Origin of the sequence: Xanthomonas sp. LMG 12462 (genome assembly GCF_009192885.1) — a bacterium.
GTDB classification, from domain to species: domain Bacteria; phylum Pseudomonadota; class Gammaproteobacteria; order Xanthomonadales; family Xanthomonadaceae; genus Xanthomonas_A; species Xanthomonas_A sontii.
The window spans coordinates 1-56,345 of record NZ_NMPP01000047.1 but is presented as its reverse complement, the minus strand read 5'-3'; the positions used below and the strand labels follow the sequence as shown (position 1 = coordinate 56,345).

At 70.4% G+C, this 56,345-nt stretch carries 49 protein-coding genes and 2 tRNA genes (1 of these 51 running past the window's edge); 31 read left to right on the top strand and 20 right to left on the bottom strand.

The features are described from left to right. The 11 genes from frr to CEK69_RS12645 all read right to left on the bottom strand — a co-directional run. A protein-coding gene (gene frr, locus CEK69_RS12695) for a ribosome recycling factor (protein ID WP_010344041.1) crosses the window boundary here: on the bottom strand, positions 1 to 510 show its 5' portion. The gene continues 48 nt to the left of window position 1, outside the view; the window shows 510 of its 558 coding nt (coding positions 1-510); it begins with the start codon at positions 508 to 510; its stop codon lies off the left edge, out of view. 195 nt (positions 511 to 705) lie between these two features. Next, positions 706 to 1,428, bottom strand: coding sequence for a UMP kinase (pyrH, locus tag CEK69_RS12690; RefSeq protein ID WP_010344040.1), 723 nt, complete (start codon positions 1,426 to 1,428; stop codon positions 706 to 708). Positions 1,429 to 1,509: 81 nt separating this feature from the next. Further along, positions 1,510 to 3,006, bottom strand: a complete 1,497-nt coding sequence (locus CEK69_RS12685) for a GGDEF domain-containing protein (protein ID WP_043090360.1) — start codon at positions 3,004 to 3,006, stop codon at positions 1,510 to 1,512. Between the two features lie 118 nt (positions 3,007 to 3,124). Continuing rightward, positions 3,125 to 4,003 (bottom strand): translation elongation factor Ts, encoded by an 879-nt coding sequence (tsf, locus tag CEK69_RS12680; protein WP_017908840.1) that lies wholly within the window; start codon positions 4,001 to 4,003, stop codon positions 3,125 to 3,127. Between the two features lie 151 nt (positions 4,004 to 4,154). Continuing rightward, positions 4,155 to 4,952 carry a 30S ribosomal protein S2 gene (gene rpsB / locus CEK69_RS12675; RefSeq protein WP_017908839.1) on the bottom strand — a complete coding sequence of 266 codons (798 nt, stop codon included), beginning with the start codon at positions 4,950 to 4,952 and terminating at the stop codon, positions 4,155 to 4,157. A 275-nt stretch (positions 4,953 to 5,227) separates the two neighbouring features. After that, positions 5,228 to 5,944, bottom strand: a complete 717-nt coding sequence (locus CEK69_RS12670) for a fimbria/pilus periplasmic chaperone (protein ID WP_152245956.1) — start codon at positions 5,942 to 5,944, stop codon at positions 5,228 to 5,230. Next, a complete protein-coding gene (locus CEK69_RS12665) occupies positions 5,944 to 6,264 on the bottom strand; it encodes a hypothetical protein (RefSeq protein WP_152245954.1) in 321 nt (106 codons plus the stop codon). Before CEK69_RS12665 ends, CEK69_RS12670 begins: the two co-directional genes overlap by 1 nt. A gap of 81 nt (positions 6,265 to 6,345) precedes the next feature. After that, on the bottom strand, positions 6,346 to 7,368 hold the full coding sequence (locus CEK69_RS12660) for a spore coat U domain-containing protein (RefSeq protein ID WP_152245952.1): 1,023 nt from the start codon (positions 7,366 to 7,368) through the stop codon (positions 6,346 to 6,348). Then, the gene (locus CEK69_RS12655) at positions 7,365 to 9,734 is read right to left on the bottom strand and encodes a fimbria/pilus outer membrane usher protein (protein ID WP_152245950.1); all 2,370 of its coding nucleotides are present in this window, start codon (positions 9,732 to 9,734) and stop codon (positions 7,365 to 7,367) included. The genes CEK69_RS12660 and CEK69_RS12655 overlap by 4 nt, the downstream gene beginning before the upstream one ends. Then, positions 9,685 to 10,425 (bottom strand): molecular chaperone, encoded by a 741-nt coding sequence (locus tag CEK69_RS12650; RefSeq protein WP_152245948.1) that lies wholly within the window; start codon positions 10,423 to 10,425, stop codon positions 9,685 to 9,687. The genes CEK69_RS12655 and CEK69_RS12650 overlap by 50 nt, the downstream gene beginning before the upstream one ends. 14 nt (positions 10,426 to 10,439) lie before the next feature. Further along, positions 10,440 to 10,943: a spore coat U domain-containing protein gene (locus tag CEK69_RS12645; protein WP_017912102.1), complete on the bottom strand. Its 504-nt coding sequence runs from the start codon at positions 10,941 to 10,943 to the stop codon at positions 10,440 to 10,442. A gap of 226 nt (positions 10,944 to 11,169) precedes the next feature. Between CEK69_RS12645 and map the strand changes: the two genes are divergently transcribed. The 10 genes from map (at position 11,170) to CEK69_RS12595 (ending at position 22,453) form a co-directional block, all read left to right on the top strand. After that, positions 11,170 to 11,946, top strand: coding sequence for a type I methionyl aminopeptidase (map, locus tag CEK69_RS12640; protein WP_267083159.1), 777 nt, complete (start codon positions 11,170 to 11,172; stop codon positions 11,944 to 11,946). A gap of 29 nt (positions 11,947 to 11,975) precedes the next feature. After that, positions 11,976 to 14,576 (top strand): [protein-PII] uridylyltransferase, encoded by a 2,601-nt coding sequence (locus CEK69_RS12635; RefSeq protein ID WP_152245970.1) that lies wholly within the window; start codon positions 11,976 to 11,978, stop codon positions 14,574 to 14,576. Continuing rightward, positions 14,576 to 15,571: a 2,3,4,5-tetrahydropyridine-2,6-dicarboxylate N-succinyltransferase gene (gene dapD, locus CEK69_RS12630; protein ID WP_017917099.1), complete on the top strand. Its 996-nt coding sequence runs from the start codon at positions 14,576 to 14,578 to the stop codon at positions 15,569 to 15,571. Before CEK69_RS12635 ends, dapD begins: the two co-directional genes overlap by 1 nt. 1 nt (position 15,572) lies before the next feature. Beyond that, positions 15,573 to 16,442 (top strand): hypothetical protein, encoded by an 870-nt coding sequence (locus tag CEK69_RS12625; protein WP_152245944.1) that lies wholly within the window; start codon positions 15,573 to 15,575, stop codon positions 16,440 to 16,442. Between the two features lie 336 nt (positions 16,443 to 16,778). Beyond that, positions 16,779 to 17,561, top strand: a complete 783-nt coding sequence (locus CEK69_RS21285) for a hypothetical protein (RefSeq protein ID WP_226975152.1) — start codon at positions 16,779 to 16,781, stop codon at positions 17,559 to 17,561. A 231-nt stretch (positions 17,562 to 17,792) separates the two neighbouring features. Next, complete coding sequence (locus tag CEK69_RS12615; protein ID WP_150408990.1) at positions 17,793 to 18,149, top strand: arsenate reductase; 357 nt, start codon at positions 17,793 to 17,795, stop codon at positions 18,147 to 18,149. Then, positions 18,146 to 18,604 (top strand): GNAT family N-acetyltransferase, encoded by a 459-nt coding sequence (locus tag CEK69_RS12610; protein ID WP_152245942.1) that lies wholly within the window; start codon positions 18,146 to 18,148, stop codon positions 18,602 to 18,604. Before CEK69_RS12615 ends, CEK69_RS12610 begins: the two co-directional genes overlap by 4 nt. 162 nt (positions 18,605 to 18,766) lie before the next feature. Beyond that, entirely contained in the window at positions 18,767 to 19,897 is a 1,131-nt protein-coding gene (dapE, locus tag CEK69_RS12605; RefSeq protein WP_152245940.1) for a succinyl-diaminopimelate desuccinylase, read from the top strand. A 250-nt stretch (positions 19,898 to 20,147) separates the two neighbouring features. After that, a complete protein-coding gene (gene asnB, locus CEK69_RS12600; protein WP_017912253.1) occupies positions 20,148 to 21,839 on the top strand; it encodes an asparagine synthase B in 1,692 nt (563 codons plus the stop codon). Then, positions 21,836 to 22,453, top strand: a complete 618-nt coding sequence (locus CEK69_RS12595) for a LysE family transporter (RefSeq protein WP_152245938.1) — start codon at positions 21,836 to 21,838, stop codon at positions 22,451 to 22,453. The genes asnB and CEK69_RS12595 overlap by 4 nt, the downstream gene beginning before the upstream one ends. Positions 22,454 to 22,549: 96 nt before the next feature. Here CEK69_RS12595 and CEK69_RS12590 read toward each other — a convergent pair whose 3' ends face one another. From CEK69_RS12590 to CEK69_RS12575, 4 genes are all read right to left on the bottom strand, one after another. Continuing rightward, positions 22,550 to 23,635, bottom strand: coding sequence for a GGDEF domain-containing protein (locus CEK69_RS12590; RefSeq protein ID WP_152245936.1), 1,086 nt, complete (start codon positions 23,633 to 23,635; stop codon positions 22,550 to 22,552). 269 nt (positions 23,636 to 23,904) lie between these two features. Then, a complete protein-coding gene (locus CEK69_RS12585; protein WP_017914345.1) occupies positions 23,905 to 24,981 on the bottom strand; it encodes a GGDEF domain-containing protein in 1,077 nt (358 codons plus the stop codon). 295 nt (positions 24,982 to 25,276) lie between these two features. After that, the gene (locus CEK69_RS12580; protein ID WP_017914346.1) at positions 25,277 to 26,323 is read right to left on the bottom strand and encodes a right-handed parallel beta-helix repeat-containing protein; all 1,047 of its coding nucleotides are present in this window, start codon (positions 26,321 to 26,323) and stop codon (positions 25,277 to 25,279) included. A gap of 82 nt (positions 26,324 to 26,405) precedes the next feature. After that, positions 26,406 to 28,802 carry a penicillin acylase family protein gene (locus tag CEK69_RS12575; protein WP_152245934.1) on the bottom strand — a complete coding sequence of 799 codons (2,397 nt, stop codon included), beginning with the start codon at positions 28,800 to 28,802 and terminating at the stop codon, positions 26,406 to 26,408. A 191-nt stretch (positions 28,803 to 28,993) separates the two neighbouring features. Here CEK69_RS12575 and bfr point away from each other — a divergent pair, with 191 nt between their 5' ends. The 11 genes from bfr to CEK69_RS12520 all read left to right on the top strand — a co-directional run bounded on the left by bfr (position 28,994) and on the right by CEK69_RS12520 (position 39,561). Next, positions 28,994 to 29,485, top strand: coding sequence for a bacterioferritin (gene bfr / locus CEK69_RS12570; protein ID WP_026143459.1), 492 nt, complete (start codon positions 28,994 to 28,996; stop codon positions 29,483 to 29,485). Between the two features lie 164 nt (positions 29,486 to 29,649). Next, entirely contained in the window at positions 29,650 to 29,994 is a 345-nt protein-coding gene (locus tag CEK69_RS12565) for a hypothetical protein (protein ID WP_152245932.1), read from the top strand. A 56-nt stretch (positions 29,995 to 30,050) separates the two neighbouring features. Then, the gene (locus tag CEK69_RS12560) at positions 30,051 to 30,494 is read left to right on the top strand and encodes a DUF2147 domain-containing protein (protein ID WP_193313976.1); all 444 of its coding nucleotides are present in this window, start codon (positions 30,051 to 30,053) and stop codon (positions 30,492 to 30,494) included. 117 nt (positions 30,495 to 30,611) lie between these two features. Further along, positions 30,612 to 31,505: a TorF family putative porin gene (locus CEK69_RS12555; protein WP_152245964.1), complete on the top strand. Its 894-nt coding sequence runs from the start codon at positions 30,612 to 30,614 to the stop codon at positions 31,503 to 31,505. Between the two features lie 3 nt (positions 31,506 to 31,508). Then, positions 31,509 to 33,152: an FGGY-family carbohydrate kinase gene (locus tag CEK69_RS12550; RefSeq protein ID WP_152245930.1), complete on the top strand. Its 1,644-nt coding sequence runs from the start codon at positions 31,509 to 31,511 to the stop codon at positions 33,150 to 33,152. Next, entirely contained in the window at positions 33,139 to 33,780 is a 642-nt protein-coding gene (locus tag CEK69_RS12545) for a class II aldolase/adducin family protein (RefSeq protein WP_152245928.1), read from the top strand. The genes CEK69_RS12550 and CEK69_RS12545 overlap by 14 nt, the downstream gene beginning before the upstream one ends. Positions 33,781 to 33,829: 49 nt before the next feature. After that, positions 33,830 to 35,278 (top strand): aminotransferase class III-fold pyridoxal phosphate-dependent enzyme, encoded by a 1,449-nt coding sequence (locus tag CEK69_RS12540; protein WP_152245926.1) that lies wholly within the window; start codon positions 33,830 to 33,832, stop codon positions 35,276 to 35,278. A 3-nt stretch (positions 35,279 to 35,281) separates the two neighbouring features. Then, the gene (locus CEK69_RS12535; protein ID WP_152245924.1) at positions 35,282 to 35,920 is read left to right on the top strand and encodes a hypothetical protein; all 639 of its coding nucleotides are present in this window, start codon (positions 35,282 to 35,284) and stop codon (positions 35,918 to 35,920) included. A gap of 84 nt (positions 35,921 to 36,004) precedes the next feature. Beyond that, a complete protein-coding gene (locus CEK69_RS12530; RefSeq protein WP_152245922.1) occupies positions 36,005 to 37,156 on the top strand; it encodes an MFS transporter in 1,152 nt (383 codons plus the stop codon). A 125-nt stretch (positions 37,157 to 37,281) separates the two neighbouring features. Then, complete coding sequence (locus CEK69_RS12525; protein ID WP_193313975.1) at positions 37,282 to 38,724, top strand: aldehyde dehydrogenase family protein; 1,443 nt, start codon at positions 37,282 to 37,284, stop codon at positions 38,722 to 38,724. A 165-nt stretch (positions 38,725 to 38,889) separates the two neighbouring features. Next, positions 38,890 to 39,561: a TetR/AcrR family transcriptional regulator gene (locus CEK69_RS12520; RefSeq protein WP_152237643.1), complete on the top strand. Its 672-nt coding sequence runs from the start codon at positions 38,890 to 38,892 to the stop codon at positions 39,559 to 39,561. Between the two features lie 324 nt (positions 39,562 to 39,885). Here CEK69_RS12520 and parC read toward each other — a convergent pair whose 3' ends face one another. Together parC and CEK69_RS12510 are read right to left on the bottom strand one after the other, a co-directional pair. Further along, complete coding sequence (gene parC / locus CEK69_RS12515; RefSeq protein ID WP_152245920.1) at positions 39,886 to 42,129, bottom strand: DNA topoisomerase IV subunit A; 2,244 nt, start codon at positions 42,127 to 42,129, stop codon at positions 39,886 to 39,888. Between the two features lie 57 nt (positions 42,130 to 42,186). Then, entirely contained in the window at positions 42,187 to 42,990 is an 804-nt protein-coding gene (locus tag CEK69_RS12510; protein WP_191091457.1) for a helix-turn-helix transcriptional regulator, read from the bottom strand. Positions 42,991 to 43,212: 222 nt separating this feature from the next. Here CEK69_RS12510 and CEK69_RS12505 point away from each other — a divergent pair, with 222 nt between their 5' ends. From CEK69_RS12505 to CEK69_RS12485, 5 genes are all read left to right on the top strand, one after another. Continuing rightward, on the top strand, positions 43,213 to 43,662 hold the full coding sequence (locus CEK69_RS12505; RefSeq protein ID WP_026143312.1) for a MarR family transcriptional regulator: 450 nt from the start codon (positions 43,213 to 43,215) through the stop codon (positions 43,660 to 43,662). A 10-nt stretch (positions 43,663 to 43,672) separates the two neighbouring features. After that, the gene (locus CEK69_RS12500; RefSeq protein WP_152245916.1) at positions 43,673 to 45,160 is read left to right on the top strand and encodes an efflux transporter outer membrane subunit; all 1,488 of its coding nucleotides are present in this window, start codon (positions 43,673 to 43,675) and stop codon (positions 45,158 to 45,160) included. A 10-nt stretch (positions 45,161 to 45,170) separates the two neighbouring features. Continuing rightward, on the top strand, positions 45,171 to 46,352 hold the full coding sequence (locus CEK69_RS12495) for an efflux RND transporter periplasmic adaptor subunit (RefSeq protein WP_150410789.1): 1,182 nt from the start codon (positions 45,171 to 45,173) through the stop codon (positions 46,350 to 46,352). Between the two features lie 8 nt (positions 46,353 to 46,360). Continuing rightward, on the top strand, positions 46,361 to 47,938 hold the full coding sequence (locus CEK69_RS12490; protein ID WP_026144761.1) for a DHA2 family efflux MFS transporter permease subunit: 1,578 nt from the start codon (positions 46,361 to 46,363) through the stop codon (positions 47,936 to 47,938). 234 nt (positions 47,939 to 48,172) lie between these two features. Then, positions 48,173 to 49,705 carry a GDSL-type esterase/lipase family protein gene (locus CEK69_RS12485; RefSeq protein ID WP_043092442.1) on the top strand — a complete coding sequence of 511 codons (1,533 nt, stop codon included), beginning with the start codon at positions 48,173 to 48,175 and terminating at the stop codon, positions 49,703 to 49,705. A gap of 179 nt (positions 49,706 to 49,884) precedes the next feature. On the opposite strand, the gene CEK69_RS12480 is transcribed toward CEK69_RS12485, so the two are convergent. After that, a complete protein-coding gene (locus CEK69_RS12480) occupies positions 49,885 to 50,232 on the bottom strand; it encodes a helix-turn-helix transcriptional regulator (RefSeq protein WP_017910998.1) in 348 nt (115 codons plus the stop codon). 251 nt (positions 50,233 to 50,483) lie between these two features. Here CEK69_RS12480 and CEK69_RS12475 point away from each other — a divergent pair, with 251 nt between their 5' ends. Further along, complete coding sequence (locus CEK69_RS12475; RefSeq protein ID WP_010343993.1) at positions 50,484 to 50,681, top strand: hypothetical protein; 198 nt, start codon at positions 50,484 to 50,486, stop codon at positions 50,679 to 50,681. Positions 50,682 to 50,755: 74 nt separating this feature from the next. Here the strand turns inward: CEK69_RS12475 and CEK69_RS12470 are convergent. Both CEK69_RS12470 and CEK69_RS12465 read right to left on the bottom strand, forming a co-directional pair. After that, positions 50,756 to 50,840: transfer RNA gene (locus tag CEK69_RS12470), tRNA-Leu, on the bottom strand. Positions 50,841 to 50,936: 96 nt separating this feature from the next. After that, on the bottom strand, positions 50,937 to 51,386 hold the full coding sequence (locus CEK69_RS12465) for a VirK family protein (RefSeq protein WP_152245914.1): 450 nt from the start codon (positions 51,384 to 51,386) through the stop codon (positions 50,937 to 50,939). Positions 51,387 to 51,737: 351 nt separating this feature from the next. On the opposite strand from CEK69_RS12465, the gene CEK69_RS12460 reads away from it, so the two are divergent. From CEK69_RS12460 to rlmB, 4 genes are all read left to right on the top strand, one after another. After that, a tRNA-Leu gene (locus CEK69_RS12460) sits at positions 51,738 to 51,822 on the top strand. 139 nt (positions 51,823 to 51,961) lie between these two features. Further along, the gene (gene rnr / locus CEK69_RS12455; RefSeq protein ID WP_026144762.1) at positions 51,962 to 54,385 is read left to right on the top strand and encodes a ribonuclease R; all 2,424 of its coding nucleotides are present in this window, start codon (positions 51,962 to 51,964) and stop codon (positions 54,383 to 54,385) included. Positions 54,386 to 54,487: 102 nt separating this feature from the next. Next, complete coding sequence (locus CEK69_RS12450; protein WP_017913460.1) at positions 54,488 to 54,955, top strand: GFA family protein; 468 nt, start codon at positions 54,488 to 54,490, stop codon at positions 54,953 to 54,955. A gap of 334 nt (positions 54,956 to 55,289) precedes the next feature. After that, positions 55,290 to 56,036, top strand: coding sequence for a 23S rRNA (guanosine(2251)-2'-O)-methyltransferase RlmB (gene rlmB, locus CEK69_RS12445; protein WP_152245912.1), 747 nt, complete (start codon positions 55,290 to 55,292; stop codon positions 56,034 to 56,036). The last annotated feature ends 309 nt before the right edge of the window (positions 56,037 to 56,345 follow it).

The following is a 56,345-nucleotide window of genomic DNA, read 5'->3' as shown; positions in this document are numbered from 1 at the left end:
GTCCTTGATCGCCTTGTCGGTCAGCTTCTGGATGTCGTCCTCGCTGGCGCGGGCCTCGTCCTCGGTGACCTTCTTGTCCTTCAGCAGATCCTTGACCTGCTGGTTGGCGTCGCGGCGGATGTTGCGGATCGCGACCTTGGTGTCCTCGCCTTCGCCGTGCACGACCTTGGACAGCTCGCGGCGGCGCTCCTCGGTGAGCGCGGGCAGGTTGAGGCGGATGGTGGTGCCGGCGGTGTTCGGGGTCAGGCCCAGGTCCGAGGCCAGGATCGCCTTCTCGACCGCGCCGACCATCTGCTTTTCCCACGGGGTGATGGTCAGCGAGCGGGCGTCGGCGACGGCCACGCTGGCGACCTGGCTCAGCGGCATGTCCGAGCCGTAGTAGTTGACCTTCAGGTGCTCGACCAAGGCGGTCGACGCGCGGCCGGTGCGCACCTTGATGAGCGCATGACGCAGCGCGTCGATGCTCTTGGCCATGCGGGTCTGTGCGTCTTGCTTGATTTCGTTGAGCATCGCCGGTGTCCGTGCTGAATCTGAATCGGACGATTATAGCCTGCCGGGAGTGGGGAATCGGGAATGGGGAATGGCAAGGGCGGATTCCGGCGCGCCCAACTGAACGCCAATGTGGCGGGGAATCGTGGCCAGCGCCAATGCTGCAGTGCGCAAGGCTCTGCGATTCCCTAATCCCGATTCCCCATTCCCGGCTTTTCAGCCCCGTCCCTTCACCAACGTGCCGATCTCGGCGCCGCGCAGGATCTTCAGCAGTTCGCCGGGCTGGCCCATGTTGAAGATGCGCAGCGGCAGGTCGCTGTCGCGGGCCAGGGCGAAGGCGGCGGTGTCCATCACTTCCAGATTGCGGGCGATGACTTCGTCGTAGGTCAGGCTGTCGAAGCGCACGGCGTCGGCGTGCTTCTTCGGATCCTTGTCGTACACGCCGTCGACCTTGGTCGCCTTCAGCAGCAGGTCGGCACCGATCTCGATCGCGCGCAGCGCGGCGCCGGAGTCGGTGGTGAAGAAGGGGTTGCCGGTGCCGGCGGCGAAGATCGCGATGCGGCCCTTTTCCAGGTGGCGGATCGCACGGCGGCGGATGAAGTCCTCGCACACGTCGTTGATCTTGATCGCGCTCATCACTCGCACCTTGGCGCCGAGCTTCTCCAGCGCGTCCTGCATCGCCAACGCGTTGATGACGGTGGCGAGCATGCCCATGTGGTCGCCGGTGACCCGGTCCATGCCGTTGGCGGCCAGGCCGGCGCCGCGGAAGATGTTGCCGCCGCCGATCACCAGCGCCACTTCCGCGCCGGCCTGCTGCGCCTCGATCACCTCATGGGCAAGGCGATTGATGATCTTCGGGTCGATGCCGTAGTCCCCGTCTCCCATCAGCGCTTCGCCGGACAGTTTCAACAGGATACGGCGATAGGCGAGCTGGGACATGGCGACCTCGTTGGGGGATGACGGGCAAACCACACGATTTTAGCCGATGCGCGCCAGCGCGTCTGTGCCGCCGGCGATGCTTCAGCGTTGCGCCTCGCCGGACGAACGCGCGGTGACGCGATTGCGACCGCCGTGCTTGGCGCTGTACAGCATGTCGTCGGCCGCCTGCAGCAGTTCCTGCGCGCTGTTGAAACGCTCGCGGCCGCCCTGGGTGGCCACGCCCGCGGAGAAGCTGATGTGCAGCGGCCCCTGCTTGGTGTCGGCCATAGGCCGCTGCGCGATCTCAGCGAGGATGCGCCGCATCACGCCCAGCGCGGCCTCTTCGCCGGTGTTGGGCAACAGCACCAGGAATTCCTCGCCGCCGAAGCGCGCCACGGTGTCGCTGGCGCGCAGCATCGGCTGCAGGGTCTGCGCGAATGCGCGCAGGACCTGGTCGCCGACCAGGTGCCCGTGCGCGTCGTTGATCTTCTTGAAATCGTCCAGGTCGATGAAGGCCACCGACAGCGGCCAGTCGTGGCGATTGGCCAGTTCGAACTGCTGCTTGAGCAAAGTGTCCAGCTGGTGCCGGTTGAACACGCCGGTGAGCGCGTCGCGGCTGGCCTGTTCGGCCAGGCGCCGTGCGTGCTGCTCGTACTCGTCGGCGCGCTGGCGCACGCGGTTGGCTTCCTGCACTTCGCGCAGGTTGCGCAGCACCATCAGTTCGCGGGCATGGCTGATGATCGCGTCGACCCGCTCCGGCTGCGCGATGCGCACATCGAAGATCGGGCTGACCGCCGGCAGCGCCTCGGCGATGTGGCCCACCACCTCGTCGAAACGGCGGCTGTCCAGTTGCAGGTCGCGATAGGCGCACTGCATGGCGTGGGTGCGCGCGGCTTCGGGATCGTCGCTGAGCCAGATGTCGGCGACGGCGCCGGACAGGCGCACGCAGATGTCGAAGGGCTCGGTCGCGGCGCCGGCAGTGCCGCCGCTGCCGATACTGCGCTGCAGGTAGGCGGGCAGCTTCCACTTGTGCGCCAGCCAGGCGCCGACCTCGGCGCGGTCGGCGCCCAGGTGCTCGCGCTCCAGCGCGCTCAGCCGTTGCGGATCGCCGGCCGCCTCGTGCAGCAGGGCGGCGTACTGGTCGTGGCAGACGTGCAGCAGGGCCAGTGCGCCCATGTCCTGCAGCAGCCCGGCCAGCATCAGTTCCTCGTGCTTGCGCAACCCCGCGGCCTGGCCGAGCAGGCGGCTGGCCAGTGCCGCCAGCACGCTGCGTCGCCACAGCCGTTCCTGCGGCTCGCCGGTGCCGCCGCGCAGGCTCTGCACCATCGAAAAGCCCAACGCCAGGCTCAGCGCGGCGTTGAGGCCGAGCATGGTCAGCGCCTGGCCGAGGTTGTCGACGCGGCGCCGGCTGGCGTACAGCGGGGAATTGGCGATGCGCAGCATGCGCGCGCTCAATGCCATGTCCATGGCGATCGCATCGGCGGTCGCGGCCAGGTCCACGTCCGCATCCTGCGCCAGTTCGATGATGCGCAAGGCAACGCCGGGGGGCGAGGGCAGGTCGCGGGAGTGACTCAGGATCGCTTCGAGTTCAGGATGCATGCACTTCCGATACGGCATGGAATGAGAGGTGGGGGAGCGGCCTGTCCCGGCCTGCGCAGCGTACACCCGTAAAAAAAAAGCCGCGACAAGCGCGGCTCTTTTCTTCCCGGGAGCGGGATCAGGCCAGGCCGGCCTGCTTCATCACTTCGGCGGCGTAGTCTTCCACCACCTTCTCGATGCCTTCGCCCACCGCCAGGCGCTGGAAGCCGACCACGTCGGCGCCGGCGGCCTTCACCGCCTGCTCCACGGTCTGGTCGGTGTTCAGCACGTAGGGCTGGCCGTACAGGGTGACCTCGTTGACGATCTTGGCGATCTTGCCGCTGATGATCTTCTCCAGGATGTCGGCCGGCTTGGCCTTGTCCTTCTCCGACATCTTGGCCAGCTCGATTTCCTTTTCCTTGGCCACGAACTCGGCCGGGACGTCGGACGCCTTGACGTGCGGCGGGTTCATCGCCGCGATGTGCATGGCGATGCCGCGGGCCAGGTCGGCGTCGCCGCCCTTGACCTCGACCAGCACGCCGATGCGGCCGCCGTGCACGTAGGCGGCGACGTTGTTGGCGCTGTCGATGCGCACCAGGCGGCGCACCTGCACGTTCTCGCCGACCTTGGCGATGACCGCGGCACGGGCTTCCTCGACGGTCTCGCCGCTGGGCAGCTTGGCGCTCTTCAGTGCTTCGACGTCGGCGGCGCCGGAGGCCAGGGCGGCCTGGACGACTGCGTCGGTGAAGGCAAGGAAGTTGTTGTCCTTGGCGACGAAGTCGGTCTCGGAGTTGATTTCGACCAGGACCGCCTTGCCGCCGTCCTGGGCCATCGCGATGCGGCCTTCGGCGGCGACGCGGTCGGCCTTCTTGTCGGCCTTGGCCAGGCCCGACTTGCGCAGCCACTCGGCGGCGTTGTCGATGTTGCCGGCGTTCTCGGTGAGCGCCTTCTTGCACTCCATCATGCCGGCGCCGGTGCGCTCGCGCAGTTCCTTGACCAGGGAAGCAGTGATTTCCACGGGATGTCCTCACGAAAGGTGGGAAAAGGCCGGCTTGCGGCCGGCCGGTAGATCTGGGAAGCGGGCGCCGCAGGCGGCGCTCGCGAAGCCGGGCGCGCCGAACGCGCCGGGCGGCGGCTGCGCATGATCGCGCAGCCGCATGGCGCGCCGGTTACTCGGCGGCGGGAGCGGTCTCTTCGGCCTTCTTGCCGTTCTTGCGCGGGCCGCGGCCCTTGTCGTCGCCGCCCTCGGCGAACTCTTCCTCGCGCACGCTGGCGGCGTTCGGCGCAGCGGCCTTGCCTTCCAGCACGGCGTCGGCGGCGGCACGGGCGTACAGCTGCACGGCGCGGATGGCGTCGTCGTTGCCCGGGATGGCGTAGTCGACCAGGTCCGGGTTGTAGTTGGTGTCGACCACCGCGATCACCGGGATGCCGAGCTTCTTGGCTTCCTTGATGGCGATGTCTTCATGGCCGATGTCGATGACGAACAGGGCGTCGGGCAGACGGTTCATTTCCTTGATGCCGCCCAGCGAGGCTTCCAGCTTGTCGCGCTCGCGGCGCAGGGTCAGCACTTCGTGCTTGACCAGCTTGTCGAAGGTGCCGTCGGTTTCGGCCGCTTCCAGCTCCTTCAGGCGCGCCACCGACTGCTTGACGGTGCGGAAGTTGGTCAGCGTGCCGCCCAGCCAGCGCTGGGTCATGAACGGCTGGCCGCAACGCTCGGCTTCTTCCTTCACCGCGTCGCGGGCACTGCGCTTGGTGCCCAGGAACAGGATGGTGCCGCGCTTCTGCGCGACGCTGGAGATGAAGTTCATCGCGTCGTTGAACAGCGGAACCGTCTTCTCGAGGTTGATGATGTGGATCTTGCCGCGCGCGCCGAAGATGTACGGCGCCATCTTGGGGTTCCAGTAGCGGGTCTGGTGGCCGAAGTGGACGCCGGCTTCCAGCATCTGACGCATGGTGACCTGGGGCATTGCAGTGACTCCTGATGGGGAACCGGCCGTGCGCGGGCAGGAATGGGTGAAGCGCGCGCATGACGGCGGCCTTGCGGGCCGCACGACGATTCCGGGGTTGGGCCTCCCTGCCGCCTCCGTGGCCGAACTCCTTGCGGAGCACCCCGGCACGGGCGATGGCGGCAGGTGTGAATTCGCCGGTGCGTCCGGCGTGGACGGTCCATCGGCCGATGACAGGCACGACGAAGCCGCGCACTATACCTGGCGGACGGCGGTGGCGCAATGCGCCGGGCGGTTCACTCGGCCGGCAGAGCCTGCAGTGGCGCCTGGTCGTCGAGCCTGGCCGCGAAGCGGCCGCCGGGCGCGGTCGCGGCGGGCGGCAGCGGCCAGCGCTTGTAGTCGCCGGCCAGGATGTAGCCGGCGAGGCTGGGGAACAGGGTCTGGATGCGGCCGTCGGCGCCGACGAAGCTCAGGTCGCTGAGCCGGGCATGGGCGCTGCCGCGGTTGTGCACCACCAGCTCCGGCCCGCGCGCGCCGGCGATCAGGTGGGCGCTGAGGCGCGGTGCGGCTGCCGGGTCCGCAGGGCTCAGGAACACCGGCGTGGAATAGCGCAGCAGCAACGGAGCGGCCTGCGTGGCAGGCGCGCCGGTGTCGGGTGGGGCGGTGCGTTCCTCCAGCACCAGGCGGTAGGCGCCTTCGTTGGCGCTCGCAGGGCCGGTACGCACCAGCCGCAGCAGTTGCCGCCCCTGCGCGGGGATGTCGATCGACTGCGGGCTGGCGCGGACCTCGTCGGTGCTCTCCAGGTCGTCCATCCCGTCGCTCTGCCGCCAGCGGTACACCGTGACCTGCGCCTGCCAGTGGCGGTCCTGGGTATTGCTCAGCCAGATCTCGGTGCTGGTCTCGCCGGGTGCCAGTTGCACCAGGGTCGGGCTGATCCGCACCCCGGCCGCGCCAGCACTGCCGGCCAGCGCCAGCAGCAGCGCCGGCAGCAGGCGCGCGCGGGCGCTGCCCATCAGAACGCGACCGTGGCGTAGCCCGCCGACGTGCCCGGCGTGATGCCGGCGGCGGGCAGGCTCAAGGCCAACGCCATGCTGGCGCCGGGCGCGGGTGTGCCGTCGATGCTGACCTGGTAGGCCAGCGGGCGGTTGCAGGCGACCGTCGGCAGTGCCCCGGGTTGCGGACGCGCCGGGGCGCCGAGCTCGCAACTGCGTTCGATACGGATACCGATCCGCAACATCGCGCCGCCGGTGCTGACGGCGGGTTGCGCCGCCGCGTCGACGCCGGCCACGCACAGGCTCGCCAGCAGCAGCGGTCGCAGGAACGGCGCAGTCATCGAGCGGAACTCCGGGGAGGACACAGCCAATAGCGGCCCTCGCCACGACAACTTGACCGGCACGCTGGCGCCGTTCAGGCCTCAGTAGGTGACGGTGACCTTGACCACGTCGCTGTAGCTGCCCGGGGCGGGCGTCTGCCGGGCCGGGACCTGCCCGTACAGGGTCAGCGTCTGTGCGCTGCCGGTCCCGGTGCCGGTCTGGGTATCGGTATTCAGGGTGCTGCCCCAGCGTTGGGTGCGCGCAGCGTCTCGGTACAGCTCATAGGTCAGGTACTGGCCGCTGGCGCTGCGCATGCGGCGCACGTTGCCGCTGGCGTTCTGGCCATTGTCCAGGCTCACCTGCCAGGCGGTGCGGTAGCGGCAGTTCATGCTGAGCACGGTGGTGTAGTTCAGCGGGTTGTCGATCAGGCCGGACTGGGTGCCGAAGTCCAGGTCGGCGATGCTGGCGATGGTGCAGGTCGGTGCGGCGGTGGCGCTGGCCACGAACGGGAACTGCACCGAGGTGCCGCCGCCCTTGCCGCCGGTGGTGCAGGAGGTGGGAATCACCGCGGGGTTGCCGACCAACGGCTCGTCGTAGCGGTACTGCAGGTTGGTGTACACGCCGCTGAAACTGTTCTGGTAGGCCCCGGTGGCGATACCGCTCTGCAACGGGACGCGCGCATAGATGGTGTAGGTGCCGGTGCCGCTGCCGCCGGTCGCCAGCGACGAATAGGTCAGGTCCACCTGCAGTGGGGTGGAACCGCTCAGCGCGCTGCCCCAGATCAGGCTGCGCGCGCTGTCGCGGTAGAGCTGGAAGCCGAGACTGTCGTTGAGCGGGTTGAGCATGCGCCGCGGGGTGATGCCGAGGCCGGCACCCTGCGCGCCCTCGCCGATGTTCAGGCACATGCGCACGTAGATCGTGCCCAGCACGCTGATCGCGCCGGTCTGGCAGGTCACCAGGATCTGTGCGGTGGCGTCGGTGGCGGCGGTGTCGGAGAGGGTGCCGAAGCTCACCGCCGTGGCCTGCGCGGTACAGGTGGTGGTCGCGGCAGCGCGCTGCGGCAGCAGCGCCGCGGCCACCAGCAGCAGCGCCGGCAGCCATATCCGCCAGGCGCGCGCGCTCACGGCGTGCGCTCCGGCAGGCAGCGCAGCGGACCCAGCCGGGTGGGCGGCGCCTGCGTCGGGCGCTCGATCCGGAACCGGCAGTGGCTTCCTTGCATGTCCACCTCCAGGTCGTTGCGGCCGGGCGCGAGCCCTTCCACATAGGCCTGGCCATCGTAGCCGACCACGGTGTCGACGCCCGGTCCATGCACCCGGCTGCCGACCGGCAGCGGCGCGTCGGCGGCGTCGTGCAGTTGCACCAGCACGCCGTCGCTGCGGCGGATCGGGAACGCCACCACCACCCCGGTCCGATCGCGCGGCACCACGATCTGGTCGACCTGCTCCGGCCGCAACTCGGGCGCCAGGCGCATCGGATCGATCGACAGCCGGTTGTGCTGCCAGGCCAGCAGCGGCGTGACCAGCAGGAAGCCGCGCGCATCGGTGCGGCCGATCGGCCGGTTCTCCAGCAGCACCGGCACGTCGGCGACGCCGCCGGTGGAGACCAGGGCGAAGGCCTGGTCGAGATCGCGGCCAGGGAACCAGCCGCCGCCGATCCAGGCCACGCCGCCCGACGCTTCCGCATAGGCGTAGCGCTGGCCGCCGGCGCTGGCGATGCCGCCGGCGTAGCGGGCGCTGTCGCCACGCCAACTGGCCTCGGCCAGGCCGCCGCCGCCGTCCTGCCCGCCGCGCGCCTGCAGCCGCCAGCCGCTGCCACCGTCGGCGGCTGCCGCCTGGCTGAGGTCGGCCGTCGCACTGGTGCGTTCGCCGATGCGTTGCACGGCGACGCCGGCCTGGCGGCGGCCGTCCAGCGCGATCGACCAGCCCAGGTACACGCTGCGGTCGCGGGCCTGGTCAAGGTTCTGGTTGATGCTCAGGTTCAACGACGACTGCCGCGGCAGGGCCCGCGTCCAGAACAGGCTGGCGTAGCGTTGGTCGCCGCTGTCGGGGTAGGCCAGGCGCACGTAGCTCAGGGCGATGTTGCCGACGCCGTCCCAGGTGCTGCCGAACAGGGCGCGCTCGCTGATCCGCGGCGGCGCGGCGCCGTAGCGGGCGGCCACGTCGCGGTAGCCGGCCTGCGCGCGCTGGGTGTCCATGGCCAGGTTGAAGCGGCCGTTGTTCCAGCGGTAGCTCAGCGCGTACTGCAGGCCGTGCTGGCCGGCCGCACCGCCGTGCGCCAACGAGGCGCCGAACACGCCGGCGCGCGGCAACAGCCACAGGCCGCCGACCCCGGCGTTGCGCACGCCGGCCCCGGCCTCGGCGTGCGCCTCGGCGGTGAAGCGTGGGCCGAGGCCGCGCCGCCAGCTGGTGCTGCCGACGGTGTCGCCGGCATAGGCGAAATCGGCGACGCCGTACGCCTCGCGCACCCGGCCCAGCGCCAGCGACCAGTCGGTCAGCCCGCTGGCCAGCAAGTCCTGGGTCGCATAGAACGGAAAGGCCAGCGAGCGGGTGCGGCCGTAGGCGTCGGTGATCACCACCTGGGCATTGCCGGCGCCGTCCACGCCCGGCGCGGCGGACAGCTGGAACGGTCCGGCCGGCAGCTGCGCGCCGTACTGGCGGATGCCGTTGACGTACAGGTCCACGCTGGACGGCACCGCCACTTCGCCGAGGAATTCCGGCAACGGGGTGATCGCGCGATACGGCTGCAGGCCGAAGTCGCTGCCCACCCGCACGCCGCCCAGGCGCACGGTGCGGCTCCAACTGGTGCTGCTGCTGAAGGTGTCGCCCAGCACCACGCTGGTCATGCGCTCGGGCAGCGACCACTGCCATTGCGTGTCCAGGCGGATCGTCTGGGCACGCCAGTCCTGCTGCGGCTCGCGGTACACGCGGCCGATGAAGGACTGCCGCAGCAGGCCCTGGCCCAGACCGAGCACGCGCAGCTCGCCACTGGCGGTGAGATTGCTGGCGCCGCCCTGGCGGCTGGCGTAGAGGTCGTAGTCGAGCAGGGCGCCGGGTGAACTGGTCGCCGGCAGCGACGGCACGCCGCCGCGCGCGTCGATGCGGGTGGTGGCGACGTCCAGCAGCGCCACCGGCGCGTCGATCGTCACCTGCTGCAGGCTGGCGTCGTAGCGGAAGCGCACGCCGTCCAGGTCGCCCAGGGCGATCGCCGCGCTGGCGTCGCTGCCGTCCACACGCAGGCCGAGCTGGTGCAGCGTGGCGGCGCTGGCGCGCAGTTGCTCGCCGTCGCGCTGGAACTGGAACAGGCCGGGCTGGCGGGTCTGGTTCAGGGTGACCTCCAGGTACAGGGTCTCCTGCGCCGGAGCGGTCGCCTCGGGCCGGGGCGGGGGCTGCGGCTGGGCGACGGCGAGCGCGGCGCTGCCGGCCCACAGCGCCAGCAGCAGTTCAGGGCGCCGCGGCGTCCACGACCAGCGACTGCGCGCGCGGCTCGCCATTGATCCTTGCCTCGAACGTTCCCTGGGTCTGCGCCAGCGCCGCCGGCAGCGGCCAGCGCTTGCGTTGTCCCGGCAGCACGTAGCCGGCCAGGCCCTCGGCGATGGCGCTGCGGCGGCCGTCGCCGGCGACGAACTGCAGGTCCACCAGCTGCGCGTGGCCGTTGCCCTGGTTGGCCACTTCCAGCGCCGCGGCGGCGCCGTCGCGGACCAGTCGCGCGCGCAGCGTCGGCGCGGTGGCGACGGCGGGCTGCAGGAACACCGGCACCGAATAGCGCAGCACGAACTGCAACCCGGCGCTGGCGCCGCTGGCGGGATCCTGGCCGGGCAACTCGTCGACCAGGATGCGGTAGGCGTCCTCGTGCGCGCCGGGCGCGGGATCCAGGCGGATCACCCGCACCAGTTGCCGCGCGTGCGGCGCCAGTTGCAGCATCGGCGGGCTGAGCGCGATGCGGTCGCTGGGGTCGAGCACATCCTCGCCGTCGCGCTGCTGCCAGTGGAACACGCGCACCTGCGCACGCAGCGGCACGTCGCCGCTGTTGCTCAGCCACAGGCCCTGCGCGGTCTCCTCGGCACGCAGCGACACCGAGGTCGGTGCCACCTGCAGGCTCGCCGCGACAGCCGCGCCGGCCGCCGCCAGCCACAGTGCGGCGAGCGCCGGCAGGCGCAGGAAGGAAGGCAGTCGCGAACGCATGCAGGCGGCTCCGGTTACCAGGTGACGGTGGCGGTGACGACGTCGCTGTAGGAACCGGCAGGGTAGTTGGTGCTGGCGACCTGGCCGTAGACGGTGATCGGTTGCACTGCACCATTGCCGGTGCCGGCCTGGGTGTCGGTGCCGATGGTCGAGCCCCAGTTCTGGGTGCGCGCGGCATTGCGGTACAGCGCGTACGGCACGCGTGCGGTATTGCTGGCGTCGGCACTGCCCATGGTGCGGGTGGTGACCGTGGCGCCGGAGCCGGAACCGGCGTTGAGCGCGATGTTGTACGGGGTTCCGGAGGTGCAGCGCACGTTCAAGGTGCCGGTGCTGTTGATCGCGGTCTGGGTGGAATTGACGCTGCCGAAATCGACATCGGTAGGCGCGGTCTGGATGTCGCAGACGCTGGTGATCTGGATCTTGACGTTGAAGGTGCGCGAGTCGGACTGGGCCCAGGCCAGGCCGGTCCCGGCGGCGAACAGCACGAGGAAGGCGAGAACGCGATGGAAGAGATACATGGCAGGGTTCTTCGGTGAGGGCGGACAACCGCCGGTGCCACCGCCAGTGCAAAATGCGCGCCAGTTCACATTTTTATGGATCGTTATCCAGTTTTCACATGGGATGACCGCCACAGGGCGCCGTGTTCAGTGCGATGAAGGCAGCGGCGACCGCGCCGGCGTGCCAAAAACCCGGCAACGCGCCCGGCGCGTTCAGCCAGCGCCGGGATGAGCGATAATGACGACCATGACCGTCAATCTGAAAACTCCGCAGGACATCGAGAAGATGCGCGTGGCCGGCCGTCTGGCCGCCGAGGTACTGGACCTGATCGGCCCGTACGTGAAGCCCGGCGTCACCACCGCCGAGCTGGACCGCATCTGCCACGACCATATCGTCAAGGTGCAGCAGGCGGTGCCGGCCAACGTCGGCTATCGCGGCTTTCCGAAGACCGTGTGCACGTCGGTGAACAACGTCATCTGCCACGGCATCCCCAGCGAGGGCAAGGTCCTGAAGGACGGCGACATCGTCAACATCGACGTCACCGTGATCAAGGACGGCTGGCATGGCGACACCAGCCGCATGTACTGCGCGGGCACGCCGTCGGTGATGGCGCGGCGCCTGATCGAGGCCACCTACGAGGCGATGTGGCGCGGCATCCGCGCGGTGAAGCCGGGCGCCACGCTCGGCGACGTCGGCCATGCCATCCAGCAGTACGCCGAGAGCGAGCGCTTCAGCGTGGTACGCGAGTACTGCGGCCACGGCATCGGCAAGGTCTACCACGACGAGCCGCAGGTGCTGCACTACGGCCGGCCGGGCGATGGCCTGGTGCTGAAGCCGGGCATGACCTTCACCATCGAGCCGATGATCAACGAGGGCACGCGCTACACCCGCGTGCTGCCGGACGGCTGGACCGTGGTGACCAAGGACCGCAAGCTCTCCGCGCAATGGGAGCACATGGTCGCCGTCACCGAGGATGGGGTGGAGGTCCTGACCCTGTCGCCGGGCGGCCTCGGCGAACCGTGAGCCTGCTGCCGGCCGGTGCCGATGCCGGCATGCCCGGTGCCGGCGTCGACGACGCCGGTTGGGCCGCCGCGGTCCGGCAACTGCTGGCGCAGACCGATGCGCGGCTGAGCAAGCGTTTCGACCAGGGCGACGACATCGATCGCCTGCTGGCGCTGCGCGCGCGCGCGCTCGACCAGTTGATCCGCCACGCCTGGAGCCGCTGCGTGCCGCGCGAGGCCGGGCTGGCGTTGTTCGCGGTCGGCGGCTATGGCCGTGGCGAACTGTTCCCGCGCTCGGACATCGACCTGCTGGTGTTCGGCGACCTCGATCCCGCCTACGAACCGGCGCTGGCACGGCTGTTCCCGCTGTTGTGGGACGCCGGCGTGCCGGTGAGCCATGCGGTGCGCTCGGCCGCGCAGTGCACTGCGGCCTGCGCCGACCAGACCGTGCTGACCGCGCTGATCGAGGCACGCCCGCTGCAGGCCGACGCCGCCGCCAAGGCGGCGCTGGCGGCGGCCATCGCCCCGCAGCGGGTGTGGCCGCCGCGCGAATTCTTCATGGCCAAGCGCGAGGAACTGCAGGCCCGCCACCAGCGCTTCGGCGACACCGCCGACAACCTGGAGCCGGATATCAAGGACGGCCCCGGCGGCCTGCGCGACCTGCATACGCTGGGCTGGATGGCGCTGCGCGCATTCGGCGTGCGCGACCTGGAGCCGTTGATCGGCCTGGGCCACGTCGGCGGCGACGAGGCCGCCGCGCTGCGCCGCGAGCGCCGCGAACTGGCGCGCTTGCGCTACGGGCTGCACCTGGTCGCCAACCGTCCGGAAGAGCGCCTGCGCTTCGATTACCAGAAGACCCTGGCGCAGCGCCTGGGCTTCTCCGACGACGTCGAGAGCCTGGGCGTGGAAAAGATGATGCAGCGCTTCTATCGCAGCGCGGCGATCGTGCGCCGGCTCAGCGACCGGCTGCTGCAGCGCTTCGAGGAACAGTTCGACGGCGAAGCGCAGCCGCAGCCGCTGGACGGCGGCTTCTCGCTGCGCCGCGGCTACCTGGCCGCCGACGACGAGCGCTGGCCGCAGGCCGATCCGGTACAGGTGTTCGCGCTGTTCGCCACCTGGGCCGCGCACGGCGAGATCCGCGGTCTGCATTCGCTGACCGCGCGCGCGCTGGCCGAGGCGCTGCCGCATCTGCCGGCCTACGCCAGCGCCAGCCCGACCGCGCGCGAGCGCTTCCTGGCGCTGTTGCGCGGCCCGCGCGCGGTGCAGACGCTGACCCGGATGGCGCGGCTGGGCGTGCTCGGGCAGTGGATCCCCGCCTTCGCGCAGGTGTCCGGGCGCATGCAGTTCGACCTGTTCCACGTGTACACGGTCGACCAGCACACGCTGATGGTGCTGAAGAACATGGCGGTGTTCGCCAACGCGCGCGCCGACGAACGCTTCTCCATCGCCCACGAAGTCTGGCCGCGGCTGCGCAAGCCGGAATTGCTGCTGCTGGCCGGCCTGTTCCACGACATCGCCAAGGGCCGCGGCGGCGACCATTCGGAGCTGGGCGCGGTGGATGCGCGCGCGTTCTGCGCCGCGCACGCGCTCAGCGCCGCCGACACCGAGCTGGTCGCCTGGCTGGTCGAGCAGCACCTGCGCATGTCGGTGACCGCGCAGAAGCAGGACATCGCCGATCCGGAGGTGATCCATCGTTTTGCCAGCCTGGTCGGCGACCGCGAGCGCCTGGACTATCTGTACCTGCTGACCTGCGCCGACATCGCCGGCACCAGCCCCAAGCTGTGGAATGCGTGGAAGGACCGGCTGCTGGCCGACCTGTACTTCGCCGCGCGCCGCGCCCTGCGCGAAGGCCTGGAGCATCCGCTGCCGGTGGCCGAGCGCCTGCAGGAGGCGCGCGAGGCCGCGCGCGCGCTGATGCACATCCAGGGCCATGACGACGCCATCATCGACCGTCAGTTCGCCGGCATGCCGGACGAGAGCTTCCTGCGCTTCCGTCCCGAGCAACTGGCCTGGCAGGCGACCTCGCTGATGGAGGTGGAACTCGGTGGCACCCTGGTCAAGGTGCGCCCGGTCACCCCCGACGACGCGGCGCTGGAAGTGTTCGTGTATTCGCCGGACCGCGACGGCCTGTTCGCCGCGATCGTGATGACGCTGGACCGGCTCGGCTACGGCATCCATCGCGCGCGCGTGCTCGACGCCCCGCACGGGGCGATCTTCGACACCTTCGAGGTGATGCCGGCCGACGCCTTCGCCAGCGGCGACATCGCGCAGTTGCAGGCCGGACTGCGCGAGGCGCTGGCTGGCGACCTGGCGCGGCTGCGCCCGGCGCGGCGGGTGGTGCCGCGCCAGCTGCGGCATTTCCGCTTCGCCCCGCGCATCGAATTCCGCGAAAGCCTCGACGGCCGCCTGACCCGGCTCAGCCTGGTCGCGCCGGACCGCCCGGGGCTGCTGTCGGACGTGGCCCAGGTGCTGCGCCGGCAGCACCTGCGCGTGCACGACGCGCGCATCGCCACCTTCGGCGAGCGCGCCGAGGATCTGTTCCACATCACCGACGAGCACAACCTGCCGTTGCCCGACGCCGCCCGCCAGGCGTTGCAGGCCGCGCTGCAGGCCTGCCTGGACCCCGATACCCCGCCTGGAGACCCCCGCTGATGGCCACCAAGAAGCCTGCCGCCAAGAAGCCCGCTGCCAAGACGGCGGCCCCCAAGAAGACGGCCAAGCCGGTTGCCGCAAAGCCGGCGGCGCCGACCGTGGCGAGCAAGCCCGCCAAGCCCGCACCGAAGCCGCTGCGCGCCAAGCCGGTGGCCGTGCCCAGCGCCGACGAGCTGAAGTTCACCATCGACAGCGCCTTCGAGCGCCGCGCCACGCTGACGCTCGACGAGATCGAAGGGTCGACCCGGCCGGTGGTCAACCGCGTCATCGACGGCCTGGAGAGCGGCGAGTTCCGCGTCGCCGAGCCGGACGGGCACGGCGGCTGGAAGGTCAACGAGTGGCTGAAGAAGGCGGTGCTGCTGTACTTCCGGGTCAACGAGATGGCCGTGGTGGAAGCGCAGCCGGCGCCGTTCTGGGACAAGGTGGAGGCGCGCTTCGCCGGCTATCACGAAGCCGAATTCCGCAAGGCCGGGGTGCGCGTGGTGCCGGGCGCGGTGGCGCGCCGCGGCAGCTACTTCGGCAAGGACGTGGTGCTGATGCCGAGCTTCACCAACATCGGTGCGCACGTGGGCGAGGGCACCATGGTCGACACCTGGGCCACGGTCGGTTCCTGCGCGCAGATCGGCAAGCACTGCCACCTGTCCGGCGGCGCCGGCATCGGCGGCGTGCTCGAGCCGCTGCAGGCCAGCCCCACCATCATCGAGGACCACTGCTTCATCGGCGCGCGCTCGGAGGTGGTGGAGGGCGTGGTGGTCGGCCATCACAGCGTGATCGGCATGGGCGTGTTCCTGGGCCAGAGCACGCGCATCTACAACCGCGCCACCGGCGAGATCTCCTACGGCTACGTGCCGCCGTACAGCGTGGTGGTGTCCGGGCAGTTGCCGTCCAAGGACGGCTCGCACTCGCTGTACTGCGCGGTGATCGTCAAGCAGGTCGACGCCAAGACCCGCAGCAAGACCAGCGTCAACGACCTGCTGCGCGGCCTGGCCGACTGAGATGCCGGCGGCGGTGCCGGACCTGGCCGAGGCCGCGGCTTACCGGCACCCGTCCGCCGCCTGGTACGGGCGCGCGCTGCCGCGCCTGCTGCATGCGCCTGGCTGGACCCGGCTGCGGCGTGCGTTGACGCAACGCTGGCCGCTGCCGGCGCTTGTGAGCGACGTGCGCGAGGTGGTCTATCTGAACTGGTGGGTCGACGTGCGTCGCGCCCCGCCACCGCCGCCGGGTTACGCCCATGTCGTCCACCAGGGGCGCACGCCGTACACCATCCTCAGCTATCGCCACGGCCATTTCGGTCCTGCCCTGGCCGGGCCGCTGCGGAAGCTGCTGCCATCGCCGCTGCAGAGCAACTGGCGGTGGTACCTGCGTCGCGTGGATGATGTGAACGCCGGGCCGGTGGTGCTGTTCGACCGCAACGTGATGGATGGATTGGCCTACGTGGCCGGCGCACGCGCCGCCAGCGACGCCATGCAGCCGCACCTGGCCGCGCGCTTCGTGCACGCGCTGCAGTCCGATGGCAGCGGCCACACGCAGATCGAGCCGGGGCAGGGCAGCGCGCCGGCGCTGCAACTGCACTGGCAGCCTGCCGAGGCCTGGCACGATGCCGACTGGACGCCGGCGTTCGCCACGCGCGAGGCGCTGCTGCGCTTCCTCACCTGCCAGGACGAGGCCATCGCGCGCACCTGCGACGGCCGCTGGGCCAGCACCCGCATCGCCTTGCCGGTGGACCCGGCCACGCTGCAGCCGTTGCGGCTGACCGGGGCGCTGACCTGCCCGCGGCTGCAGGCGCTGGGTGTCGCGCTGGAGGAGGGATTGGCCTTTCGCCTGCCGCGTGTCGCGTTCCGGGTGGTGTCCGAACGGCTGCTCTGAGCGCCTGGCGCCTGGGTAACGCCGGCAGCGTGCAACAGGTTCGAGCGGTTCCGTCGCGTGCCCGTGGCACAGGGCCATGCGCGCCGGTTGCACCGCAGCGTCGCCGTGCCTGTTGCGTCGACGCTCGCCTCCGCCTGGGTGATCGACGGTGCAGGAGATGGACGGCCGGCCGTCGGTTGAACCGGGCGATCCCGCGGCCGGTCGGGAGCGCTGTGCATACCCGGCGTACATGGGTGGCCCGATACGCTGGCGCACGCGATTGCGCCACTGCCGCCATGTCAGGGGGGCGGAACGGAAGAGGCCTGGCGCGCTGCCACGAACGAACAGGAGAGACCGATGCGTACGATCATGTGGGCTTGCTGGATGACGGCGGCGTTCGCGCTGTCCGGGTGCGGCCGTGAGGGCGCGCCGGCGTCGACGACGCCCAAGCAGGGCGACACGCCTGCGGCGGCCGCCGCTGCGCCCAATCCGGCGCCGGCCGCGACACCTCCGCCTGCGCAAACGCCTGCGACGACGACGGGGACGGGGACTGCCGACGCGGCGGGCGCGCCGCTGTCCTGCGCCGACGAGATCGGCGCCGACGCCGCGGCGGCGCGTGCGGCCACCTGTCGCTCGGTGTCGCCGGCCACGCACCCGCCCTGCAATGCCGCCAACAGCTGCGCCATGATCGACGACGAGATCGCGCGCAGTTGCGCGCTGCTCGGTCGCGACGGGCCGGCCACCGCCGGGTGCGGCCCGGCCGCCGACAGCCCGCAGGCCGCGGCCGACGTGGTGCGGCGCTACTACGCGGCGATCAATGCGCGCGACTACGCCACGGCCTGGCAGCAGTGGGGCGAGGACGGGCGCCCGGGGCAGTCCTACGCGGCCTTCAAGGCCGGCTTCGCGCAGACGCGTGCGGTGAAGGCGACGATCGGCGCGCTGGGCGCCAGCGATGGCGCCGCCGGTTCGGTGTACCAGCCGGTGCCGGTCACCGTGGAGGCGACGCTGGCCGACGGCAGGCGGCAACGCTTCCGCGGCGACTACGTGCTGCGCCGGGTCAACGGCGTGGACGGCGCCTCGGCGGCGCAGCTGCGCTGGCGGATCGACTCGGCCAAGCTCCAGGAAGTGCCGGCGCAGTGAGGCCTGGCGGCGTCTTCTTGCGCGTGGGAGGCCGATGGCGCGCGCGGCGGGTAAGATCACGCGCGCTGCTGCCTGTCGATGACGGCATACCCGGTTCGTCTCCTGATGGCATCGCCCGCCGAAAGGCGGTGCGCGGTGCTTTGGAGTGCGATCTGTTCTGGGCCGACCGACCCTCACCCCAACCCCGCTCCCGGTGGGAGAGCGGCTTCATTCGCTTGAAGGGATGTTTCGATGACGACGTTGTACGGATTGAAGAACTGCGACACCTGCAAGAAGGCGACCAAGTGGCTGGACCGCTTCGGCGTGGCCTATACCTTCGTCGATTACCGCGAGCACAAGCCGACCCCGGAGACCCTGCTGGACTGGGCCGGCCAGGCCGGTGGGTTCGACGCGCTGGTCAACAAGTCCTCCACCACCTGGCGGCAGTTGCCCGACAACAAGAAGACACCCGGCTCCGATGCCGAATGGAAGCTGCTGCTGCGCGAGTATCCGCAACTGATCCGCCGCCCGGTGGTGGTAACCGACGACGGCAAGCTCAGCCAGGGCTTCTCCGACAACGGCTTCAAGCAGCGGTTCGGGATCGCGTGAATATCCGCCCGTACCGGGCCGACGACTGGGCGCGCCTGTGCGCCATCCACGATGCCGCGCGGCTGGAGGAGCTGCAGGCGGCGGGGCTGCCGGAGGCGTTCCTGCCGCTGCCGATCGCGGCCGAGCGCGAAGGCTTGTTCGACTACCGCGTGCAGGTCGCAGAAGCGCACGGCCAGGTGCTCGGCTTCGTCGCCGACGACGGCGAGGAACTGGCCTGGCTGTACGTGGATCCGGCCGCGCGCCGGCGCGGCGTCGGTCAGGCGCTGGTGGTCGCGGTGCAGCAGGCCAGCCCGGCTGGCCTGACGCTGGAATTGCTGGAGGGCAATGCCGCGGCGCTGGCGTTCTACCGCGCCTGCGGTTTCGTCGAAACCGGCACGCACGGCGGGCGCATGCCTGGCAACGAAGCTTTCGCGGTGCGCGTGCAGTACATGCGCTGGCCCGGCATCGCGCCGTAGCGACGGCCGGCGCCGCGACCGCGCACCCGTCCGGCGATCCCGGCCGATGCTTCGAATCCGCAAGTCCCGCTCGTACACTGCGCAACGTGCGCCGTCGGCACGCGACGCTGCCGCCGCCGATCCGCATCGCGTCTCCCTCGTGTTTTCCAACGGTATCCCTGCATGTCCGATGTCCTTGAACTCGCCTGCGACCTGATCGCCCGCCCGTCGGTCACCCCCGACGATGCCGGATGCCAGGCGCTGATCGCGCAGCGGCTGCAGCGCGCCGGTTTCGCCATCGAGCGGCTGCGCTGCGGCGAGGTCGACAACCTGTGGGCCACCCATCGCGGCGGCGACGGTCCGGTGCTGGCGCTGCTCGGCCATACCGACGTGGTGCCGCCGGGGCCGCGCGAGGCCTGGAGCAGCGATCCGTTCGCGCCGCAGGTCCGTGATGGCGTGCTGTACGGGCGCGGCGCCGCCGACATGAAGGGCAGCGTGGCCGCCTTCGTGGTCGCCGCCGAGCGGTTCGTGGCCGCGCAGCCGCAGCACCCGGGCACGCTGGCGCTGCTGCTGACCAGCGACGAGGAAGGCGATGCGATCGACGGCGTGCGCCATGTGGCGCGCGTGTTCGCCGAGCGTGGCGAGCGCATCGACTGGTGCATCACTGGCGAACCCTCGTCCACCGAGCGGCTTGGCGACCTGCTGCGGGTCGGCCGTCGCGGCAGTCTTTCCGGCGCGCTGCGCGTGCGCGGCGTGCAGGGGCACGTGGCCTATCCGCACAAGGCGCGCAACCCGATCCACCTGGCCGCGCCGGCATTGGCCGAGCTGGTCGCGCGGCACTGGGACGATGGCTACGAAAGCTTCCCGCCGACCAGCCTGCAACTCTCCAACATCCATGCCGGTACCGGCGCCAACAACGTGATCCCCGGCGAACTGCAGGTCGCCTTCAACCTGCGCTACACCCCGCACTGGGATGCGCCGCGGCTGGAAGCGGAGATCGCCGCGCTGTTCGATCGCCATGGGCTGGACTACGACCTGCGCTGGCACCGCAGCGGCGAACCGTTCTACACCCCGGAAGGCACGCTGCGCCGGGTGGCGCGCGAGGTGCTGGGCGAGGTCGCCGGCGCGCCGCCGGAGGAGAGCACCGGCGGCGGCACCTCCGATGCGCGCTTCATCGCCCCGCTGGGCGCGCAATGCATCGAGGTCGGCCCGGTCAACGCCAGCATCCACCAGGTCGACGAGCACGTGCGCGTGGCCGACCTGGAGGCGTTGCCGGATCTGTACCTGCGCCTGATCGAACGGTTGCTGCGGTAACAGTTGCGCCGGCCCGCGTGCCGGGTTACGGTCGTTCCATGACCTCGCTGTCCGCCCTCCGCTCGAGCAACGCCAACGGCCGCAATAATGCGCTGGCGAATAATCGTGCGCGGCCGATGCGGGTCTGCGACTAGGCGCTACCAGAAACACCACGCCCAGCCACCAGAAAACCCGCATCGGCCGATGCGGGTTTTTTTGTGCCTGGGTGTCTCCCCTCCGCAACCACCACCCCACGATCAGGAGCTTTCCCATGTGTTCGATCTTCGGCATCTTCGGCCTGCAACCGGGCGACGACCTGCAGGCGCTGCGGCGGCAGGCGCTGGACTGCTCGCAGCGGCAGCGCCACCGCGGCCCGGACTGGAGCGGCGTGTATGTCGACGACGGCGCGATCCTGGTCCACGAGCGCCTGGCCATCGTCGATCCGGCCGGCGGTTCGCAGCCGCTGCTTTCCGACGACGGGCAGCTGGCGCTGGCGGTCAACGGCGAGATCTACAACCATCGCGAACTGAAGAAGCAGCTGGTGCAGCCATACGCCTTCCAGACCGGCTCGGACTGCGAGGTGATCAACGCGCTGTACCGCGAAACCACGCCGGACGCGCTGCTGAACCGCCTCAACGGCATCTTCGCCTTCGCGCTGTGGGACAAGGCCGCCGGGCGCGTGCTGATCGCGCGCGATCCGATGGGCGTGTGCCCGCTGTACTGGGGCCACGACGCGCAAGGGCGGCTGCGGGTGGCCTCGGAGATGAAGTCGCTGGCCGACAGTTGCGCCGACGTCGCCCAGTTCCCGCCGGGCCACTACTACGACAGCGCCAGCGGCGAATTGGTGCAGTACTACCGCAAGCCGTGGCGCGACTACGCGGCGGTGCAGGGCGTGGAGGTTGGCAAGCAGGAACTGCGCGAGGCGTTCGAGCGCGCCGTGCATCGCCAGCTGATGACCGACGTGCCGTACGGCGTGCTGCTCTCCGGTGGACTGGATTCGTCGCTGGTCGCGGCGGTGGCGGCGCGCTTCGCGCGCAAGCGCATCGAGGAGAACGACGAGGCCGAGGCCTGGTGGCCGCGCCTGCACTCGTTCGCGATCGGCCTGAAGGGCTCGCCGGATCTGGCCGCCGCGGCGATCGCCGCCGAGGCGCTGGGCACGGTGCACCACGGCTTCGAATACACCTTCGAGGAAGGCCTGGACGCGTTGCCGGAGGTGATCCGGCACATCGAGACCTACGACGTCACCACCATCCGCGCCTCCACGCCGATGTTCCTGCTGGCGCGGCGGATCAAGGCGATGGGGGTGAAGATGGTGCTCTCCGGCGAAGGCAGCGACGAGATCTTCGGCGGCTACCTGTACTTCCACAAGGCGCCGAACGCGCGCGAATTCCACGAAGAACTGATCCGCAAGCTCGACGCGCTGTACAACTACGATTGCCTGCGAGCCAACAAGTCGATGATGGCCTGGGGCGTGGAGCCGCGCGTGCCGTTCCTGGACGTGGAGTTTCTGGACGTGGCCATGCGCATGGACGCCCAGTACAAGATGGCCGGCACCCGCGCCGACGGCAGCAAGCGCATCGAGAAGGCGGTGCTGCGCGAAGCCTTCGAGGGCTATCTGCCCGAGTCGATCCTGTGGCGGCAGAAGGAGCAGTTCAGCGACGGCGTCGGCTACGGCTGGATCGATGGGCTGAAGGCACACGCGGAGGCGCAGGTCAGCGACCGCGAACTGGCCGCGGCCGACAAGCGCTTCCCGGTGAACCCGCCGCAGACCAAGGAAGCCTATTACTACCGCAGCCTGTTCGAGCGCGTGTTCCCGACCCCGGCCGCGGCCGAGACCGTGCCCGGCGGCAAGTCGATCGCCTGCTCCTCGCCGGCGGCGATCGCCTGGGATGCCAGCTTCGCGACGATGGCCGATCCCTCCGGCCGTGCGGTGGCCGGGGTGCACGCGCAGGCGCTGGGGTGACCGGCGCCAGCCTGCTGGCGATCGCCGGGGTGCTGACGCTGGGGGCGATCAGCCCCGGCGCCAGCTTCCTGCTGGTGGCGCGGCTGGCCGCGGGGCGCTCGCGCGCGGCCGGGCTCGCCGCGGCACTGGGCATGGGCGTGGGCTGCGCGCTGTTCGCGTTGGCGGCCTTGTTCGGCCTGCAGGCGTTGCTGGAGCGGGTGCCGGCGCTGCATCGCGCGGTGTCGGTCGCCGGTGGCGCCTATCTACTGTGGCTGGCCTGGCGGGCGTGGCGGACGCCGGTGTCGCTGGCCGCCATCGCGCCGGAACAGCAGGTGCCGGCGGTGCGCTCGGCCTTCGTCATGGGCCTGTTGACCCAGCTCGGCAACCCGCAGACCGCGCTGGTGTTCGCCGGCCTGTTCGCCGCGCTGCTGCCGGCGCAGCGAGTGCCCGCCGAGTACGTGGCGCTGCCATCGCTGGCCTTCGCCATCGATGCGGCCTGGTTCGCGCTGGTGGCCGGGTTGCTGTCCGCACCGGCGCCGCGGCGCTGGTGGTTGCGCGCGCGGCGGCCGCTGGACCGGCTCAGTGCGTTGCTGATGAGTGGCCTGGGCCTGCGCCTGCTGTGGCGGGCGGTGTAGCCGCAAGCGCAGGCGTGTCGCGCTGCTCCGGTAGCGTGCGTGTTCGACGCCGGCGATGCGTGCCGCGGGATGCGGCTCCTTTCCGCGCGCCTCCCGCTACGCCGGATCCGCCGTCGGCGCCGCGCTGTCGAAGGCGCCGTGCACGGCCGCCATGGGGGCTGGCCCTGTGGCGCTGTCCAGGCGGATCCGGCTCTTGCCGTCGCGCTTGGCCGCATACAGCGCACGGTCGGCACGCTTGAGCAGATCCGAGACGTCGCCGTCGGGATGCATGCGCGCGATCCCGGCGCTGAACGTGAAGGCCACGCCCTTGGCGCGGGTCTGGCGCACGCGTTCCAGCAACCGCTGCAGCAGGGCATCGGTCTGCGCGTCGCTCATGCCGTCGAGCACGATGCCGAATTCCTCGCCGCCGAGCCGGCCGACCCGGCAGCCGTGCCCGAGCCGGGTCAGTTCGGCGGCCAGGGCCAGCAACACCGCATCGCCGACATCGTGGCCATGGCGGTCGTTGACCTGCTTGAAGTCGTCGATGTCCAGCATCGCGAACTGCAGCGTGCCGCGGCGACCGCGCCCGGCCGCCAGCGCATGCAGTTGCGCCATCAGGGCGCGCCGGTTGGCCAGCCCGGTCAGCGCATCGGTCTCGGAGATGCGCCGGTAGTCTTCCTTCAGGCGGTAGGTGATCAGCATGCTGCGCGCGAAGGTGCGGTTCATGGCCAGGCCGATCAGCGACACCGCGGCGACCAGCAGCCCCAGCAGCATCGGGTCGCTGGCGGCCGCCGGTGGCAGTGACCGACCGGTCAGCATGATCGTCCAGGTGTATGACAGCGCCAGCAGGTAGTCGCGCGTGAACGGGAACAGCAGATTGATGCCCAGGCACAGGGTGACCGTGGTCGGCAGCCACCAGAATTCGCCGTGTGCGCCCATCTGCCGCAGCTCGATCTGATACACCCACGACAGCAGCAGCACGTACAGCGCGCCGCTCAGGCGCCAGTGCCAGAAGCGGCGGACCAGCAGGGTGCAGGCGGCGGTGCCGAGCAGCGCGGCCAGCAGGATCAAATTGACCAGGCCCCATGGTCGCTGCAGATACGGATTGAACAGCAGCGTCGCGACCCAGATCGACAGGGTCAGCGCTTGAATGGCCGTGGTCGACCGGCCCAGCAGGTGGCGGATGTATTCCGGGTACGTCATGTGCTGCCCAACGGCGCGTCCCGGCCGGTTCGTGATGTGCGGACGCCGACGCGCACGCGCTGGATCGATGGCAGCGTATCGGCATGCCGGCGTGGCGGCTTGAGTGACCGCAGCGCCTGCGGTTCAGCCTGTTGGTGCCGCACGCAGCGGCGGTGAAGCGGGGTGGACGTCTGCGCTGTCTGCGTCGGGCCTGAAGTGCGTGCACCACGAGCGAGTGCGCTGCGGGGCGGCGGCATGCGCCGCCCCGCGGGGGCTGTTGGTGCTGCGTGCTACAGCGACGTGGCGGCCGGCAGCGCGGGATCGCCTGCAAACGCCGCGGACGTGCCGGCCGACACCGGCGTGGCGCCGTCCAGGCGAAGGCTGCCGTTGCCCGCCTGCCGGGCGGCGGACAGCGCGCGGTCGGCGCGGGCGAGCAGGTCGGACAGTTCGCCGCCGGCCGGCAACGAGGCCATGCCGACGCTGCAGGTGAAGCTTGCGCCATCCACGCGCAGGCCGCGGATGCGCTGCTGCAGGCGCTGCACCAGTGCGCTCGCCTTGTCCTGCGACACGCCCTCGAACAGCAGGCCGAACTCCTCGCCGCCGAGGCGGCCGACGCGGCAACGCGGGTCCAGCCGCACCAGTTCCGTCGCCAGCGCCTGCAGCACCGCATCGCCGACGTGGTGACCGTGCTCGGCGCCGATCCGCTCGAAGTCGTCGATGTCCAGCATGGCCAACTGCACGGCGTGCTGGGTGCCGACCGCTGCCTGCAGGTCGGCCATCAGCGCGCGCCGGTTGGGGATGCCGGTCAGTGCGTCGGTCGCGGCCAGGCGCCGATAGCCTTCCTTCAGCGCGTGGTTGCTGCGCATGGTGGTGACGAAGATACGGTTCAACGCGAACCCGACCATGGTCACCGCCGCCACCAGGATCTCCAGCAGCGGCAGGTCGGTGGAGGCGGGTACCAGGCTGTCGTGCCAGCCGAGCATGATCGCCCAGGTGCAGGCCAGCGCCAGCAGATAGTCGCGCGCGTGGCAGAACAGCACGCTGTAGCCCAGGCTCAGGGTCACCGCCACCGGCAGCATCCAGGGCAGACCGGCGCCGCCCATGTGGTGCAACTGCAGCCGGAATGCGGCGTCGAACGCGATCACCGACAGGAAGGCGCTCAACCGCCATTGCCAGAAGTGCCTGGCCATGCGCATGACCACGCCGCTGCCGAGCATGGCGGCGAACGCCAGCGCATAGCGCGCGTCCAGTGGGTGGCTCAGGTAGGGGTTGCACAGCAGCAGCGCCAGCCAGACGCACAGGGTCAGGCCCTGGATCGCCAGGATCGGCGTGTCGAGGGTGCGGCGGACATGAAGGTGGTAGTTCATCTGCTCTCCCAGAGCGCCGCGGCACTCCAGCGTCTGCGGCACGGCCGGTCGGTGGTCCAGCGCGGTCCGTCGGTCGCTGGGGCGTCGTCACCGGTTAGCGGCCGCTGCAGGCAGAGCTTTAATGGATGTGTCGCGGCGTGCGTGTCGCCCGCCTGGTGGTGGTCCGACACCCGCCTGGACGCGGCCTGGCCTGGGGGGGCACACCGGTTCTGCCGCCATGCGCGGGCTGGGGCGCCCCGGCCGACCTGTTCAAGGCCGGCCGGGTGGCGTGCGCAGGCGCCGCGGCCGCGCGCGCTTATTCGAAGCGCACGCAGTGGCCGTAGCGTTCGGGCTGGATGTCGATGCCCGAGGCGTCGGCCTGGTTGTTCTTGCGCCACAGGTTGGGGCGGAACTCCGGGCCGGTGCAGTTGGCCGCGCTGTCCACGCCGATGGTGTAGGTGTAGGGGTTGCCGCGGAAGGTGTTGTTCTCGAACGTGTTGTCCTGGCTCATGCTGTTGTCCCAGCACAGGATCTGCGGCGTGCGCTGGCGGATCGAGCAGGTCAGGTAGAGCCCGGCGCCCTTGTTGTCGATGAACTGGTTGCCCGCGAACAGGTTGCGCCGCGCGTCGGCCAGGTACACGCCCTGGCTGCCGTTGCGCTCCAGGCGGTTGTCGCGGATCTCGCTGTCTTCCAGGTGCTCGGTGGTGATGCCGGCGGCGACGTTGTCGTGGATCACGTTGTCGATCAGCTTGACCTTGGCGGTGCGGTTGAACGACACCCCGTCCCAGGTCGCACCGGACACGTCGTTGTGCGCGATCAGCAGGTCGCGGCTGTCGAACTCGCTCAGCAGGCAGGCGCTGCGGCACTTGCTCACTCGCAGGTGGGTCAGCTGGATGTTCTGGCCGTTGCGCACCACCACCAGGCTGTTGCTCAGGTACGGGCGTTCGGGCATGAACTCCTTGTCGATGGTGCCGCCGACGATCTGCAACTGCTCCACGCGCACGTCGCGGATCGGCCGCATGGGGCGCTCGTTCTGATAGTCGCCGATGACGATGGTCGGCTGCTGCACGTGGTCGCGCATGCGCAGCACGGTGCTGTCGCCCTGGCCGCGCAGGCGCAGGCCGTCGCGCTGGATCGAGATCAGCTTGCCGACCGGGAACTCGCCGGCGCTCAGGCACACGGTGGCGGGTTTGCCGTCGTTGGGGACGCGGTCGATCGCGGCCTGCAGATCGTCGCCGGGTTGGGCGCGCACGCTGCAGTCGGAAGCGGCCGCGGGCGCGTCGGCAGCCGGCGTGGCACAGGCGGAAAACGACACGGCCGCGGCGAGCGGCAGCAACAGGGCGAGCAGGGGAGGGCGCTTCATCGGTAGGCAGACTCGGCAGTGGGGGAAGGGGGAAGGCAGGCCGGCGTATGCAGTCGGACGCCGGCGCGGAGCCGATCGCGGGTCATTGTGGTGCGGACGGGCTTAATGTCAGCGTGTGCCGGGTCGGGCCGGGCAGGAACTTTGTGGCGCGGCCCTGCACCCAGTCGGCGTGGCCGGCGCCCCAGAACGGCGACAGCGGGTGGCCGCTCTGGCCGCCGGGCATGTGCACGATGCCGTCGGCCTCGTGACCCGGTGCCACCACCATGCGCTCGGAGGCGCCGAACGCCGGGCGCTGCACCCGCGGCATGTCGTCGTCGCCGGGCAGCGGCGTGTCCGGCATGCATAGCCAGCCGCGCAGCGGCCCGGGCAGGCCCTGCGCCAGCGGATGGCAGATCGCCGCGCGGTTCTCCAGGCCCCAGCGGCGCGTGTCCAGCGGGCCTTCGGCCTGCAGGTGCGTGCGCACCTCGGCGGCGGCGTCTTCCAGCAGCGCCTGCCAGCTGCCGTAGCGGCGCGGCAGCAGGTGCAGCGGCTGTTGCTGCAGCAGCGGCCAGGCCACGCCTTCCAGTTGCGGCAGCGGCAGCGGCGGTGGCGCGGGCGCGGTATCTGCGTTCGATCCGGTACGGGCCGGCGCGATCAGGCCGTCGCGGATCCGGGTCAGCACCGCCAGGCGCCAGGCGCGCACCAGGGTATAGCTGACCGAGCCGGTGCTGGCGCGGCCTTCCCAGTGCTTGGCCGCTTGCGAGATGGCGTGCAACGCCGGCGTCGCCGCACCGGCATCGCGTTGCTGCAGCAGCGCCCACCAGCGCTGCAGGAACAGGGCGCGGTCGTCGAGCTGGATCGCCAGCAACTGCCGTTCGTCGAGGTGCGGATGCAGGCGCAGGTCGTCGCGGATCTGCTGTGCGCGTGCGCCCAGCGCATAGCCGCCGTCGCCGAGCGGCGCCAGTTCGGCGCCGCCGATCACGCGGGCATTGGCGGTCCACAATTGCCCGTCGGCGGGATCGATGCGTTGCGGCGACTGGCCGGTGGACAGCGGCCACGGCGCGCAGCGCGCCTGCGCCGGCACTGTCGCGCGCACGTCGTGCATCACCGCATCGGCCGCGCAGTGCGGACCGCGCAGCGGCAGCGGGCCGAGCACGCGCCAGCCGATGTGGCCGTCGCGGTCGGCCAGCACCAGGTTCTGCGCGGGCGTGGCGATGTGCTGCGCACGGGCGAAGGCGTCGGGGAGGGACGTGGCGCGGGCGAAGTCGGCCAGCCCCAGATTCAGCGCACCCGGCAACTGCGCGGCCCAGCGCAACGCCAGCGCGCTGCCGTCGGGTTCGTGTTGCAGGATCGGGCCATAGGCGGTGTCTTCGACCTGCAGTTCGGTGTCGGGGGCGCCCGAGACCTTGATCCGTTCGCGATGCACGGTGACCGGCGTGCAGCCGGGCTGCGCCACCGCGGCGCACGGGGTGAGCCGGTACCAGTCGGCGGTATCGGCATAGCTGTTGGTGAACCCCCAGGCGACGTGACCGTTGCTGCCGACGATCACCGCCGGCAGGCCGGGCAGCGAGAATCCGGACACGTCCACGTGGCCGCCCGGCGCCTGCGCATCGGCATAGCGCAGGCGCACGCGGAACCACAGGCTGGGCGCGCGCAGGCCCAGATGCATGTCGTTGGCGACGATGGCGCGGCCGTCGGCGGTGCGGCTGCCGGCGATCGCCCAGTTGTTGCTGCCGGGCGCGCTGGTGGCGACCGCCTCGGTCGCGGCGGGGGCGGGCGCGCCCGCCAGGCGGCGCAGATCGACCTGATCGGCGGAGGGCAGCTCCGCGTCGCCGCGCACGCTGCCGTCCAGTGTCGCGTCCCAACTGCTGCCCTCGTGACGCAGCAGGGCGTACAGCGGCGCCGGCAAGCGCTGCTGCAGGCGATACAGGGCCAGCTTGCGCTCGAGTTGCTTGCCCTGCAGGTCGAAGTACATCGCCTGGCCGGCCAGCGCCGAATCCACCGGCTGCCAGTCGCGTGGTGCGGCGAACAGCATCAGGTAAGGCCACGGCCGTATCCGCAACGCGTGCAGGCCCTGGTTGACGCCCGCACTGTAGGCCTGCAAGGCCGCCGCGTGCTGGCCGGCGAACGCGGCCAGTTGCGCGCTGCTGCGCGCGCGCAGGCGATGCGCCCGCCGTGCCTTGTCCACGTCCAGCGCGTGCGGACCGACCAGCTCGGACAGCTCGCCAGCGGCCGCGCGGCGCAGCAGGTCCATCTCGAAGAAGCGTTCTTGCGCGTGCACGTAGCCGAGCGCGCGCATCGCATCGGCCTCGTCGGCGGCCTCGATGGTGACCACGCCCAGTGCGTCGCGCTGGATGCTTGCCGGCGCGCGCAGGCCTTGCAGCGGGGCCTTGCCGTCGAGCGTGGCCAGGCTGCCGCGCAGCAGCAGCCAGATACCCAGCGCCACGGCCGCCGTCAGCAGCAACGTCCCCAGCAGCAGGCGTTTCCATCGACCGCGCATCGTCTCTCTCCGGTGGGCAAGTCTCCGATTCTAGACACGACTGCGTGTCGTTCCCGCGTAGGCGCGGCGCGCTGTGCGCGGGGTCACGCATCGCGGATGTGCGAGTCGGGATGTGAATGATTCCGATTGGAACGCGGCGCGGCGGCATCGGGCACTATGGCGCCCTCAGTCGACCCCACGGAGCCCGCCCCATGAAGGGACACCCCGACGTTGTGCAATGCCTCAAGGAGCTGCTGCGCGGCGAACTGGCCGCGCGCGACCAGTATTTCATCCACTCGCGGCGTTACGAGGATCAGGGCCTGCTGGCGCTGTACGAACGCATCAACCACGAGATGGAAGAGGAGACCGAGCACGCCGATGCGCTGCTGCGGCGCATCCTGTTCCTGGAGGGCGACCCGGACATGCGCCCGCATGCCTTCGAACCCGGGCGCACGGTCGAGGAAATGCTGGAGAAGGACCTGAAGGTCGAGTACGAAGTGCGCGCCAACCTGGCCGCGGGCATGAAGCTGTGCGAGCAGCATGGCGACTACGTTAGCCGCGACGTGCTGTTGGCGCAGCTGCGCGACACCGAGGAAGACCATGCCTGGTGGCTGGAACAGCAGCTCGGCCTGATCAAGCGCATCGGCATGGCGCTGTACCAGACCTCGAAGATCGACGGGCACGTGTCCGGCAAGGACGCCTGATCCGTCCGTGCGCCGCCCGCTTGCGGGAGGCGCCGATGCACTGAGCGGGACCCATCCCCGCCATCGCGGCCGTGCCATCGCCGGCCGCTTCTGACCCGCCGATCGTGCCGGTCGCCACAACTCTCGCTGGCCCGCACCGGCGCTGCCGACCTTCGCGGGCGACAGTGCGCATCGCGATGTCGCGGCGGTTGCTGCCGCAGCAAGGCCGCAACGACTGCCGACACGCCTTCTGCCCTTCTCGTTTCCTGACGCCGCCGATCGGGTTCGGCCGCGCGCGGCCGCGTGGCTGGATGGCGTGGCTGGCGCATTCGCTCGGTTCGCAGTGCGACGCCATGGCGATCGGGCGAGCCGATCTGTTGTCGCCGTCCTCGCCGATGGCTGTTGCAACGCCGCAAAAATCGGCCGTCGCATGCATCTCGCTGCACACGCGAACCCTTGAAATCCAGGCGTTTGCGCGCCTCGCCACGTCCGCGGCAAAGGCCGTATGGACAATGCTTGCAAAACGGTAGTGATCGCTATACGGTAGTTTTCACTACTTAATTGCGCGATGGCGAGGGGGCGTTCGATGCAGGCGAGTCCGGGAATCAGGCGGTACGGCGTGGTCGGTGTGGTCGTAGCGGGGTGGTTGCTGGCGCCGGCTGCGGCAGGCGCCGCACCGGCCGCGGCGCAGGGGCTGTGGCTGACCGCGGCCAAGGACGCGGTGGTGGAGTTCGCGCCGTGCGCGGATGCGGCCACGGCCTTGTGCGGACGCATCGTCTGGGACAAGGACGCCGGCACCGCCACCGATACCTGCGGCGTGCAGATCGCGCGTCTGGCGCGCGAGGACGGCGATACCTGGCGCGACGGCTGGGCCTTCGATCCGCGCAGCGGCAAGCGCTACAAGGCCACGCTGCGCGCCAGCGGCAAATCGCTGGACCTGCGCGCCTTCGTCGGGGTGGAAGTGCTCGGCGAGACCGAACGCTTCACCCGCGTGCAGGCGCTGCCCAGCACGCCGGTCTGCGCGACGTGATTCACCCGCCGCGCACGCAACGCGCCGGCGTCATCGATGTGCGGGGCCAGCGACGGCCGCCGCGCGTCCCACCTTCCTCAGCGAACAGGGGAGATTGAGATGACTGCAGTCCGCTTCATGGCGACCCTCGCGGGCGCACTGGCCCTGCACGGCGCCTGCTGCGCCCGGGCGCAGGCCCAGCAGGCCGACGCCGATGGCATGGTCAATTACGAGTTCCAGAACCAGATCAAGCTGATGAGCGAGCAGCGTACGCGCGGCGTGTCCGACTCGCTGATGCGCCCATCGCTGAAGTGGACCACCCAGTTCGTGCACGCCAGTGGTTTCGTCGCGCTGCTGGAGGTGGCCAAGGTCAGCAAGAAACAGTTCCTCGACGGCGACGGCCTGGGCATCACCGCGGCGGCCGGCTACCGCTTCGGCAATCCCGATGCCTGGCATGCCGGCGTCGGCCTGGCCACCGAGCGCTTCCCCGGCGCCAGCTTCCTGGCCCCGCACCGGATCGACCTGGAGACGGGAACGCCCGAGGACATCCGCCGCACCGACTACGACAGCAATTTCGGCGTGCTCGAACTCGGCTACGGCGCGGTCGAGGGCCGCGTGCTGTACGTGTTCTCCAAGACCTACCGCGGTGCCGACACCGGCGGCGTGTGCGCACAGATCCTGCAGTTCGCCGCCGACCCGACGACGGCGCTGCGCTGCTTCGCCCGTGGCGAGCACGACTCGCGCGGCACGCTGCTGGGCGATCTGAACTACCAGACGCCGCTGCTGCCGTCGGTATTGCCGTCGACCACGCTGCGCCTGCACGCCGGCTACCAGAAGCTGCGCAACTTCAGCGAGGGCAGCTTCGCCGACTACCAGATCGGCGTCACCCACAAGCGCTGGGGCCTGGACTGGAACCTGGACTGGGTCAGCACACGGGTCAACGCGCACGAGCTGTATTGGGTGCAGGACGGCGCGCGCATCCGCAAGACCGACGGCGACACCCTGGTGGCCTCGATCGGCTACACGTTCTGACCGATGCGCAGCGAACTGCTCGATGCCGACCGGGGCGGCGACCAGCCACTGGTGCTGGCGGTGGACCTGGGAACCTCCGGCTGCAAGTGCGCGCTGGTCACCTTGGAGGGCCAGGTGATCGCCTGGGCCTTCGAACCGGTGCCCCTGCACGTGCATGGCGTCTGCGCCGAGCAGGATCCGCGCGACTGGTGGAACGCGTTGCTGGTCACCGCGGCGGCGGTGCTGCAAGGCGGCGAGGCGTTGCGCCAGCGGGTGACCGCGGTGTGCTGCTCGACCCAGGGCGAGTGCACCGTGTGCGTGGACCGCGACGGCCGCGCGCTGGGCAATGCCATGCTGTGGCTGGACATGCGCGGGCAGGCCGCGATCGCGCGGCGCCTGCGCGGTCGTTGGCTCAACGTGCGCGGCTATGCTCCGCTGAAGCTGCTGCGCTGGTTGCGCCTGAGCGGCGGCGCGCCGGCCGGCAGCGGCAAGGATTGCGCCGGCCATATCGCCTACCTGCGCGACCACGAACCGCAGCGTTACCAGCGCACGCACAAGTTCCTCAACGCGCTGGACTATCTCAACCTGCGCCTGACCGGGCGCTTCTGCGCCACCGCCGATTCGGTGCTCACCACCTGGGTCACCGACAACCGCGACCCGATGCGCATCCGCTACGACGACGGCTTGCTGCGGCTGCTCGGCATCGAACGCGACAAGCTGCCGGAGCTGGTGGCCTCCACCGAGGTGCTGGGACCGCTGCTGCCGGGCGTGGCCGTGCAACTGGGCCTGTCGCCGCAGACCCGGGTGATCGCCGGCGCCATCGACAACTCGGCGGTGGCGGTGGCCGCGGCGGTCGAGGACTACGCCGCGCATCTGTATCTGGGCACCTCGTCGTGGCTGGGCGCGCACGTGCCGCGGATGAAGACCGACGTGTTCAGCAACATCGCCGCGGTGCCGTGCGCGGTCAGCGGGCGCTACCTGGCCACCGCGTTGCAGTCCACCGCCGGCGCCAACCTGTCGTTCCTGCGCGACCGCATCCTGTTCCATCCCGACGAACTGCTGCGCGACGAAGAACGCCCGGACGTGTACGAGGCGCTCAACGTCATCGCCGCGCGGGTGCCGGCCGGGGCCAACGGCCTGGTCTACATGCCGTGGCTGTTCGGCGAGCGCACCCCGGTCGAGGACCACAGCCTGCGTGCCGGCTTGGTCAACCTGTCGCTGATGCACACCCGCGAGGACATCATCCGCGCCTTCATGGAAGGGGTGGCGTTGAACACGCGCTGGATGATGGAACCGTTCGCGTGCTTGCTCGGCCGCGATCCGGGCGTGATCGCCGCGGTCGGCGGCGGCGCGCAGTCGGACCTGTGGTGCCAGATCATCGCCGACGTCAGCGGCCAGCCGATCCGGCAACTGCACAACCCGATCCAGGCCAATGCGATCGGCGCTACCTTCATCGCCGGCGTCGGCCTGGGCCGGCTGCGCTTCGCCGACCTGCCGGCGCTGCAACGCGCGCGCCGGGTGTACGAACCGTCGCCGCGCAACCGTGCGCTGTACGACGACCGCTATGCGATGTTCCGCGAATTGCAGCGCACCCTGGCGCCGATCTACCGGCGCATGAATCCCCTTCCCGAGTGCGTGCCGGAGGTTCCCCAGCATGTTTGCCCATGAACAACGCACGCGCGTGGTCGCGCTGTGCGTGGACCTGTCGCGGCGCGGCTACCTGGCCGGCACCGGCGGCAACGTCGCGCTGCGCCTGGATGCCGAACGCTTCGCGGTGACGCCGTCGGCCATCGATTACCTGGCGATGCGCGCCGAGGACATCTGCGTGGTGCGCCTGGCCGACCTGCGGCAACTGGATGGCGCCGCCACGCCGTCGGTGGAGACCGGCCTGCATGCGCAGGTGCTGCGCCGCCGGCCCGACGTGGCCTGCAGCATCCACACCCACCAGCCGGTGGCCAGCGCCTGCGCGCTGCTGGGGGCGGCGCTGCCGGTCGAGGATCCGGCGTTGCAGGCAACGATCGGTGCCCGCGTGCCGATGGTCGGCTACTTCCCGTCCGGCACCGGGCTGCTGGCCTGGTTGCTGGCGCGGCAACTGCGCCCGTCGAGCAACGCCTACCTGATGCGCAACCACGGCGTGCTGTGTTGCGGCCGCAGCCTGGAGCAGGCGGTGGCGGCGGTCGATGCGCTGGAGCAGCTGGCGCGCGATCACCTGGCGCGCCGCATCGAACGCCGCGCGCTGCACGACGCCGGCCTGGCCGTGCCGTTGCGCGCCGTCCTCACCGCACTGGAGGCCTGATCCCATGCACGCGCTTTCCGTTTCCGTTCCCCCGAGCCCGGCACCAACCATGAGCCAGACCCCCGCCATTTCGCAGTGGCCCGATGTGGACCAGCTGTACGCACGCTTCCATGCGCTGGTGAACCAGCCGATGCGGCCGATCGGCGCCGCCGGCATGGACAAGGTGATGCGCTATTTCGACGCGCGTTGCCAGGGTTCCAAGCGCCTGGGCGAGGCGGCCAAGCAGGTGATCCCCGGCGGCGTGCAGCACAACTTGGCGTTCAACCATCCGTTCCCGCTGGCCATGCACAGCGCCGAGGGCGCCTACCTGACCGACGTCGACGGCAACCGCTACATCGACTTCCTGCAGGCCGGCGGCCCGACCCTGCTCGGATCCAATCCGCCGGAACTGCGCGAGCACGTGCAGGCGGTACTGGACCAGTGCGGCCCGGTGACCGGCCTGCTGCACGCGTACGAGGTCAAGCTGGCCGAACTGGTCTGCGCCAGCATGCCGGCGGTGGAGATGCTGCGCCTGCTCGGCTCCGGCACCGAGGCGGTGATGGGCGCGGTGCGCCTGGCTCGCACCCACACGCGCAAAAAATGGATCATCAAGATCGGCGGCGCCTACCACGGCTGGAGCGACCAGCTGGTGTACGGCATGCGCCTGCCGGGCACCGGGCGCATGGAGGCGATCGGCATTCCGCGCGGCGCCACCGCCCATACCCAGGAATGCCACCCCAACGATCTGGAGGCATTGCGGCGCAAGCTGCAGTTCAATCGCCTGCGCGGCGGCACCGCGGCGGTGCTGCTGGAACCGCTGGGGCCGGAGAGCGGCACGCGGCCGGTGCATCACGACTACAACCGGCAGGTGCGCAAGTTGTGCGACGAGTTCGGCGCGCTGCTGATCTTCGACGAAGTGGTCACCGGCTTCCGGCTCGGCCCGGGCGGTGCGCAGGGCTACTTCGGGGTCCTGCCGGACATCACCGTGCTCGGCAAGTGCCTGGCCGGCGGCTATCCGATGGCCGGCGCGATCGGCGGCCGCCGCGAGGTGATGATGAGCCTGGTCGGCGGCATCGGCACCACGGCGCGGCGCGCCTTCGTCGGCGGCACGCTGTCGGCCAATCCGCTGTCCTGCGTGGCCGGTTACCACGCCTTGCTGGAGGCGCAGCGCAGCGATGCCGCCGGCCAGGCCGGCCGCGCCGGCGATCGCCTGCGGCAGGGCCTGGAGGCGATCATCCGCCGTCTCGGCCTGCCGTACGTGGTCTACAACATGGGCTCGATCGTGCACCTGCAGACCTCCGGCGTGCTGCTGCTGGATACCGGCAACCTGTACAAGCTGTGGCGCGTGCGCAACGAGGCCAAGGAGCGCAAGCACATGATGGAGGAGATGGGCGCGGCGTATTCGGCGCACGGGCTGATCACCCTGGCCGGCAGCCGCATCTACACCAGCCGCGCCGATACCGATGCGGTGGTCGACGAGGCGCTGAACCGCTTCGACGACGTGTTCAAGCTGGTGTAGCGCATGCCCACCGTCCCGCAGATCGAAGCACTCTGGCTGCACACCCGCGCGCGGCTCGTGGCCAAGCGCCTGCTCGGCGACGACACGGCAGCCCTGGCGCTGCGCTGTCCGGGCAGCACGGCGATGTGCTGTGGCGCGCTCGAGGCGGAGCGGCCGCAGTGGCTGGACTGGCGCGACCCAGCGCTGCCGGCCGCGGCGCAGGTGCACGCGCAGGTATACGCGCGGCGTCCGGATGTCGGCGCCAGCGCCTGGTCGGCCGGCGTGTTCGGCCTGCGCCTGGCCGACGTCGGCGGCGTGCTGCCGCAGGTGTTCGACGAGCAGGCGCGGCACATCGGGCCGATGCCGGCGCCGTTTCCTGCGCTCGACGCGTTGGCGACGGCCGCGCCTGGCAGCGGCAGCGTCCTGCTGTTCGGCGGACGCCCGCTGTGTCTTGGCATCACCGCGCAGCGGCTGACATTGAACGTGGAGTTGTTCGAGAAATGCGCCAAGGCCTATGTGCTTGCCGCGGCCACCGGCGGGCAGGTGCGGGAGCTGCCCTGGTGGGTGCGGCGCATCGCCAACGGGCGGCTGCGCAAGGACCAGCGGCGTGCCGCCGCGGCCTTCGCCGCGGGCGAACTGCCGGCCGAAAGCAAAGGCTACTGAGGGTTCATCGCGATGACCGCCACGCCATCCCCGTCTTCCGTCGCATCAACCGCCGTCCACGCGACACGTCCGCTCGCCGCGGCCTTGTCGATCGGCGCCATCGCGCTGCTGATCCTCGGCGTGCAGCCGATCGTGCTCGGCGCACTGGTCGAGCAGCACCTGATCACGCTGCCCGGCGTGGGCGTGGTGGCGATGGGCGAGATCATCGCCCTGGGCATCGGTGTGGCATTGGGCGATGCGCTGCTGCCGGTGTCCTGGCAGCGTGCCACGGCGGTCGTGGCGGCGTTGCTGGCCGCGGCGCTGAACCTGGCCACGGTGCAGGCGCAGGGCGATGCGGCGTTCGTCGCGCTGCGTGCGGCCGCCGGCCTGGCCGAGGGCCTGCTGGTCTGGGTGGCCACCGTCAGCATCGTGCGCGCGGCCACGCCGGACCGGATCACCGCGGTGTTCATGGTGCTGCAGGCGCTGGCGCAGATCGCGCTGGCGGCGGCGCTGGCACTGTGGGTGTTGCCGGCGTCCGGCTGGAAGGGCGGTTTCGTGGCCATGGCTGCGACCTGCCTGCTGGTGCTGCCGCTGGCGGCGGCACTGTCGGTGTCGGCAAGCCTGGCTCCCGCCGCCGATGCGCAGTGCGCGGCGACCGCCACCGCCAGGCTGCGCTGGTCGCCGGCGACGCTGGCGCCATTGCTGGTGGCGTTCCTGCAGATGTCGGCGATCGGCGCGCTGTGGGCCTACCTGGAGCCGCTGGCGTTGCGCGCGGGGCTGGATGCGCATGCGGCGCAACTGCAGACCTCGTGGGTGCTGGGCATGCAGATCGTCGGCGGTCTGGCGGCGATCTACTGGGTGCGCCGGCTGTCGGTGACGGCGACCCTGACCCTGGGCAGCGTGGCGCTGTGCCTGGTGGCCGCGGCGATGTACCGGGTTCCGGGCAATGCGGCGCTGGGCTTCGCCGCGGTGTGCGTGGCGTTCGGCTTCGCCTGGATGTTCCTGATGCCGTTCCATGTCGGCCTGGCGCTGCGCGCCGATGCGCAGGGGCGGGTGGCGGTGCTGGTGCCGGCCGCGCAGTTGATCGGGTCGGCCTGCGGGCCGTTGCTGGCGTCGCTGCTGCTGCATGCCGACGATCCGGCGCCGGTGCCGCTGGTCGGTCTGTGCTTTGCGCTGACCGCGGCGCTGCTGGCGCTGTGGATCGGCCGGCGGCAGCGCCGTCCGGCCGTCGTGGAGGCAGGCTCGCATGCGGGCTGATGGGGGTGGCCGTGCGAGCGTGCTGGCCGCTGCGATGACGCGCTTCCGTCGGCCGCGCATGGCGCAGGGCAGGGGGCTGCCAGGCACCGGGCATCGGCCGATGTCCGCCAAGCAGGAGCGCGGCGATGGCGCCTGAGCCCGTGCTGGACACCCCACCGGAGACGGTCGCGGCGCTGTTCGCCGCGCAGCAGGCCACTGCGCTGGCCTGGCGCGGCTCCTCGGCGAACACGCGGCGCGCGCATCTGCGTGCGCTGCGCGATGCCTTGCTGGCGCGACGGCAGGCGCTGATCGCCGCCTTCGCCGCCGATTTCGCCAAGCCCGCACTGGAAGTGGAATTGACCGAGCTGCTGCCGGTGGTCGACGAGATCGCCACCGCCATCGCGCAGCTGCCGCGCTGGATGCGTCCGCGCAAGGTCTCGCCCACCTTGCTGGCCCTGGGTACGCGCGCGCGCATCGCGTTCCAGCCCAAGGGCCGCTGCCTGATCATCGGGCCCTGGAACTACCCGGTGGCCACCGTGCTGGGGCCGTTGGTGTCGGCACTGGCCGCCGGCAACACGGCGCTGATCAAGCCCTCCGAATTCACCCCGCAGGTCAACGCGGTGCTGCAGGCGGTGCTGGACGAGGCATTCGCGCCGGAAGAGGTGGCCCTGGTGCAGGGCGGGGTGGCGACCGCGCAGGCCTTGCTGGCTTGCCCGTTCGACCATGTGTTCTTCACCGGCTCGGCGGCAGTGGGCCGGCAGGTGATGGCCGCGGCGGCGCGGCAGCTGACGCCGGTGACCCTGGAACTGGGGGGCAAGTCGCCGGTGATCGTCGACCGCAGCGCCGACCTGCGTCTTGCCGCCGAGGTGATCGTCTGGGCCAAGCTGGTCAATGCCGGACAGACCTGCATCGCGCCGGATACCTTGTTCGTGCATCGCGACGTCAGTGCGCGCCTGCTCGCACACTGCCGCGCCCTGTTGGCGCAGCGCTACGGTGCCGACGCGCAGGCGGTCGCCGCCAGCCCGCACCTGGCGCGCATGATCCACCCGGCGCATGCCGCACGCGTGGCCGCGCTGATCGACGAAGCGCGCGCCGGCGGCGCGCAGTTGCTGGCCGGTGGCGAGCACGACGCGGAGCGCTGCTACGTGGCGCCGACGCTGCTGGCGCAGGTGCCGGCGCAGGCGCGGATCGCGCAGGAAGAGATCTTCGGTCCGGTACTGCCGCTGATCGAGTTCGCGCGCCTCGACGAGGTGCTCGACCGGCTCGACGCCGCGCCCAAGCCGCTGGCGCTGTACCTGTGGAGCCGCGATCGCTCCGGCATCGCCCAGGTGCTGGCGCGCACCAGTTCCGGCAGCGCGGTGGTCAACCACTGCCTGCAGCAGTTCGTGCACAGCGGTTTGCCGTTCGGCGGGGTGGGCGCCTCGGGATTCGGCAGCGCGCACGGCGTTCACGGCTTCCGCACCTTCTCGCACGAACGCGCGCTGCTGCGCGGCGGCCGACTGCCGATCGTCAAGGCGTTCTTTCCTCCGTACACCACGTTGCAGCGGTGCTTGGCGGCCGGCCTCAGCGGTTGGCTGGCACGGCGCTGAGCGACGTTGCCGGTGTGCCAGCGGCGGGCGCGGTAAGATGCGATGTCGGCGCGTGCCGCGACATCGCGGCGCAGCCCGCGCACCCATTGCCGCGGCGATGCGTGCCGTCAGGTTGGCGACGTGCCGCCACCGCGGCGCCTGCTGCTTTACCACCATCGAGATCCCATGCCCGCCGACACGCCGCGTCCCTCCGCACCGCACCGCCCGCGCCTGACCGGGAACAAGGTGCCGGCCCAGCATCGCGCCACCGAGACCTACGAACAGATCCTCTCGGTCACCGCGCAACTGCTCGGCGACGTCGGCGTGGAGCGGCTGTCCACCAATTTGGTGTGCGCGCGTGCCGGGCTGACGCCGCCGGCGCTGTACCGCTATTTCCCCAACAAGTACGCGCTGCTGTCGGAACTGGGCCGGCGGCTGATGGAGCGGCAGAACCAGCTCGTCCCCAAGTGGATCACCCTGCAGGCGATGAGCGGCACGCGCGAGGAATTGCAGCGCGCGCTGGCCGGGTTGGTGCTGGATACCTACCGCGTCACCAAGGCGACCGAGGGCGGGGTGTGGGTGCTGCGCGCGTTGCGCGCGGTGCCGGCGCTGCAGCAGGTGCGCCTGGAGTCGCATGCGCAGGTGACCAAGGGCCAGGTGCGCTTCCTCAGCGAGGCCTTCCCCGACGCCGACCCACGCCAGTTGCGCCTGGTCAGCCGCATCGTGGTCGACCTGATCTATGCCACGGTGGAACTGTTGTTCGACACCCGTCTGAGCGCGCGCGCGGTGGCCGACACGGTGGCGGCGATGATCGCCAGCCATATCGAACAGTTGCGCGATGCGGCGACAGTGGGCTAGGCGACTTGGATTTGGTCGCTCGGGTGGCCGCGTTGTGGGAGGGGCTTCAGCCCCGACGCGCTGCAGGTGATGCGCGTCGGGGCTGAAGCCCCTCCCACAAAAGCCTCGTGACGTGCAGGTATTGGGGATGCTTGGCTTCGCACGCGATGCGCGTGCAGCCAGTGGTCGCTGTTGCGCTTCAACCGCGACGCTTCAGCGGTAAGGCCTCGCGGCAGAAGCCGCTCCTAAGAGAAGCGGGATGCCGCGCCGTATGCAAACGCTGCACCGGCGCGAAACTCCCATCCCGAATCCCGAATCCCGAATCCCGCGCTTGGCGCCAAGCGCTTACTCCACCGCCAGATCGTCGACCTTCTGCCACCCGCGCGGCAGCAGTCCGCCGCGGCTGGCGCGGGCGCCGAGGTAGGCGTCCAGGTCCTTGAACGACAGCGACATGGTGCGCTGGCCGCTCTTCACCAGCAGCGTGTTGCCCGGCGCCACCGCGGCGATCGCCACCACCCGTTCGGTGCTGAGCTTGGCCTTGGGGATGTCGATGATCTTGTTGCCCTTGCCCTTGTCCAGCTCGGGCAGGTCGGCGACCGGGAACGCCAGCAGGTGGCCGGCGCTGGTGACCGCGACGATGCGGTCGCTGCCGGCGCCGCTCACCGGCGCGGGCGGCAGCACCTTGGCGTTCGGGGTCAGGTTGAGCATGGCCTTGCCGGCCTTGTTGCGGCTGGTCAGGTTCTCGAAGCGGGTGACGAAGCCGTAGCCGTGCGAGGACGCCAGCACCAGGCGGCTGTCGTTCTCGCCGCTGGCAATGGCCTGGAACGAGGCACCGGCCGCAGGCGAGAAGCGTCCGGTCAGCGGCTCGCCGTTGCCGCGCGCCGAGGGCAGGGTGTGGACCAGGGTCGAATAGGCACGGCCTTCCGAATCCAGGAACGCCACTTGCTGCGTGCTGCGCCCGCGTACCGCCGCCAGCAGGCCGTCGCCATCGCGGTAGGACAGCGCCGCCGGATCCACGTCGTGGCCCTTGGCCGCACGGATCCAGCCCTTCTCCGACATCACCACGGTCATCGGCTCGCTCGGCACCAGCTCGGTCTCGTCGATGGCCTGGGCCGCGCCGCGCTGCACCAGCGGCGAACGCCGCGCATCGCCGAACTTCTTGGCGTCGGCCGTCAGTTCGTCCTTGATCAGCTTCTTCAGCTTGGTCTTGCTGGCCAGCAGCGCCTGCAGCTGCTCGCGTTCCTTGGCCAGCGCGTCCTGCTCGCCGCGGATCTTCATCTCCTCCAGCCGCGCCAGCTGGCGCAGGCGCGTCTCCAGGATGTAGTCGGCCTGTTCCTCGCTGAGCCCGAAGCGCGCGATCAGCGCCGGCTTCGGCTCGTCCTCGGTGCGGATGATGCGGATCACCTCATCCAGGTTGAGGAACGCGGTCAGCAGGCCTTCCAACAGGTGCAGACGGCGCTCGACCTTCTCCAACCGATGGTTGAGGCGGCGCACCACGGTGTCGCTGCGGAAGCGCAGCCACTCCTCCAGCAGGGTCTTGAGGTTCTTGACCTGCGGGCGGCCGTCCAGGCCGATCACGTTGAGGTTGACCCGGTAGCTGCGCTCCAGGTCGGTGGTGGCGAACAGGTGGCCCATCAACTGCTCGGCGTCGACCCGGTTGGAACGCGGCACCAGCACCACCCGCACCGGGTTGGCGTGGTCGGACTCGTCGCGGATGTCTTCCAGCCACGGCAGCTTCTTGGCGCGCATCTGCTGCGCGATCTGCTCGATCACCTTGGACGGCGACACCTGGTACGGCAGCGCCGTGACCACGATGTTGGCGTTTTCCTTCTGGTAGGTAGCGCGGGCGCGTACGCTGCCATGGCCGGTTTCGTAAATGGTGCGCAGGTCGGCGGCAGGGGTGATGATCTCGGCGGTGGTCGGGTAGTCCGGGCCGCGCACGTGTTCGCACAGGTCGGCGACGCTGGCGTCGGGGTCGTCGAGCAGGCGGATCAGCGCGCTGACGATCTCGTTGAGGTTGTGCGGCGGCACGTCGGTGGCCATGCCCACGGCGATGCCGGTGGTGCCGTTGAGCAGCAGGTGCGGCAGCCGCGCCGGCATCCAGGTCGGCTCGTCCAGGGTGCCGTCGAAGTTCGGCGACCAGTCCACCGTGCCCTGGCCCAGTTCGCCCAGCAGCACTTCGGCGATCGGGGTCAGCTTGGACTCGGTGTAACGCATCGCCGCGAACGACTTCGGGTCGTCGGTGGAGCCGAAGTTGCCCTGGCCTTCGATCAGCGGGTAGCGGTAGGAGAACGGCTGCGCCATCAGCACCAGCGCTTCGTAGCAGGCGCTGTCGCCGTGCGGGTGGTATTTGCCGATCACGTCGCCGACGGTGCGCGCGGACTTCTTCGGCTTGGCCGTCGCGTTCAGGCCCAGCTCGCTCATCGCATAGATGATGCGCCGCTGCACCGGCTTGAGCCCGTCGCCGAGGAAGGGCAGGGCGCGGTCCAGCACCACGTACATGGAGTAGTCGAGGTAGGCGCGTTCGGCGTATTCGCGCAGCGGCAGCTGTTCGAAGCCATGGAAGGCGGGGCGGGCGAGATCGGTCATGCGCAGGAAATACCTATAGGGGAACGCGGCGCCAGGCGCCGCAGGTCAGCCGGTCGATTATCCGGATGCGGCCGGCGATGCCAAGCCGCGCGTGCCGCCGGCGCTGGCCAGGTAACGGGCCGGAGGATGGCCGAAGCGGCCGCGAAAGGCGGTGACGAAGGCGCTGGGGCTGCTGTAGCCCAGCCGGAAGGCGGTGTCGGCGACGCTGGCGCCGTCGCTGAGCCGGCGCAGCGCCTCGGCCAGCCGCGCCTGCTGGCGCCAGCCGGCGAAGCCGAAGCCGGTCTCGTCGCGGAAGTGGCGGCTCAGGCTGCGCGCCGACAGCCCGGCCCAGTGCGCCCATTGCGCTAGCGAGCGGTCGTCGGCGGGGGTTTCCAGCAACTGGGTGGCGATGCGCAGCAGCCGGCGGTCGCGCGGCATCGGCAGGTGCAGATGCTCGACCGGGGCGTTGCGCACCTCGTCCAGCAGCACCGCGCACAGGCGCTGCTGCTCGGCCGCCAGCACCGGCGGCACCCCCCACTGGCTCATCCGCCGCAGCACCTCCCGGAACAGGCCGTTCATGCCGATCACGCAGGTCCGCGGCGGCAGGTCGGCGCAGACGTCGGGGCGGATCAGCACCAGGTAGCTGCGCACCCGCCCGGACACCTGCACCGTGTGCAGTTCCTGCGGCGGCATCCAGCCGGCACAGCCCGGCGGCAGCGACCACTGGCCGTGCGCGGTGCGGGTGCTCAGCACGCCGTCCTCCACATAGATCAATTGCCCGCGCACGTGGCGGTGCCAGTCCACCTCGCGCCGTAGCGACACCGGCGAATGCGCGATGAAGGCCAGCGCGGGCGGGCCATCGGCGCGCTCGAACCACTCCATGGCGCGCGGGTCCAGCGCGCTGTCGGAGCCGATGTTGGCCGGAGCGTCGGCCGGCTGGGTTGGCGCGATTTCGATATCCATTGTCCGGATTGTAATACCGAGCCATGGCCGCGCGCCGCTACAGTGCGCTCGCCGTCAGCGTTCCTCCGCTGCAACGCAGCATCTAGTTTCCTTGGGGATATTTTCTTGACATATATTTCTAAATGAAAATAATAGGCGCCCATGAACTGCGCTCCCTCCTTTCCTGGCCCGCCCTCGTTCGGCCTGTTGCTGCGCCAGGTGCGTGACGGCCTGATGCGCCGCCTCGACCGCGCTATGGCCGGGCTGGAGCCGGACCTGGGCTTCAGCCACTACATCGGCATGAAGGCCCTGGCCCACATGGCGCCGTGCACCGCCAACGAACTGGCCCAGGCCATCGACCAGAACCCCAGCGCGGTGACGCGCCTGCTGGACAAGCTGGAAGACCTGGGCTGGGTGCGCCGCGAGGCGCACGCGCAGGACCGCCGCGCGTTGCGCCTGGTGCTGACCGACGAAGGCCAGGCGCTGTGGCAGCAGCTCAAGCAGCGCGGCGACGACGTCATCGCCGATGCCTTGCGCGATCTGTCCGCCGACGAGCGCGAGCACTTGTTTTCGCTGTTGGTCCGTGTCCGCGATTCCCTCAATTCGCCCTGAACCCGCCCACATGACTCTGTCTTCTTCTCCCTCCCGCCTGCGCCCGTTCGCGGTCGCGGCCCTCACCCTGGCACTGGCGGCCTGCGCCAGCAGCCGTGGCCTGGAACCGCAGGGGCGCCGGCTCGATGCCGACCGCCAGCTGCACATCGGCAAGACCCTGGCCGCCGACGCGCTGGCGCCGGCGCCGTGGCCGCAGCAGGACTGGTGGAAAGCGCTGGGCGATCCGCAGCTCGACGCGCTGATCGCCGAGGCCCTGCAGGGCACGCCCAGCCTGGACGCCGCCGATGCGCGGCTGCGCCTGGCGCAGGCGCAGGCCGGCGCGGCCGATGCCGACCGCGGCGCCAAGCTGTCGCTGTCGGCCGGCTACACCGGCCTGCAACTGCCCAAGGGCCTGGCCGGCGACGAGATCGGCGGCAAGTACATCCACAACGAGCAGGCGCTGCTGAACTTCAGCTACGGCTTCGACCTGTGGGGCGGCAAGCGCGCCTCGTGGGAGGCGGCAGTGGACCAGGCGCATGCGGCCGAGGTCGACGCGCAGGCCGCGCGCCTGGACCTGTCGGCCGGCGTCGCCCGGGCCTATGCGCAACTGGGTTACGCCTGGCATCTGTACGACCTGGCCGGCGCCGAGCTGGCGCGCTCGGAGAACAGCCTGAAGCTGGTGCGGCAGCGCCGCGACGCCGGCATCGACAACAACCTGCAACTGCGCCAGGCCGAGGCGCGGGTGCCGGCGGCGCGCCAGCAGCAGGCGGCGGCGCAGCAGCAGATCGACGAAGCGCGCACCGCCCTGGCGGCCTTGCTCGGCCGCGGCCCGGATCGCGGGCTGCAGATCGAGCGCCCGCGCCTGCTCGACCCGCAGGCCGCGCGGGTGCCGTCGGTGCTGCCCAGCGACCTGCTCGGCCGCCGGCCCGACGTGGTCGCCGCGCGCTGGCGCGTGGAAGCCGCCTCGCAGGGCATCCATGCGGCCAAGGCGCAGTTCTATCCCAGCATCAATCTGACCCTGTTGGGCGGCGTCGCCGCCACCAATCCGGGCGACCTGTTCAAGAGTTCGTCGGTGCTGGGCCTGCTCAGCCCGGGCGTGAGCCTGCCGCTGTTCGACAGCGGGCGGCTGCGCAGCCAGTTGGCCGAGCGCGATGCGCAGTACGACCTGGCGGTGGCCAACTACAACCAGACCCTGGTGGCGGCGCTGCGCGAGGTGGCCGATCAGGTCAACGCCGCGCGTTCGCTGGCCGAGCAGGCGCAGCAGCAGGCGCAGGCGCTGCAGACGGCGCAGGCCGCCTTCGACCTGTCGCAGCAGCGCTACCGCGCCGGCATCGGCAACTACCTGGACGTGCTCAGCGCGCAACAACAGTTGCTGGACGCGCAGCAGCGCCTGGCGTCGCTGCAATCCAATCAGATCCTGGTCTCGGTGCGCCTGAATCAGGCGCTGGGCGGCGGCTACGACGCCACCTCCGCCGCCGATGCGCCGAGCTCTTCTTCTTCCGCACCTTCGCATTCCTGAGATCGCTGCAATGAATCAGACAACGACCCCCGCTTCCTCCGCTCCCGCCCCCAGCCGGCGCGGCAAGCTGCTGCGCGGCCTGGCCGTGGTAGTGGTGCTGGTGCTGATCGCGCTGGCGATCTGGTATTTCCTGGTCGGCCGCTGGCACGAGGACACCGACGACGCCTACGTGCAGGGCAACCTGGTGCAGATCACCCCGATGGTGGCCGGCACCGTGGTGCGCATCGACGCCGACGACGGCATGCGCGTGGAGCGCGGCCAGCCGCTGGTCAAGCTCGACCCGGCCGACACCGAGGTCGCGCTGCAGCAGGCCGAGGCCAATCTGGCGCGGACCGTGCGCCAGGTGCGCGGTCTGTACCGCTCGGTCGAGGGCGCCCAGGCCGAGCTGTCCGCGCAGCAGGTGACCCTGCAGCGCGCCCGCGCCGACGTCGCCCGCCGCGCCAGCCTGGTCGCCACCGGTGCGATTTCCGCCGAAGAGCTGGCGCATGCCCGCGACCAGCTGGCCGCCGCCGAGGCCGCGGTCAGCGGCTCGCGCGAGACCCTGGCGCGCAACCGCGCGTTGATCGACGAGAACGGCGTGGCCGACCAGCCCGACGTGCAGGGCGCCGCCGCGCAGGTGCGCCAGGCCTTCCTCAACAACGCCCGCAGCGCCATCGTCGCGCCGGTGTCCGGCTACGTGGCGCGGCGCTCGGTGCAGGTCGGCCAGCGCGTGCAGCCCGGCACCGCGCTGATGGCGGTGGTGCCGCTGAACCAGGTGTGGGTGGACGCCAACTTCAAGGAAACCCAGCTCAAGCACATGCGCCTGGGCCAGCCGGTGGAACTGGAGTCGGATGTGTACGGCAGCGCGGTGACCTACCACGGCACCGTGCAGAGCCTCGGCATCGGCACCGGCAGTGCGTTCTCGCTGCTGCCGGCGCAGAACGCCAGCGGCAACTGGATCAAGATCGTGCAGCGCGTGCCGGTGCGCATCGCCATCGACGCCAAGCAGCTGGAGCAGCATCCGCTGCGCATCGGCCTGTCGATGAAGGCCGACGTCAACCTGCATGACCAGAACGGCGCGGTGCTGCCGACCAAGCCGGCCAGCGGCACGCTGCTGGATACCGATGTGTATGCGCAGCAGCTGCAGCAGGCCGATGCGGCCGTGAAGCAGATCATCCACGCCAACCTGCCCGACGCCGCCAAGGCGAACTGAGCCCGGTCATGTCCAACCAAGCTGCCGCTCCCGCCGCGCCCGGGGTTCCGGGCGCACCGGCCGCCGGGTTCCGCCCGGCCAGTGTGGCGTTGTGCACGGTGGGCCTGGCGATGGCCTCGTTCATGCAGGTGCTCGACACCACCATCGCCAACGTCTCGCTGCCCACCATCGCCGGCAACCTCGGCGCCAGTTCGCAGCAGGCGACCTGGGTCATCACCTCGTTCGCGGTCAGCAACGCCATCGCGCTGCCGCTGACCGGCTTCCTCAGCCGCCGTTTCGGCGAGACCAAGCTGTTCGTGTGGGCCACGCTGGCCTTCACCGCGGCCTCGCTGCTGTGCGGCTTGGCCCAGAGCATGGGCATGCTGGTGGTATCGCGCGCGCTGCAGGGTTTCGTCTGCGGCCCGATGTACCCGATCACCCAGAGCCTGCTGGTGTCGATCTACCCGCGCGAAAAACGCGGCCAGGCGCTGGCCTTGCTGGCGATGATCACCGTGGTCGCGCCCATCGCCGGGCCGATCCTCGGCGGCTGGATCACCGACAACTACAGCTGGGAATGGATCTTCCTGATCAACGTGCCGCTGGGCATCATCGCCGCGACCGTGGTCGGCTCGCAGCTGCGCGATCGTCCCGAGCCGATCGAGCGCCCGCGCATGGATTACGTCGGTCTGATCACCCTGATCATCGGCGTCGGCTGCCTGCAGGTGGTGCTGGACCTGGGCAACGACGAGGACTGGTTCAGTTCGACCAAGATCGTCGTGCTGGCCGCGATCTCGGCGGTGGCGCTGGCGGTGTTCCTGATCTGGGAGCTGACCGACAAGGATCCGATCGTCGACCTGCGGCTGTTCCGCCACCGCAACTTCCGCGCCGGCACCATGGCGCTGATCGTGGCCTATGCGGCGTTCTTCAGCGTGTCGCTGCTGATCCCGCAGTGGCTGCAGCGCGACATGGGCTACACCGCGATCTGGGCCGGCCTGGCCACCGCGCCGATCGGCATCCTGCCGGTGATCATGACCCCGTTCGTCGGCAAGTACGCCTCGCGCTTCGACCTGCGGCTGCTGGCCAGCATCGCCTTCATCTTCATGGCCACCACCAGCTTCATGCGCTCGGACTTCAACCTGCAGGTGGATTTCCCGCACGTGGCCGGGGTGCAGTTGCTGATGGGCGTGGGCGTGGCGCTGTTCTTCATGCCGGTGCTGCAGATCCTGCTGTCGGACCTGGATGGGCGCGAGATCGCCGCCGGTTCCGGCCTGGCCACGTTCCTGCGCACGCTGGGCGGCAGCTTCGCCGCCTCGCTGACCACCTATCTGTGGGCCAAGCGCACGCAGCTGCACCATGCGCACCTGACCGAGCACATCTCCACCTACACGCCGGGCATGCAGGAACAGGTGCAGATGATGGGCAACGGCAGCCTGCAGAACGGCGCGGCGCTGCTCAACAACACCATCAACCACCAGGCCTCGCAGATGGGCTTCAACGACATCTTCTACCTGCTGGGCTGGACCTTCCTCGGGATCATCTTCTTCCTGTGGCTGGCCAAGCCGCCGTTCGGCGGTGGTGGTGGCGCGGCGGCGGCTGGCGGCCACTGAGCCTCGACGGCGGCACGGACGGCACCACGACCCGTGCCGTTCCGTACCGCTGCAATGGTGGTGCGATAGCGGCGCTTGCACGCCATTGCCTGATGGCGTGCCGTCCGGCGCGCCGCACCAGGGCATGCCAAGTGACATGCATGCCCGGCGTCGCGCTCCGGCGCGGGGACACTTGCCGCTGCCGCGGCCTGCGCACCAGAATGCGGCTCTTCGCAGGCTTCGGCAGCCCCGCACATGCAGCGCTTTCTTCGCGCCTTCGGCGCCCGCTTCGCCGCATCGCTTCCGCGCGCGGCCGTCCTCGTACTGCTATGTCTTGGTGCGCACCCGGACCATGCGCAGGCCGCGCCGCCGCCGGCGGCCTCGCCGGTGCCGGTGACCCCGGCCGACCGCCTGCATGAGGCCTGGTGGGCCGAGCGCCACCAGCAGGTGCTGGCGCAGGTGCGTGCGCACCCGGATGCGCCGCTGCTGCTGATCGGCGATTCGATCACCCAGAATTACGAGAAGGCGCAGGCACCGGACGAAGACTTCCAGTCGACCTGGCAGACCTTCTACGGCAGCCGCGGCGCGCTCAACCTCGGCTTCAGCGGCGACGCCACCGAACACGTGCTGTGGCGCCTGCAGCACGGCGAGGTCGACGGCCTGCGGCCCAAGGTCGCGGTCCTGCTGATCGGCACCAACAACACCGGCCACGAGGGGCAGGGCGCGGCGGACACGGTGCGCGGCATCGACGCGGTGGTCGCCACGCTGGAGCAGCGCCTGCCGCACACGCGCATCCTGTTGCTGGGCCTGCTGCCCAGTGCGCTTTCGGCGCAGAAGAGCGCACGCGATGCCGAGGTCAATCGCGCACTGGCGGTGCGCTACGGCGACAATCCGCGTGTGGCCTACCTGGACATCGGCACCGTGTTCCAGCGCGTCGACGGCACGCTGGACCCGAGCCTGTTCTACGATCCGCGGCAGCGTCCCGGCAGTGGCGCGCTGCATCCGGACACGCGTGGGCAGCGGCGCATGGCCGAGGCCATCGAGCCGACCCTGGCGCGGCTGCTCGACGAGGCGCCGCGGGTGGCGCTGGACGCAATGACCGACGTCGACACCGCGCGCATCGCGGTGCCCTGGCTGGAGCAGGATTCCTACGACTGGTACGGCCGCCACCATGCCGCGCTGGACGCCGCGCGGCAGTTGCAGCCGCAGGTGGTGATGCTCGGCGACTCGATCACCCATTTCTGGGCGGGCGCGCCACAGGCGATCCGGGTGAATGGCGCGCAGGCCTGGCAGCGCACCTTCGGCGACGCGCGGGTGCTGAACCTGGGCTTCGGCTGGGACCGCACCCAGAACGTGCTGTGGCGGCTGCGCCAGGGCGAGGTCGACGGTCTGGCGCCGCGCTGGGTGGTGATCAACCTCGGCACCAACAACCTCGCCGGCACCGAGCATGCGCGCACCAACACGCCGCAGGAGACCGCCGACGGCGTGGCGGCGGTGGTCGCCGAGATCCGGCGGCGCCTGCCGCGCAGCCGGATCGTGCTGATGGGCATCTTCCCGCGCGGCTTCGCCGCCGATGCGCCGCAGCGTGCGCCGATCCTGGAGACCAACCGCCTGCTGGCCGCGCGCTTCGCCCACGACCCGCAGGTGCGCTGGCTCGACATCGGCGCGCGCTTCCTGCAGCCGGACGGCACGCTGCCGGCGGCGCTGATGCCCGATGGCACCCATCCCAGCGAAGCGGGCTACGCGATCTGGGGCGAGGCGCTGCGCACGCTCGGCGTCGGCGGCTGAAGAGCGTCTCGAACATCACGCGTGCCGCGACTCAGCGGGAAGCGTGGTCGTCCTCGTAAGACCGGCTTCAGCCGCGACGGGCATGCCGGTAGGGTTTGGTCGCGGCTGAAGCCCCTCCTGCGAATGGCATTCCGTCGTTACTGGCGATGCCCGAACGCCACACGCGCCGCCAGTGTGACTCAGCCGTTGTCCGGCTTGAGCAATTCCAGCACGGCTTCGCGGCGCCGCACCGAGGCGTTGCGATAGCGCGCGAGCAGGGCGCGCTCCTGCGCGTCCTGTGCCAGCAACGGATAGTCGGCGGGCAGGTCCTGCACACGCTTGCCGGGACCGACGCCGCACACCAGTTCGTCGAGCGAGCGGTTCAGCACGCTGCGCAGCGTCGGCAACAGGCGGAAGCTCGGCGTTTCGCGGTCGTTCTCCCAGGCCGACACCGAGGACTTGGTGACGTCCAGCGCGAAGCCCAACTGCTCCTGGGTGAGCCCGGCGGCTTTTCTGGCTTCGCGCAAACGCTCGCCGAAGCTATTCATCGCGGTGGGCCTTGGGGGACGGCGGGCCTACCAAGATATGGAGCATCCGCCGGCTTGTCGTACAGTCACGCTTGACTCCAATTGTTCGGAGATTCAATACTCGTGCGGTGCGGAATGCACGGACGCGCGAGGATGCGCATGCAGGACATGGATGTTGTGGGCACGAGGGTGTCGGCGCCGCAGTGCGCCGCCGCCATGCATTGGCCGATCGCGGCACGACGCGGCGCCTGCCGGTACGTGGGGGAGGGCGCATGGCCACCTACGAAGTGAGACTCCGGCGCGTCGCGCAACTGGAGCCGTCCTTGCAGGTGCTGGTGCATGCCGCCAATGCCTACCTGGCCGCGCGTGCGGCCGAACGCCACAACCCGGGCTACCGTGCCTACAAGGTGGCGGTGTGGGTGAAGGGCGTGCGCGTGGACATCGGTCCGTTGCGTCCGCCGCAGCGCTGAGCGCCGCGGTCTGCGCGCAGCCAACAAAAAACCCGCCGAAGCGGGTTTTGAGATCTTGCTCGACCTGTCGGTCGTGGTGCCCAGGAGAGGACTCGAACCTCCACGGTTTTACCCGCTAGTACCTGAAACTAGTGCGTCTACCAATTCCGCCACCTGGGCAACTCAGAACGAGAATTCTGCGCGTGGCAGCAGGCGCTGTCAAGCGTTTTGCGACGGCGGCAGTGCAGCGCCGTCGCGGACGCGTCGGTGGCGACCTCAGTAGCCGACGTTGAAGCGCAGGCCCTGGTTGATCGCGCAGCGGTAGCCGAGGGTGCTGCCGGTCTGCTGGTAGCTGGGCAGGGCGAACACGAACATGGTGAAGTCCACGGTGTTGTCGGGATGCACCTGGTAGCGCAGGAACTGCTGGATCGGCTTGCCGTCGCGGCCGACGGTCACGTGCTCGTCGGCGAAGGACAGGGTGCCGTCGGCGGTGACGCGGTAGGCGCCGATGCGCAGGCCGCCACGGGTCTGGCTGGGCGTGGCGCCGCCGGAGGTGGGCGTGCACTGGCTCAGGTCGATCGCCACGGCGACCGAGGCGCCGCTGTCCAGGGCGCGCTGGATCTCGGTGAGCGAGCCTAGCGAGGCGTCGTCGGCAGTGGCGGCGGAAGCGCTGCCGGCGCTGGCGAACAGGGCGGCGGCGAGCAGGGAGGCGGACAGGCTGTGCATGGGGATGCTCCGGAGCGTGGGGGAGGGCGACGGATTGCCGGATGCAAGCTAGCGGGGCGCCGATCCGGGTCAACCGACAAAATCGAGAACTTCCGCTGCCGTCACGACGTATCTTCGAAGCAGGTCCGCTTGTGACAGCGCCGTGTCGGAATCGGCATTGCACTGCGGTTTTCCGCCGAATCCGCGCGCCGCCGAAGCGTGCGCGCGTGCACAGCCGCGCGGCGGTTGGGATGTGCGCGGCACCGCTGCGTGCCACGGTCGGATCGCGTCATCGATGCCGGCAATCGAGAGCGGCGCAAAAATAGGCGTTGACAAGGTCGCGGCGGCACCGCAGAATTCGCGGCCTTCAGCGCCCAGGTGGCGGAATTGGTAGACGCACTAGTTTCAGGTACTAGCGGGTAAAACCGTGGAGGTTCGAGTCCTCTCCTGGGCACCACATGCAAGATCGCGAGAGCGCTGAACTCTCGCACCGACCGGCCCGCTGACGCGGGCTTCGTCGTTTCTGGGGCGCACGTTCGCCGCAGCGCGCCGCCCGGTTCGGGTGACGGCCACCTGCATGGGAGTACCATGCGCGGATGACAACTCGCAAAAGCAAGTCCGGCAAGCCCGGCAAATCCGCGTCCGGCGACGCGCCCACCTCCGATACGCCGAAGAAATCGCGTCTGCCCGCCTGGATGCCCAGCTTCCTGCGCCGTGGCCCCAAGCCGCCGCTGCAACCGCTGCACCCTCCGTCGCCGCCGCCGGCGGCCGCGCCCGACACTGCCGCGCCGATCCACGACCCCTACGCCGCACGCGAGGCCGAGCGCTACGCGCAGCCGATCGCCAGCCGCGAGGCGATCCTGCAACTGCTCGAACGCTGCGACGGTCCGCAGACCCTGGACGAACTGGCCGAACAGCTCGGTCTGACCGAGCCGACGCGCAAGGAAGCGCTGAGCAAGCGCCTGGGTGCGATGCTGCGCGAAGCCCAGGTCGTGCAGAACCGCCGCGGCGGCTACGCGCCGCTGCAGCAGACCAACCTGATCCCCGGTGTGGTGATCGCCAATCCGGACGGATTCGGCTTCCTGCGCCCGGACGAGGGCGGCGACGACCTGTTCCTGCCACCGTACGAAATGCGCAAGGTGCTGCACGGCGACCGCGCCCTGGCCAACGTCACCGGCATCGACCGCCGCGGTCGCCGCGAAGGCAGCATCGCGCGCGTGCTCGAGCGCGGCCTGACTCGGATGATCGGCCGCTTCAGCCTGGAAGCCGGCATCGCCTTCGTGGTGCCCGACGACAAGCGCATCCAGCGCAACGTGCAGATCCCTGCCGATGCCGTCGGCGAGGCCCGCGACGGGCAACTGGTGGTGTGCGAACTCACCTCCGCGCCGGACGCGCGGCGCCCGCCGATCGGCAAGATCATCGCGGTGCTGGGCGACAAGTTGACCCCGTCGCTGCTGGTGGAAGCGGCGATCCACGGCCACGAGCTGCCCTACGAGTTCCCGCAAGAGGTACTGGACGAAGCCGCGGCGGTGCCGCTGACGGTGGAGCCGGCGGCGATCAAGGGCCGCGTGGACCTGCGGCAGACGCCGCTGGTGACCATCGACGGCGCCGATGCCAAGGACTTCGACGACGCGGTGTTCTGCGAGTCCAACGCCGACGGGTTCCGCCTGGTGGTGGCGATCGCCGACGTGTCGCACTACGTGCGTCCGGGCACGCCGCTGGATACCGAGGCGGTCAAGCGCGCGACCTCGGTATATTTCCCCGGTTTCGTGGTGCCGATGCTGCCGGAGACGCTGTCCAACGGCATCTGCTCGCTCAACCCCAAGGTCGACCGCATGTGCTTCGTCTGCGACATGCAGATCGACCGCCAGGGCGAGGTGGCCGGTGCGCGCTTCTACGAGGCGGTGATGAACTCGCACGCGCGGCTCACCTACGAACAGGTGTGGCAGGCGGTCGGCGAAAAAGACGAGCAGGTGCGCAAGGACGTGGCGGCGGTGCTGCCGCAGCTGGAGCGGCTGCATCAGCTGTACCAGATCCTGGCCAAGGCGCGCGCGCGCCGCGGCGCGATCGAGTTCGAGACCGCGGAAGTGCGCTTCGTGCTCGACAACACCGGCGAGGTGACCCAGGCCGGCATGCTGGTGCGCAACGACGCGCACAAGCTGATCGAGGAATGCATGATCGCCGCCAACGTGGCCGCGGCGCGCTACCTGCTGGAAACGCACATTCCGGCGCCGTTCCGCGTGCACGAGCGCCCGCCGGAATCCAAGTACGCCGACCTGCTGGAGTTCCTCAAGGAATTCAAGCTGAGCCTGCCGGCGTGGAGCAAGGTGGTGCCGGGCGACTACACCAAGCTGCTGAAGAAGGTGCGCGAGCGCCCGGACGCGGCGCTGCTGGAATCGGTGCTGCTGCGCAGCCAGAGCATGGCAGTGTACTCGCCCGACAACGCCGGCCACTTCGGCCTGGCGCTGGAGGCGTACGCGCACTTCACCTCGCCGATCCGCCGCTATCCGGACCTGCTGGTGCACCGCGCGATCAAGTACGCGCTGACCCGCGGCGCGCCGGACAAGTACCTGTACGCGCCGCGCGCGATGGCGGCGCTGGCGCTGCAGTGCTCCGAGCGCGAGCGCCGCGCCGACGAGGCCGAGCGCGAGGTCGACGAGCGCTACCGCGCCGCGTGGATGGAGAAGCACGTCGGCGGGCAGTTCGACGGCGTGGTCAGCGGCGTGACCAGCTTCGGCCTGTTCGTCGAACTGGACCAGTCCAAGGTCAACGGCCTGATCCACGTGACCCAGTTGCCGCAGGACTATTACCACTTCGACGCCACCCGCAAGACCCTGACCGGCGAGCGCCGCGGGCGCGAGTTCCGCCTTGGCGACCGCGTACGCATCCTGGTGCTGAAGGCGAGCATGGAAGAGCGCAAGATCGACTTCCGCCTGGTCGAAGAAGGCGAATCGGTACACGACGAGTTGCCGCCGCCGCCGCGTGGGCAGCCAGCCAAGCGCAAGAAAAAGAAGTACTGACGGCGCAGCGTCGCGGCGACCGAATGGCGGCCGCCGCGATCGCGCTTCCCGTGCGTCGTGCGGGAGCCACCCGCGCGATGCGGTTCGCAGCGGAGAGCGGATATGGAGCAGGAGTACAGCGGCGGTTGCCAGTGCGGTGCGGTGCGTTTCCGCGTGCGTGGGCGGCTGCACGACGCCTCGATCTGCCATTGCCGGATGTGCCAGAAGGCGTTCGGCGCCTACTACGCGCCGCTGGTCTCCACCCGCGGTGCGGACCTGACCTGGACCCGCGGCGCACCCAGGCGCTTCGCCTCGTCCAACCTGGTGCAGCGCGGCTTCTGCGCCGACTGCGGCACGCCGCTGACCTACGAGGCCCCGGATGGCGTCGCCATCGCGGCCGGCGCCTTCGACCATCCGGAGGCCTTGCCGCCGACCATCCAGTACGGCATCGAGGCGAAGCTGCCATTCGTCGACGCCCTGCATCGCCTGGCGGCGATCCGCACCGAAGGCGATCTGGCCGCCGCGCCGTTCCTGGCCGATGTCGTCTCGCGCCAGCATCCGGACCACGACACCGAGCGCTGGCCGGCTTGAGGTAAGACCACCGGTGCCGACGTCGCGCGGAGCGTGTCGGTGCCGGTAACCTCGGGTCATCGGCGCGCCAGGCAGCAGGCCGGGGTTCCCGACGTCATCGCGTCGGGACTGAAGTCCCTCCCACAAGGCTGCGCCGCGCCCTGACTGGATGGCGCTGCGTCGTTGGTCTTGCCGCCGCGGCACGCATGCCCCGGGCATCGCAGGAAAGCACGACGTCGCGGCCAAGCCGCTTCTACCAATCCCCAATCCCGAATCCCCAATCCCGGCCCCCAGGCATGACGCCAGCGGCCACAACCCCTACCATGCCCGCTTTCCTTACGCGTAGTCCCGTCTCATGAGCAAGCAGAACCAGTGGATCGTCGGCGTCAATGCCGTGGCCTCGTCGATCGAGAACGACGCGGACAACGTGCGCGAGGTGCTGGTGGAAGCGGGCAGCAAGAATCCGCGCCTGCAGGAGATCGAGGAGAACGCGCGGCGCAAGGGCATCGACGTGCGGCGGGTGAACACGCAGGCGCTGGACGGCGTCGGCGGCTCGGTGCGGCACCAGGGCGTGGCCGCGCGTTATGCCGCGGCGCGGACCTGGGCCGAGAGCGAGCTGGAAGGCCTGGTCAGCGCCGCCGAAGGCCGCGCCCTGCTGCTGGTGCTGGACGGCGTGCAGGATCCGCACAACCTCGGCGCCTGCCTGCGCAGTGCCGCCGCGGCCGGGGTGACCGCGGTGGTGATTCCCAAGGACAAATCGGCGCCGGTCAACGCCACCGTGCGCAAGACCTCGGCCGGCGCCGCCGACCGCCTGCCGATCGTGGCGGTGACCAACCTGGCGCGCTGCCTGCGCGAGCTGCAGAAGCAGGGCGTGTGGATCTACGGCCTGGCCGGCGAGGCCGAGACCTCGCTGTACGCGCAGGACCTGCGCGGCAACGTGGCGCTGGTGCTGGGCGGCGAGTCCGACGGCCTGCGCCGGCTGACCCGCGAGCATTGCGACGGCCTGGTGCGGATCCCGATGCCGGGCGAGATCGAGAGCCTCAACGTCTCGGTTGCCGCCGGCGTGGCCCTGTTCGAGGCGGTGCGACAGCGCCTGGGCTGAGCGCGCGGTGCATTGATGCCGCGGTTGTGAAGCCGTCGGCGCCTCCTCATGCCTGGAGCAAGCAAAGCCCCTCTCCCCCCGGGAGAGGGGTTGGGGTGAGGGTACGGGGCGAAGCCTTCGCGCATCAGAACGACACCAGGCTTCGCCCGCGCGCTTGTCGCCGCCGCGATCGATGTCTCCCCAGGCTTCGCCCGTACCCTCATCCGCCCCTTCGGGGCACCTTCTCCCGGCGGGAGAAGGGGAGCGCGTGGCGCCTGGAGCCCCTCTCCCCCCGGGAGAGGGGTTGGGGTGAGGGTACGGGGCGAAGCC

What these genes read in the sequence shown, in the direction of transcription:
- pyrH (WP_010344040.1), bottom strand. Translation starts at nt 1,428, where the DNA reads ATGTCCCAGCTCGCCTATCGCCGTATCCTGTTGAAACTGTCCGGCGAA.
- CEK69_RS12685 (WP_043090360.1), bottom strand. Translation starts at nt 3,006, where the DNA reads ATGCATCCTGAACTCGAAGCGATCCTGAGTCACTCCCGCGACCTGCCC.
- rpsB (WP_017908839.1), bottom strand. Translation starts at nt 4,952, where the DNA reads ATGCCCCAGGTCACCATGCGTCAGATGCTGGAAGCCGGCGTCCACTTC.
- CEK69_RS12670 (WP_152245956.1), bottom strand. Translation starts at nt 5,944, where the DNA reads ATGGGCAGCGCCCGCGCGCGCCTGCTGCCGGCGCTGCTGCTGGCGCTG.
- CEK69_RS12665 (WP_152245954.1), bottom strand. Translation starts at nt 6,264, where the DNA reads ATGACTGCGCCGTTCCTGCGACCGCTGCTGCTGGCGAGCCTGTGCGTG.
- CEK69_RS12655 (WP_152245950.1), bottom strand. Translation starts at nt 9,734, where the DNA reads ATGGCGAGCCGCGCGCGCAGTCGCTGGTCGTGGACGCCGCGGCGCCCT.
- CEK69_RS12650 (WP_152245948.1), bottom strand. Translation starts at nt 10,425, where the DNA reads ATGCGTTCGCGACTGCCTTCCTTCCTGCGCCTGCCGGCGCTCGCCGCA.
- CEK69_RS12645 (WP_017912102.1), bottom strand. Translation starts at nt 10,943, where the DNA reads ATGTATCTCTTCCATCGCGTTCTCGCCTTCCTCGTGCTGTTCGCCGCC.
- map (WP_267083159.1), top strand. Translation starts at nt 11,170, where the DNA reads ATGACCGTCAATCTGAAAACTCCGCAGGACATCGAGAAGATGCGCGTG.
- CEK69_RS12635 (WP_152245970.1), top strand. Translation starts at nt 11,976, where the DNA reads ATGCCCGGTGCCGGCGTCGACGACGCCGGTTGGGCCGCCGCGGTCCGG.
- dapD (WP_017917099.1), top strand. Translation starts at nt 14,576, where the DNA reads ATGGCCACCAAGAAGCCTGCCGCCAAGAAGCCCGCTGCCAAGACGGCG.
- CEK69_RS12625 (WP_152245944.1), top strand. Translation starts at nt 15,573, where the DNA reads ATGCCGGCGGCGGTGCCGGACCTGGCCGAGGCCGCGGCTTACCGGCAC.
- CEK69_RS21285 (WP_226975152.1), top strand. Translation starts at nt 16,779, where the DNA reads ATGCGTACGATCATGTGGGCTTGCTGGATGACGGCGGCGTTCGCGCTG.
- CEK69_RS12615 (WP_150408990.1), top strand. Translation starts at nt 17,793, where the DNA reads ATGACGACGTTGTACGGATTGAAGAACTGCGACACCTGCAAGAAGGCG.
- dapE (WP_152245940.1), top strand. Translation starts at nt 18,767, where the DNA reads ATGTCCGATGTCCTTGAACTCGCCTGCGACCTGATCGCCCGCCCGTCG.
- asnB (WP_017912253.1), top strand. Translation starts at nt 20,148, where the DNA reads ATGTGTTCGATCTTCGGCATCTTCGGCCTGCAACCGGGCGACGACCTG.
- CEK69_RS12590 (WP_152245936.1), bottom strand. Translation starts at nt 23,635, where the DNA reads ATGACGTACCCGGAATACATCCGCCACCTGCTGGGCCGGTCGACCACG.
- CEK69_RS12585 (WP_017914345.1), bottom strand. Translation starts at nt 24,981, where the DNA reads ATGAACTACCACCTTCATGTCCGCCGCACCCTCGACACGCCGATCCTG.
- CEK69_RS12580 (WP_017914346.1), bottom strand. Translation starts at nt 26,323, where the DNA reads ATGAAGCGCCCTCCCCTGCTCGCCCTGTTGCTGCCGCTCGCCGCGGCC.
- CEK69_RS12575 (WP_152245934.1), bottom strand. Translation starts at nt 28,802, where the DNA reads ATGCGCGGTCGATGGAAACGCCTGCTGCTGGGGACGTTGCTGCTGACG.
- bfr (WP_026143459.1), top strand. Translation starts at nt 28,994, where the DNA reads ATGAAGGGACACCCCGACGTTGTGCAATGCCTCAAGGAGCTGCTGCGC.
- CEK69_RS12560 (WP_193313976.1), top strand. Translation starts at nt 30,051, where the DNA reads ATGCAGGCGAGTCCGGGAATCAGGCGGTACGGCGTGGTCGGTGTGGTC.
- CEK69_RS12555 (WP_152245964.1), top strand. Translation starts at nt 30,612, where the DNA reads ATGGCGACCCTCGCGGGCGCACTGGCCCTGCACGGCGCCTGCTGCGCC.
- CEK69_RS12550 (WP_152245930.1), top strand. Translation starts at nt 31,509, where the DNA reads ATGCGCAGCGAACTGCTCGATGCCGACCGGGGCGGCGACCAGCCACTG.
- CEK69_RS12545 (WP_152245928.1), top strand. Translation starts at nt 33,139, where the DNA reads ATGTTTGCCCATGAACAACGCACGCGCGTGGTCGCGCTGTGCGTGGAC.
- CEK69_RS12540 (WP_152245926.1), top strand. Translation starts at nt 33,830, where the DNA reads ATGAGCCAGACCCCCGCCATTTCGCAGTGGCCCGATGTGGACCAGCTG.
- CEK69_RS12535 (WP_152245924.1), top strand. Translation starts at nt 35,282, where the DNA reads ATGCCCACCGTCCCGCAGATCGAAGCACTCTGGCTGCACACCCGCGCG.
- CEK69_RS12525 (WP_193313975.1), top strand. Translation starts at nt 37,282, where the DNA reads ATGGCGCCTGAGCCCGTGCTGGACACCCCACCGGAGACGGTCGCGGCG.
- CEK69_RS12520 (WP_152237643.1), top strand. Translation starts at nt 38,890, where the DNA reads ATGCCCGCCGACACGCCGCGTCCCTCCGCACCGCACCGCCCGCGCCTG.
- parC (WP_152245920.1), bottom strand. Translation starts at nt 42,129, where the DNA reads ATGACCGATCTCGCCCGCCCCGCCTTCCATGGCTTCGAACAGCTGCCG.
- CEK69_RS12510 (WP_191091457.1), bottom strand. Translation starts at nt 42,990, where the DNA reads ATGGAGTGGTTCGAGCGCGCCGATGGCCCGCCCGCGCTGGCCTTCATC.
- CEK69_RS12505 (WP_026143312.1), top strand. Translation starts at nt 43,213, where the DNA reads ATGAACTGCGCTCCCTCCTTTCCTGGCCCGCCCTCGTTCGGCCTGTTG.
- CEK69_RS12500 (WP_152245916.1), top strand. Translation starts at nt 43,673, where the DNA reads ATGACTCTGTCTTCTTCTCCCTCCCGCCTGCGCCCGTTCGCGGTCGCG.
- CEK69_RS12495 (WP_150410789.1), top strand. Translation starts at nt 45,171, where the DNA reads ATGAATCAGACAACGACCCCCGCTTCCTCCGCTCCCGCCCCCAGCCGG.
- CEK69_RS12490 (WP_026144761.1), top strand. Translation starts at nt 46,361, where the DNA reads ATGTCCAACCAAGCTGCCGCTCCCGCCGCGCCCGGGGTTCCGGGCGCA.
- CEK69_RS12485 (WP_043092442.1), top strand. Translation starts at nt 48,173, where the DNA reads ATGCAGCGCTTTCTTCGCGCCTTCGGCGCCCGCTTCGCCGCATCGCTT.
- CEK69_RS12480 (WP_017910998.1), bottom strand. Translation starts at nt 50,232, where the DNA reads ATGAATAGCTTCGGCGAGCGTTTGCGCGAAGCCAGAAAAGCCGCCGGG.
- CEK69_RS12475 (WP_010343993.1), top strand. Translation starts at nt 50,484, where the DNA reads ATGGCCACCTACGAAGTGAGACTCCGGCGCGTCGCGCAACTGGAGCCG.
- CEK69_RS12465 (WP_152245914.1), bottom strand. Translation starts at nt 51,386, where the DNA reads ATGCACAGCCTGTCCGCCTCCCTGCTCGCCGCCGCCCTGTTCGCCAGC.
- rnr (WP_026144762.1), top strand. Translation starts at nt 51,962, where the DNA reads ATGACAACTCGCAAAAGCAAGTCCGGCAAGCCCGGCAAATCCGCGTCC.
- CEK69_RS12450 (WP_017913460.1), top strand. Translation starts at nt 54,488, where the DNA reads ATGGAGCAGGAGTACAGCGGCGGTTGCCAGTGCGGTGCGGTGCGTTTC.
- rlmB (WP_152245912.1), top strand. Translation starts at nt 55,290, where the DNA reads ATGAGCAAGCAGAACCAGTGGATCGTCGGCGTCAATGCCGTGGCCTCG.